Genomic DNA, 57,671 nt, shown 5'->3' with positions numbered 1-57,671 from the left:
CATTTACCGTTGTTACCCTTTATTAAAGACATTTAAGTTGAGAAGGCTGGTTTAGAGTAAAAAAAGAGTTTCTGCTAAATCGCAGAAACTCTCATGACTCGTATAAAAAGGCTAATCTTCTTTTTCACCTTTTTTTGATTCTTGTAAATCATCCACTTTATCTAGATTAAAGTTTTCAGCATCCTCACGTGACGTGCTGGCTTCCTTTTCGTTCTCTGGAGTATCTTGCAGACCCTCTACTTTTTCTTCTTCACTGAGGTCTCCAGTTTTTTTAGCTGCTTCAGCATCAACAGGCAAAGCTGGGTTTCCAGCTGATTGTGGTCCATTTTGCATATGATTGGCTCCTTTCAACTAGTCTATTTTAAGTATAACAAACAGTGAGAATGAAAGCTTTTAAAACGCTTTTCAGGACAAAAATGAAATAAAAAAAAAGAACTTTTTGATAATGATTGACACCGTTTCCAGTATGGTGTATAGTTAGTTTGTGAGTTAAACCAACTAACAAATTTATATTAATGAGAGGAGAAATGTTTATATGGCATATTTTGACAATATCGGCAAAATCAAATTTGAGGGAGCCAAATCAAAAGATCCTTTAGCATTTAAATTTTACAACCCAGAAGAAGAATTTAACGGACAAACAATGGAGGAAGCTCTACGTTTCGGTATTGCTTACTGGCATACATTTACAGAAGGTCTAGGCGATCCATTTGGTGCTGCTACAGCTCAGCGTCCATGGGACCACCACAAAGATCCAATGGATAGAGCAAAAGCTCGCGTTGAAGCAGCTTTTGAATTCTTCGAAAAAATTGGTGCACCTTTCTTTGCATTCCACGATGTGGACGTTGCTCCTGAAGGAAGCACTTTAAAAGAGACGCTTGATAATCAAGATGTTATTGCTGACATGCTTGAAGATTACATGAAAGACAGTAAGACTAAATTACTTTGGAATACAGTAAACAACTTCTCTAACCCAATGTTCGTTCACGGTGCTGCTACAGCAAACAACGCTGACGTTTTTGCTTATGCTGCAGCTAAAGTTAAAAAAGCTTTAGAAATCGGTAAACGCTTAGGTTCAGAAAACTATGTATTCTGGGGCGGCCGTGAAGGTTATGAAAGCTTACTTAATACAAATATGGGTCTTGAATTAGACAACTTGGCACGTTTCTTCCACATGGCTAATGACTATGCTAAAGAAATCGGTTATGACGGTCAATTCTTGATTGAACCAAAACCAAAAGAGCCAACGTCTCACCAATATGACTTTGACGTAGCAACTGGTTATGCCTTCTTACAAAAATATGGTTTGGATAATGTATTCAAATTCAATATTGAAGCTAACCATGCTACTCTAGCAGGCCACACGTTTGAACACGAATTACACTATGCTCGTATTAACGGCATGTTAGGTTCTGTTGACGCAAACCAAGGTCACCCATTACTAGGTTGGGATACAGATGAATTCCCATCTGACTTATACACTACAACTCTAGCTATGTATGAAATTCTTAAAAACGGTGGTTTAGGCCGCGGTGGATTGAACTTCGATGCTAAAGTTCGTCGTACATCATTCAAACCTGAAGATTTATTTAAAGCACATATCGTAGGTATGGACAGCTTCGCATTAGGCGCTAAAGTTGCTCAACGATTAATCGACGATAAAGTTCTTGATTCTATTCTTGATGATCGTTACAAATCATTTAACTCAGGTATCGGTAAAGATATCGTTGATGGAAACACTGACTTCAAGAAACTACAAGAATACGCTCTTGGCGTAGATAAATTTGAAACAGAATCTGGTAACTTGGAAGTTATTAAAGGCCTCCTAAACCAGTATATTCTTACAACAGTATCAGATAACTAATCTTTACTGAATAAGACGAATAGACTATCACCTCGTGTGGTAGTCTTTTTTTCGTATATTGTGCTTGAACTGCGTAGAGGAGGCCTTTCTACTTAACTCATTCCTAAAAATTATGGTGACTTGCTTAGAGACCGATTCTCTAAGCAGTTCAGTTCGTAAAACAGTGTTGAACTCGTCAGAGAGGCGGTCTCTACGTAACTCAAAAAAAGCATGTGATTCTAGGTAGGGAATCACATGCTTTTAATAACTAGTTAAGCCAAAGCTTTACCTTGCCAACGTTTGTTTTTCCAGCGTCTGTACATAATAATCGATCGGACCCATTCATCTACCATCAAGGCAATCCATATTCCCGGTAATCCGAGGCCTAAATAGATGCCTAATAAATAAGCTAAAGGAAGCATAACACCCCACATAATTACAATACCCACTTTAACAGGAAAAACAGCATCTCCTGCAGCTCTTAATGCACTGATAATCACCATGTTTCCTGTTCGAGCAGGTTGCAAGATAAATTCAATAATGATAATTACTGCCCCTAAGGCAATAATTCCTGGATCATCTGTAAAAATTGAGAATATCTGCTTTCTGAATAGTGTGATTAGTGTAGCTATGGCGATCGTCATAATGGTTGAATATTTAAGTCCCATAAACATCGAATCATATGCTGTGTCTTGCTTTTTAGCACCGATAAGCTGGCCTATAAAAATTTGCAACCTTTTGACATGGAGACTGCAATAATCGTTAAAACTGACATTAAATTCTGCGAGTAAACGCGTGTCGCTAAAGCCGTTGCACCGAGAGTCGTAATCATCATCGTAACAATAATTTGACTCAACTTGTAAGACATTTGTTCACCAGCAGAGGGGATGCCTATGCCTAATATTTTTGAAGCGTACTCTTTTTCCAAATTGAAGAAGTCTCTCCACTTCATTTTAATATCGATTCGCTTAAATAAGACGATGAAGAGCCAGAGCATAATAATTAGTCTTGAACCAGCCGTTGCGATGGCAACACCCGGAACGCCCAACTGAGGAATGAATCCTGCTCCAAAAATGAAAACATAGTTTCCGATTACGTTTAGGACATTCATCAGTAATACTGTAACCATGACATCCTTAGTGAAGCCCATCGCTTGTAAAATAGAAGAGACGGTGAGAATCATGGCTTGTGCAAATAAAGCAAGACCAACGATCAACGTATAACTTTCTGCATAAGCATATAAAGAAGGTTCAAGAGAAAATAGATTCAGTAGGAAGTGTCGGTTTAGCCCAACAAATAGACTGATGACTAGGCCGAAGATTAAATTGAGTATGAGAGCGTGAGTGATTGTTTTACGAATGCCTTTAGGGTTATTAGCGCCAACATATTGAGACACGACAACACCAGATCCCATAGCCGTAAAATTGAATAACACGAAGGTGAAATGCATGAGCTGATTAACGACACCAATAGCAGCAACTGCCTCGTCGGAAATGAAACTAATCATAAAGACGTCGGTTAAATTCATTAGCATTTGTAAAAAGACTTCGATGAATATCGGCCAAGTAATGAGAAACAAATATTTTCTAGGGGAGAGGGTGTTGTCTAAAGCAAGATTTATCATTTTCTATCATCCTTATCTTACTGTATAAATACTTTTGTCTAGATGTAAGTTTATATTCTTTTAAAAGGAATAACAATCAAGATAGACGAAAGGCAAAATATTGTCTGAATGTTTACTAAAGTAAGCGCTGTTTTGAAGGAAGTCCCTTTTTAAGAACCCATCAACCACGCACTCGATGAAAAAAATAATTATTACTCAGCATTGAACGGGACTTGAGTTAAAGCGTTATCAATGTTATATTACAGTAAGTGGTACGTACATATTTTTTTAGGAGGAGAATGAATGAAAGCTACAATAAAATCGCACAAAGATACCATTGTTTCTCAAATCGATGACCGCATTTACGGATCCTTTGTAGAGCACTTAGGTAGAGCTGTTTATGAAGGAATTTACGAACCAGGTCATCCAACGGCTAATGAATTAGGATTCAGACAAGATGTCATTGACGCAGTGAACGAACTGAATGTTCCGCTTGTTCGTTACCCAGGTGGAAACTTTGTATCAGGTTATAACTGGGAAGATGGCATTGGGCCTAGAGAAGAGAGACCAAAGCGTTTAGACTTAGCTTGGAAATCTGTAGAGACGAACGAAGTTGGTTTGCATGAATTTATGGACTGGGCTAATCAAGCGGGTACTGAAGTTAATATGGCCGTTAACTTAGGGACACGCGGAGTCGATGCTGCCCGTAATCTAGTCGAATACTCAAATCACCCTGGAGGGACTTACTGGAGTGATTTGCGTAAACAAAATGGAGCAGAAGAGCCATTTAATATCAAAACATGGTGTTTAGGGAATGAAATGGATGGACCATGGCAAATTGGTGCCAAAACCGCTGAAGAGTATGGTCGTCTAGCAACTGAAACAGCCAAAGCAATGAAATGGGTAGACGACTCTATCGAATTGGTTCTTTGTGGAAGCTCAGGAAGTAAAATGCCTACATTCGGTGAATGGGAATATACAGTACTTGATCATGCTTATGACCATGTAGATTTTATTTCATTACATTTATATTGGGAAAATCCTGAAAATGATTTACCTAACTATTTGGCTAAATCAGTTGAAATGGACCGCTTTATAAAAGACGTGGCTTCGATAGCTGATGCAGTAAAAGCGAAAAAAGGATCAGATAAAACAATTAACTTATCGTTTGATGAGTGGAATGTGTGGTATCACTCTAAAGACGCCGATGCGAAACGTGAACCGTGGGACATTGCACCGCCACTATTAGAAGATATTTACAATTTTGAAGATGCTTTATTAGTAGGGTGTGGATTGATCACTCTTCTAAATAACTCAGACAGAGTAAAAATTGCCTGTCTAGCTCAACTGGTAAACGTCATTGCACCGATTATGACAGTTAAAGATGGAAAAGTGTGGAAGCAGCCAACATTCTACCCATTCATGCAAGCATCGAACTTTGGACGAGGTAAAGTATTGGACGTTCGATTAGATAGCCCAACCTATGATACAGCTGAATTTAAAGCCGTACCTTATTTGGAGTCGACTGTGGTACTAAACGAAGAAAGTAATGAGCTCGTTATTTTCGCAGTTAACCGTTCTGAAACAGACAGCCTATCTATCGATGCAGCTATTGAAGGCTTTGATTCGTTAACTGTTATTGAAGCAACTGAATTAGCAGGTTATGATATAAAACTAACCACTCAAGAAGATAACGATGCTATGGAAATCAAAGTAAACGATGGAATCAAAGCAAAAGGAGATAAGGTGACTGGTGAATTCAAACCACTATCTTGGAACATGATTCGTTTAAGTTACTAATCAGAAATATTAAACATAAATAGAGTAAAAGCCAGGTCGAATACAGATTGTCTGTGACCAACCTGGCTTTTTACTTTATAGAGGAGAATAAAAATGAATAAAGTAGAAGCCCCTTACCCATTGCTTCCTTTGGATTACCCAGACCCAGATGTTATTAGAGTCGATGATACTTATTATTTGGTGTCAACAACCATGCACTTTATGCCAGGATGTGAAATATTAAAATCTTATGATCTAGTTAATTGGGAACATGCGTGTTATGTATATGATAGGCTGGACAGCACTCCCGCTCAATGTCTAGAAGGGGACTTAAACATCTATGGTAAAGGCATGTGGGCAGCTAGTTTACGCCACCATAAAGGAAGTTTTTATGTTGTATTTGCGGCAAATGATACGAGAAAAACTTACTTGTATACAACGTCTGATTTAAGTAAGCCCTGGAAAAAACAGTTTATTGAAGGATTTTATCACGATGCTTCTTTATTTTTTGACGATGACGAACGTATTTATTTAGTTTATGGAAATACTCAAATATGGCTTACCGAGTTAAAAAGCGATTTAACTGCTCCGAAAGACGGAGGGATTCATAAAGTGATTGTATCTGAAGAAGACAATCCAAACCTTGGATACGAAGGATCTCATTTCTATAAAATCAATAATCAGTACTATCTGTTTCTTATTCATTCTTTACCAACTGAATGGAAGAGAGTACAAGTATGTTACACAGCAACATCCCTAGATGATCCTTTTGTCGGCAAAGAAGTCTTAAATGATGATAGAGGGTATTTTAATCAAGGCATAGCTCAAGGGGGTATCGTTGATTCAACTGTGGGAGATTGGTATGCAGTGTTGTTTCAAGATATGGGGGCGGTCGGTCGTTTACCAGTACTCGTTCCTGTATCATGGGAAGAAGAATTTCCTGTGTTTGGAAAGGGTAATAAAGTGCCTAAACGAATAGAAGTGCTAGCTAATAAACCTGAATATAAGTATGCCCCTTTGTATGGTAGTGATGATTTTAGACTATCCGCAGGTACACCTTACGGTTTAAAATCATTTTGGCAATTTAACCATGAACCTAATATAGATGGCTTTTCAATAAATCCCGAAAAAGGTTATTATGAAATAATCAACCAAAAGACGAGTAAGGAAATGACTCAGTCACAAAATATGTTAACCCAACGCATGACCTATCCTACTTGTGCAGCAGAAGTAACGATTGATGCGTCAAAACTTAAAAATGGTGACACTGCAGGTTTTGCTGTTTTACAGTATCGATACGCTTTTATTGGTATTAAGAGGGAAAACGACCAATATCGTCTAATTTTGACTTCTTATAGTGGGAAATCAGATAAAGGTAAAGTAAAGCAATCGGAAAAAAATGCAACGGTTTTAATCGAGTTGCCTTTGGACCGTACAACTATAACTTTTAAAATAGAAGTAGATTTTCGGGATTTATCTGATAAAGTTCAGTTTTATTACAAGGATATGAATGAATATATTCAGTTAGGACCTGATATTAAGCTGTTTTTTGACTTAGAACACTTTGTAGGGAATCGCTTTGCACTCTTTAGTATGGCGACGGAGTCAATCGAGGGAAGGGCCCGGTTTTTCAATTTTAACTACTTTAAATAAAAAGGTCGACCGTACAACTAGTATATGTTAAGTTTAAGTTGTTAAAAGGTAAGAACATATAATTATATGTATGAGATAGTCATTTTAGAAGCTTTTGTTAGTTCAGGACAAGCTCTAACAATGGTAGATGTGAATACTGGTTTGAATGATGCATATGGCGAAGGCACGTATGAATTCAGACGTATGAATATGCTTGATGGACCTGCAGGACCAATGGTAGGAGGCAGTCGCTTAGTCAGTGGGATTATTTTAAATGCCGATGTTGCTGAGAGAGACGACTTTTTAGCTTTACTACAATACATTGACTGGTTATATTACAGTGATGAAGGCAACGAATTTGCTCAGTGGGGTATAGAAGGTGAAACCTTCGTCAAGACTGACGAAGTAGATGGCGGCTACCTACCTATGGAAGGAATCAGTTACGAAAACTTTAACCCAGGTGCAGCAGAAAGCTTACAAGAAGATTATGGTTTCGGTAACGTAGCTTTTGCGTTTGCCAGCCACTACGATATTACACTATCTAAAATGAATGATGAAGAAATTGCTTACCAACAACGAATGACTGAAAGTAGAGAATTATTAATGCCTGACCCTCCGTACCCAATGTCTACACCGGACCAGGAACAAGCAGCATTGATGAGAACACCTCTACAAGACACAGTGGACCAATATACTTTACGTTTCATTACAGGGCAGTACGAACTAGACCGATGGGATGAATTTATGGCTGATTTGGAAAACCAAAACGTAGAAGGGTATTTGGAATTAATCAATAATGCTTATCGTGAATTCCAGTCTACTTTAGAAGATTCAGAATAACCATATCAACAGTATAAAAAATAGCAGTCTTTGTTTAGATAGAACTGAAACCCGTCGTCTTATTTTGAGATGGCTGGTTTCGGTTTTTCTATGACTAGCATAAAACACTATGGAGATGATTATTAATGAAGAAGCAAGGATTTAACCCGTACCTACCATCTTGGGAATACATACCTGATGCAGAACCTTATGTATTTAACGGCCGTGTGTATATTTACGGATCGCATGACCGATTCAATGGCTATGTTTATTGCATGAATGATTACGTGACATGGTCTGCACCAGTGGATGATTTAACTGATTGGCGTTATGAAGGCGTGATTTATAAAAAGACGGATGACCCAATTAATCCTGAAGGTTCCATGTTTCTATACGCTCCAGATATAACTGTCGGACCTGACGGAAGGTATTACTTATATTATGTATTAGATAAAATTCCCATCGTTTCTGTTGCAGTAAGTGACTCCCCAGCTGGACCCTTTGAATTTTATGGTTATGTCAAAGACAGCGAGGGCAATCGTTTAGGAGAGAGAGAAGGCGATGAGCCGCAATTTGACCCAGGGGTGTTAACCGAGGGGGACCAAACCTATTTGTATACGGGTTTCTGTGCTCCCGGGGACAAGTCAAGAAGTGGTGCAATGGCGCATGTATTAGGCCCAGACATGGTAACTATTATTGAAGACACTGTTTTCGTTATGCCTAGCCAACCCTATAGTGAGGGAAGTAGTTTTGTAGGGCACGAATTTTTTGAAGCACCTTCTATTCGCAAGATAGGTGACGTGTATTACTTGATTTATTCTTCAGTTGTTATGCATGAACTCTGTTATGCCACCAGTGAACATCCAACAAAAGGCTTTGAATATCAAGGCGTTATCGTCAGCAATAACGATATCGGAATAGACACTTACAAACCAGCGGATAAGCCGATGGCATTTGGTGGAAACAATCACGGCAGTATCGTTCAAATAAAAGAAGACTGGTATATTTTTTACCACCGTCATTCGAATGGATCCAATTTCAGTAGACAAGCTTGTCTTGAAAAAATCGAAGTCAAACCAGATGGCAGTATCGCACAAGTAGAAATTACCTCTTCGGGTCCTAATGCTGGCCCACTTCAAGGAAAAGGAGAGTACCCAACTTATATCGCTTGTCATTTAACTCATAAAGACGAAACCATGTATTCAGGTGATTTATGGATGGACAGTCAGTACCCTAAAATAACCCAAGACGGGAAAGACGGGGATGAAGAAACGGGCTATATCATGAACATGACAGATTCAGCAACTGCCGGTTTTAAATACTTTGATTTCAAAGGAAGCAAGTTAGCGTCTATAAAAGTTAGAGGCTATTGTAACGGTGAATTTCAAGTGAAAACCGCTTGGGATGGTGAAGTCTTAGGTACAATCCCGGTCAACTTTACAAACGTTTGGACAGACTATCAAGCGGACATTAATCTGCCGGATGGCATACAGTCTTTATACTTAACTTATACAGGTGGCGGCAGAGCAAGTTTAGGTTCCTTTACACTAGCTTAAAATCTTACCACATGTTGAAAACTTGAAAGGAGCAGTTTAATGTCAACACTATGGTTTGATAAACCAGCCGAAAATTGGAATGAAGCATTACCTGTTGGAAACGGTCAGCTAGGTGGCATGATAGTCGGTAGTGTACAAAGTGAAACCATACATTTAAACGACGATTCAGTTTGGTATGGTGGCCCAAGGGACCGCCATAACCCTGAAGCAAAGAAAACACTCCAACGCGTTCGGGAGTTACTATCCGAAGGTTTAATAGAAAAAGCAGAGCGTTTGGCTGAAGAGAGAATGGTTAGTACTCCCGAAAGCCAACGCCACTATGAACCATTGGGGACCTTATTCATTGAAAATAGTGACCGGTCAACTCATTATTCTGATTATAAGAGGAAATTGGACTTATCTAATTCATTGTCCTCTGTGAATTACGTAAGTAACGGGGTAACTTATCACCGAGAAGTCTTTTCAAGTTACCCAGATCAAGTCATGGTCGTGCGTTTAACGGCATCAGAAAAAAGACAGCTGTCTTTGAAGATTAAGCTAGATCGAGGGAATGGCCGATTGTATGATCATATGCATCGTGTCAGTCACAACCAAGTTGTTATGCAAGGGAAAACAGGTGGAGAAGGCGGTATAGATTTTTGTAGTGGAATGACTGTCTTAAATGAAGCGGGAGTAGTTGAGAGAAGAGGGAACCATATCATTGTAAAGGGAGCGGATGCCGTTACCCTTTTACTCTCATCTGCTACTTCTTTTCGCTACGAGGATCCTTTTCAAGCATGTTTAATAACAATGAATCGTGCCTCTGAAAAAACGTTTACCGAATTAAAAGATAGACATGTTAAAGATTATAAAGAATTATATGACCGAACCTCTTTGTCGCTTAACGAAAATAGTGAGACATTAGACTCTCTGCCGACTAATAAACGTTTGGAACGCCTTAAAGAGGGGGAAGAAGACACCGGCTTGCAAGTGACCTACTTCAATTTTGGCCGATATTTGCTCATATCTTCAAGTCGACCTAACTCTCTCCCTGCTAATTTACAAGGAATATGGAATAGCGACATGTTGCCTCCCTGGGATAGCAAGTTTACCATTAATATTAATACGCAGATGAACTACTGGCCAGCTGAAGTCTATCAATTATCAGAATGTCATTTGCCGTTATTTGACCATATTGAACGAATGAAAAAGAATGGAAGATTAACAGCCGAAAAGATGTATGGAGCTCGAGGTTTTACAGCTCACCACAATACAGATATATGGGCAGATACTGCACCACAAGATAGCTACATGCCCGCAAGCATTTGGCCAATGGGAGCAGCCTGGTTAAGTTTGCATTTCTGGGAGCATTATTTGTTTAATCAAGACTTAACGTTTTTGAAAAAGTATTACCCGACAATGAAAGAAGCTGCTATATTCTTTGTCGATTTCTTAATTGAAAATAAGGAAGGGCAGCTCGTAACAACGCCGTCTGTTTCTCCTGAAAACACTTATATATTGCCAAACGGAAACAAAGGGACGTTGAGTGAAGGTCCTTCTATGGATAGTCAAATTATTAATGCGCTTTTCACTAGTTGTATTGAAGCAAGCAAATCCCTGGAAATAGATGCAGCATTTCGTAAAGAATTAGCCCATTTAAGAGACCAATTACCAAAACCAACGATAGGAAAACATGGTCAAATTCAGGAATGGGCAGAAGATTATGATGAGGAAGAACCTGGACATCGGCATATCTCTCATTTATTTGCCTTACATCCTGGAAGTCAAATTACGATAAATAAAACACCCTCATTAGCTGAAGCGGCTAAAATCACTTTAAACAGACGATTAGCTAATGGTGGTGCACATACTGGCTGGAGTAGGGCTTGGATAATTAATATGTGGGCTAGATTGGAAGATGGAAAAGAAGCTTATCATCATTTTGTGGAATTGTTAAAGCACTCAACACTTCCTAATTTGTTTGATAATCATCCACCTTTTCAAATAGATGGGAACTTTGGAGCAACTGCTGCAATCGCTGAAATGCTTTTGCACAGTCATCAAGACGAGTTGCATCTGTTACCAGCACTTCCTAAAGCTTGGAAAAAAGGGTCGATTAAAGGATTAAAAGCCAGAGGCGGTTTCATAATAGATTTAACATGGGAAAACAGCCAATTAACAGCCTTAAGCATTCAATCATTTAAGTCGAACACCCTTAAAATAAGAACATCTCAACAATTGGAAATGAAAACAAATGAACAGTCTTCTCCTTTAGCCAAGAAAAATGGGCTTTATCAACTTGAGGTGGATAAAGGTTTTTATCAATTTACAACTAGCATTCAATAGATTAATTCCTTAATTAGAGAGGAAGAAATGAGATCAATGAACATTTTTTATAATGAGCAAACAAATAGTTTTCACCTAACTAATGAGAAACTGAGTTATCAATTATCCGTCGAGAACGAAGTGTTTCTTGCACACACCTATTTTGGAAAACGAATTGAAAATAATCATTCAGAGTCTGATTATCCCCTAGGAAATCGCCTGTTCAGTGTGAATCCCTCTTCCGTTCCTGGGAGAGAATTCTCTGTATCTACTTTGCCTCAAGAGTATCCAGGCAATAATAATGGCGACTTTAGGGAATCAGCTTTTGAATTCCGGTATCAGGATGGTTCCTTTCATACTCAACTACATTATAAGGGTTATGAAATCTTTGACGGCAAACCTCACTTGGATGGATTGCCACAGACTTATGTTCGTTCAGATAAAGAAGCCCAAACACTTAAGATGATTCTATTGGATTCACTTAGCGGTATAGAGGTTCATTTATTCTATACTATATTTGAACAGTATGCGGTAATCACACGTTCAGTACAAGTGATAAATAAAGGAAGAGAAGCCGTTTCGATTGAAAAAGTATTAAGTGCTTCTATAGATTTTGACCGCGCCAATTTCGATAGCATTCAGCTGTCGGGCGGGTGGGCGAGAGAAAGAGAAATTGAAAGAAGCCCTATCTTCAGAGGCGTGCACAAGACAGATTCTAAAAGAGGGACAACGAGCCATGCTTACCAGCCATTTGTAGCTTTGGCTAATTCAAATACGACTGAACATACGGGTGAAGTTTACGGTTTTCACTTTATTTATTCTGGAGAATTTACAGCGAATGTGGAAGTGAATGAGTACAAACAGACCCGCGTTCAAATGGGGATTAATCCAGAACATTTTCAATGGACATTAGATGCTGGAGAAGTCTTTCAGGCTCCTGAAGTCGTAATGGTATATAGTGACACGGGCCTGAATGGGATGTCACAAGAATTACACCGTTTGTATCAAAATCAGTTAATTAGAGGAGAGCATCAATTCAAAGAAAGACCCGTTCTGATCAACAACTGGGAAGGAACCTACTTCGACTTTACAGAAGAAAAAATAGAAAGCATAGCAGAAGAAGCCTCTAAATTAGGTTTTGACCTCTTTGTACTTGATGATGGTTGGTTTGGCAAAAGAAACGATGATTTATCTTCTTTAGGCGACTGGTTTGTAAATAAGGAAAAACTACCAAATGGATTAAAAACTCTGGCAGAAAAAATAAGAAGCAAAGGCATGAAATTTGGCTTATGGTTTGAACCAGAAATGATATCAGAAGATAGTGATTTATATCGAGAGCATCCTGAGTGGGTGTTAAAAGCAAAAAATAGCTTACCTTCCCGAGGAAGAGAACAATATATGCTTGATTTTAACCAAAGAGCAGTTAGGCAAAATATATTTGAGCAGATGAAGAAGATTTTAGATGACGTTCCAATTGACTATATCAAATGGGATTTCAATCGAAACATGTCAGAGATTGGCTCTCAACATCCTGATATTAGAGATGGCGAAGTGGCTCACCGGTATATACTGGGACTATATGAATTGTTAGAAAACCTAACTCGTGACTACCCTCATATACTTTTTGAAAACTGTTCAGGCGGCGGAGGACGATATGATCCTGGTATGCTTTACTATATGCCTCAAACCTGGGCATCAGACAATTCGGATGCTGTCTCACGTTTAGAAATACAGACGGGAACAAGTTTAGTAATGCCTATCAGTTCAATGGGTGCTCACGTGTCTGCTGTACCAAACCATCAGACAGGACGGTTAACCTCCTTAAAAATGAGGGGCGACGTGGCTATGTCAGGGAATCTGGGTTATGAGTTGGATTTAACAACGTTAACTGATCGAGAAAAAGCGGTTGTCAAAGAACAAATAATGTTCTATAAAAAATTTAGAAGTCTCATACAGTTTGGAACCTTTCATAGGATCATAAGCCCATTCGACGGTGCTAACGAAACGTCTTGGATTTTTGTCAATGAAAATAAATCCGAAGCTTTGTTTTACTATTATCGTATTTTAGATAAAGGTAATACCGGTAGACCAAGGGTAAAACTCGTTGGTTTAGATCCAATTAAAAAGTATAGAATAAATGATTCTGAACAACAGTACTTTGGAAATGAGTTAATGAATAAAGGGATATATGTCCATGCTGGACCAGCAAAAGATGAGCAAAATCAAGGATATCATGGTGATTTTCGAAGTCTTAGACTCTTGCTAACAGAAGTAGATTAGCACGCTTACTTTAAACTATTTAATTTAATCGAACAGGGATGAAACTAAGTTTAATATACTAATAGTTTTATCCCTTATTTTTTAAGCTTAGCCAAATCAATTTATGTGGAGGTTTATAATTATGAGTGTTGATGTAACTATCACTGATGCCTTTTGGGAAAGGTATACGAAGATAATTAGAAACGAAATGATTCCTTTTCAGTGGGATGTGTTACACGATAAGGCAGATATTGTTATAGATAAAGAACGGGATGCAGACTATATTCCTTCAGAAAAAAGCCATGCAATCGAAAATTTGAAAATTGCCGCTGGAAAAAAAGAAGGTCATCACTATGGTTGGTTGTTTCAAGATTCAGACGTTTATAAGTGGCTTGAATCAGCGGCGAATAGCTATGCATTAAACCCAGATGCCGAATTGTTAGATATGATGGATGAAGTTGTCTCTTTAATAGTCGATGCTCAAGAAGATGATGGTTATTTAAGCACGTATTATCAGATTGAGGCTCCAGAATTACGTTTTAGACGGCTATTTGAAAGCCATGAACTTTATTGTGCAGGACACTTAATTGAAGCATCAGTTGCTCATTATAAAGCAACTGGAAGCGACAAGCTAATTGAGGTTTCAGAGAAATTTGTTAAATGTATAAAAGAAAATTTTGGTTCAGAAGAAGGAAAGATTAACGGAGCAGACGGGCATCAAGAGATTGAGTTGGCGCTAATTAAATTGTATGAAGTCACAGGTAAGAAAGAATACGTTGATTTAAGCCAATGGTTTTTAGAAATAAGAGGCGTTGATCCTGATTTTTATACGAAGCAAGTGCAAGAAAACATAGAAAAAGGGTTGAGTGAAGGTCCACTACCTCGAATAGACACAACCTATCTTCAGGCTCATAAACCTGTATTTGAGCAAGAAGAACCGGTTGGACATGCCGTAAGATTAGTATACATGGCCGCAGCTATGGCTGAAGTTGCTAGTATTCATGAAGATGATAATATGTTTCAAGCAGCTCAGCGTTTGTGGAACGGAATAATTAAAAAACGATACTATATAACGGGCGGTATTGGTTCGACAGTTCATGGAGAAGCCTTTACCTTTGATTATGACTTACCTAATGACACGATGTACTGCGAAACATGTGCGTCCATTGGTTTATTATTTTTTGCTCGTTCAATGCTAAATAATCATATTGATGTTGAATATGCAGAAGTTATTGAACGGACGTTGTACAATACCATTATTAGTGGAATGGCTTTGGACGGTAAACATTTCTTCTATGTTAACCCACTTGAAGTGAATCCAAAAGCAAGCAGAAAAGATCCAGGAAAAAGTCATGTCAAACCCTCACGACCATCTTGGTTCGGCTGTGCATGCTGCCCGCCTAATATTGCCAGAACCTTAACATCTTTAAATAATTACGTGACATCAGTAAAGAATAATAATATTTATATCCACTTGTTTACAGATTTTGAAGGTGATTTTGATATAAACGGTCATTCTATACACTTATCTCAAATAACTGAACTTAAGGATTTAGGACGAACCACGTTAGCAGTTGAAGGAGTTAAGGAAGAAACAATTATTTACATTAGATTGCCTGAATGGGGAAGTTCTTTTTCTTTTTCTAAAGAGACCACCATAAAAGACGGCTATGCCGAATACAGTATAAAAGAAGATGATTCATTAGTTATAGAATTTGATATACCTGTCCTGATGTGGGAATCACACCCGTTAGTCAGAGACAATAGAGGAAAAGTCGCTTTACAGAGAGGGCCATTTGTTTACTGTCTGGAGGAAGAAGATAATAGTAGTCACTTACATCTATCGACTCTACTTGAAAAGCCAAAAGCTCAAAGTATAGAAGATGAGAAGCTGGGTGAATTTGTAGGACTCAAAGGAAAAGGAAAAAAACTAGTGATTAATCAGTCGTGGGGAAACAAGTTGTATCAAGTAGATGCGAAAGATACTTTTGAAGAGATTGACTTGACCTTTATACCTTATCATTTATGGGCCAATCGTTCTGTTGGTGAAATGATTGTATGGGTGAATAGAGAAGAAGGGATGTAAGATGCAAAAACATCAATTGATAGCACCAACTCCTCCAAAAGGGTGGAACAGTTGGGATTGTTACGGTGCATCAGTAACTGAAGAAGAAGTCAAAGGAAATGCTAAGTATATAAGTGAACACCTTAAAGACTCAGGCTACGAGTACGTTGTCGTCGATATTCAGTGGTATGAATCAACTGCAAATTCAAGTTTATACCATCCTTTCGCAGACTTAGAGATGGATGAATACTCAAGATTGATGCCAGCAACGAATAGATTCCCCTCTGCTAAAGAAAAAAGGGGTTTTAAGCCATTAAGTGATTATGTTCACTCGTTAGGATTGAAATTTGGTATTCATTATATGAGGGGCATACCTAGACAAGCCGTTCATAAGAATACAGCATTAAAAGGAACAAGTAAGCGTGCCAGAGATATAGCTAAACAAAATTCTATTTGTCCTTGGAATACAGATATGTATGGCGTAGATGTTAGTAAAGAAGGTGCTAAGGAGTATTATCGCTCACTTATTGACCAATTTGGTGAGTGGGGAGTTGATTTTCTTAAAGTGGATGATATAGCTGATTCTAAGTTATATGGAGCACACCTAGATGAGATAGCTTTATTAAGAGAAGTAATAGATGATTCTGGATATGATATCGTTTTAAGTTTATCACCTGGACCGACGTCTTTGGAAAACGTTACTTTTATGCAAAATCACGCAAATATGTGGCGACTGACGGATGACTATTGGGATAACTGGAATCAACTATATGATATGTTTGAACGATGTAACCAGTGGTCGCCATTTGCAAAAGAAGGGGTTTGGCCAGATTGCGATATGCTGCCTTTAGGTCATATTGGTATCCGTTCAGTTGACGGTGGAGGAAGCGATCGTTATACACGATTTTCGAAAGAAGAACAAAAAACGATGATGACATTGTGGTCACTATTCCGATCTCCATTATTTTATGGAGGGGAATTAACGGATATGGATGAATGGACCTTAAATCTACTTAAACATGAAGATTTAATTGATTTTCATTCTCGCGGAATAAACCCAGTACAAGTATTAAGAGAAAAAGATATCGTTATTTGGCATACTCAAACAGATACTGATGAATGGATAGCCGTATTTAATTTGAATGATACGTTGGTAAATGTAAGGATTGATTTTAATGATTTTTTTAGTAACAAAACGAATGACTATATGGAATGCTTTAGTAAGGAAATAGTTAGAAAAGGAAATATATCTATAAAAATAAATCCTCATGGTGTTAAATTATATAAAGTGTCGAAAGGTGTTCTTGATTTGTGAAAGACTTTTTATATCTATACTTTTTATCGTTCGAGCAATAGTGTACAATGGCAATAAGTACATTGAAGTGAGGCAGGGATATGAAGACTGAACCGAAATACATTACAATAAAAAATGAAATAAAAGTGTCGATAGAAAAGGAAGATTTTATATCGGGTACTAAGATTCCTTCTGAAGCAGAATTGCGTGTTCATTACGGTGTTAGCCGTCATACGATTCGTCAGGCAATATCTGAATTAGTAAATGATGGGTATTTGTACAAACAGCAGGGAGCTGGGACTTATGTCAGTGATGATTATAAAGTTCAGATCAGTACGGATGAGGGAAAGAGAATAGGTGTTATTACGACCTATCTATCTAATTATATTTTCCCGTCTATTATAAGAGGCATTGAAGAGGAGTTGTCTCGCCACAACTATACCTTGATGCTCTCAAGCACGAGAAATAACGTCGATAATGAACGTCATAATTTGGATAATATGTTGAACCAAGAAGTAGACGGTTTAATTATTGAGCCAACGAAGAGTAACTTGCTTAATCCTAATCTAAATTATTATCTTGACATCATTGAGAAGAAGAAACCAGTAGTAATGTTGAATGCTTCTTATGAAGAGTTAGAATTACCAGTTATTGCCTTAGACGATGTCAAAGCTAGTTTATTAGCAACTGAACATTTAATTGAACTTGGACATAAAAAGATAGGTATGATTACTAAAACGGATGACGTGCAAGGAAAGAACCGTTTGAAAGGCTATTTAAAAGCACTTTACAACTCAGGACTATCATTTGAAAGCGGCCACATTATTCGATATGATACAGAAAGCAAGCCTTATTTAGCGAATAAAATAAGTTCCTTGCTAGATGCGAACAGCTTACCTACCGCTTTTGTCACATACAATGACGAGGTAGCCGTGACATTAATCAAAGAAATTCATCGAGCAGGTAAAAATTGCCCGGATGACTTCTCAGTAGTCAGCCATGACAATAGTTTTTACAGCAATGTCTTTCCAACAATCTCTTTGACTTCAATTAACCATCCAAAAGAGGAATTAGGAAGAGCAGCGGCGAAATGGATGATTGATGCTGTTGAGGGAAAAGACCACAAACATGAGTCAATCATTTATGAACCAGAATTAGTTATCGGTAACTCAACCCAAGCCATAGTCTTATAAGTTTACAACAGGAGCAAATAAAACGCATATGATTCTCAGCGATGAGCTCACATGCGTTTTTTTGATAAGTCTAAGCTGAAAAATATATTATTTAATATACCAGTTCAAATTGACAGGTCCGTACATTTAGCTTAAACTAGAGATAGTTTAAAAAGTAAACAAATGAATACTTGTTAAATAAGATTTTTATAAACCGAAAGGAGTTAGGACAGTTGTTAGAAGCCCTAAAAAAACAAGTCTATGATGCCAATATGGCTTTACCAAAACATAAGTTAGTTGTTTTCACGTGGGGAAATGTAAGCGGAATCGATAGAGAAAAAGGCTTGGTTGTTATTAAGCCTAGTGGCGTTGACTATGACGATTTGCTACCTGAAAAGATGGTGGTTATAGATTTAGAGGGAAATCGAGTTGAAGGAGATTTAAATCCATCGAGCGATACAGCTACCCATCTAGAATTATACAAACACTTTCCAGACATTGGGGGAATAGTTCATACTCATTCACCTTGGGCTGTTAGTTTTGCTCAGGCTGGGTTAGATATACCTGCTGCTGGAACGACCCATGCCGATTACTTTTACGGGGACATCCCAGTCACTCGCCAAATGAAACAGGAAGAAATTGAAACACATTACGAAAAGCAAACGGGATCAGTTATTATAGAGACGTTTAAAGAACGAGGAATCGATCCAAATCATGTTCCCGGAGTGTTGGTTCAAGACCATGGTCCATTTACATGGGGAACGTCTCCTTCCAATGCTGTACACAATTCAGTTGTATTGGAACGTGTTGCTGAAATGACTTATCACGGTATTCAGCTTAATAAAGAGAAGGTACGAATGGATCAAGCTCTATTAGACAAACATTATTTGAGAAAACATGGCGATAAGGCCTATTACGGTCAATAAATATTAAAATGAATCGAAGGACGTGCACATATGTTAAGTAGTCAGGAAAGAGAATTTTGGTTTGTTGTAGGTAGTCAACACTTGTATGGCCAGGAGACATTAGATGAAGTTGAAAGTCATGCAAAAGAAATCGTTGATCAGTTGAATAAAGAGGCGAACTTTACTTATCCTTTAGTATTTAAAGCATTAGTCACCACTGCTGATGAAATCAAAGATGTTATGAAAGAAGTCAATTATCAAGATAAAGTAGCCGGAGTCATTACATGGATGCATACATTTTCTCCAGCTAAAATGTGGATTCCTGGAACGAAGCTTTTACAAAAACCGTTGTTGCATCTATCCACTCAATTCAATAAAGAAGTGCCTTGGAAAACAATTGATATGGACTTTATGAACTTAAACCAAAGTGCTCACGGAGATAGAGAGTATGGCTTCATCAACGCACGTTTGAAATTAAATAATAAAATTGTAGTGGGTCATTATCAAGATGAAGACGTGCACAAAGAGATTAGCAATTGGATGACGTCTGCAGTTGGTTACACAGAGTCTCAAGGGATAAAAGTCGCCCGCTTTGGTGACAATATGAGAAACGTTGCTGTTACTGAGGGAGATAAAGTAGAAGCGGCTATCCAATTCGGTTGGACAGTGGACTACTATGGTATCGGAGATTTAGTCGAAGAGATGAATCAAGTTTCGGATGAAGATATTCAAGCGACCTATGACGATTTCTCTAATCATTATGAAATGGATCAAGGTGATAACGACGCTGACTTCTATGAAGAACATGTAAAAGAACAAATTAAAATCGAAATCGCTTTAAGACGTTTTCTTGAAAAAGGTGGTTACACAGCCTTTACTACAAACTTTGAAGACCTACACGGTATGAAACAATTGCCAGGATTGGCTGTTCAGCGATTAAACGCTGAAGGATACGGCTTCGCTGGCGAGGGAGACTGGAAGACTGCAGCTCTAGACCGCTTGCTCAAAATAATGAGTCAAAATACGGCTACTGGTTTTATGGAAGATTACACATATAACTTGGCTAAAGGAAATGAGTACATCCTACAGTCACACATGTTAGAAGTGGATCCGACCTTTGCCGAAACAAAACCTCGAGTTGTTGTTCAACCTCTTGGAATTGGTGGAAAAGAAGATCCGGCCCGTTTAGTCTTTGATGGAAAAGCAGGTGATGGATTAGCCGTTTCAATGCTTGACTTAGGAACGCATTACCGTTTAATGGTCAACACCTTTGAAGCCATTACTCCTGAAGAAGACGCACCAAATCTTCCAGTAGCTCGTGTAATCTGGAAACCAAAACCAGATTTTAAAACTGGAGTAAAAAAATGGATAGAAGCAGGCGGTGGACACCATACAGTAGCTACTCTTGCACTCGATAAAGACGTTATTTTGGACTGGGCTAAGATGGTTGATTTAGAGACAGTAATTATCGATTAATAAATAAATTTGTATGTAAAGACACGATATAAATCATCAACTAACTAAAGATAAATAGGTTCTGATTGCGAATAGTGGAATGCAGTCAGAGAGGATAAAGCTGTCTTTTGTCAATGATGATAAATTGTCGTGTCTTTTTTACATAGTTCTGGAAATAACTAAAAGCAAAGGATGACGTATATGACTAAGAACAATCCAATCTTATCGCTAGGTATTGAATTCGGTTCTACACGGATAAAAGCCGTTTTAATAGATAATGAATTTAATCTGATTGCCAGTGGATCTTACGACTGGGAAAACCAATTGAAAAATGGCTACTGGACTTATAATTTAGAAGATGTGTGGAAAGGTTTGCAGTCTTCATATAAAGAATTGGCTGAAGAATATAAAAAACAAACTGGTCATTCGTTAACAAAAATTGACTCTATTGGCTTTTCAGGAATGATGCATGGATACCTTCCGTTCGATAAAAATAATAACTTGTTAGTCCCTTTTAGAACATGGAGAAATACGACGACGGAAGAAGCAGCTGTCGAATTGACCGACCTGTTCCAATTCAACATTCCACAACGATGGAGTATCGCTCATTTGTATCAAGCCATGCTAAACAAAGAAACTCATGTTAAAGAGATATCTTTCTTAACCACTTTAGCGGGTTACGTTCATTGGAAATTAACTGGAGAAAAGGTAGTGGGTGTTGGAGAAGCTGCAGGCATATTTCCTATTGACAGTACCACCGTTGATTATCATTCAAAGATGGTTAATGCGTTTGATGAAAAAACGACCACCTATGATAAATCGTGGAATTTAAAAGACATACTTCCACAAGTGTTAACTGCTGGAGAAGCCGCTGGAAAATTATCAGAAGAAGGAGCTACTTTATTAGATCCCACTGGTACATTGCAAGCAGGAAGTTTGTTAGCACCTCCTGAAGGCGATGCTGGAACGGGGATGACTGCTACAAACAGCGTGGGTGAACGCACGGGAAATGTGTCAGCTGGAACATCAGTCTTTTCAATGATTGTTTTAGAAAAAGAATTGAGCAATTACTATACTGAAATTGATATGGTCACGACGCCTACCGGAAAACCAACAGCAATGGTGCACTGTAATAATTTTACTACTGATATCAATGCGTGGGCCAAATTGTTTAAAGAAATGTTTGAATCTCTAGGGCTAGAAGTGTCTTCTGAAAAATTATACACAACATTATTTAACAAAGCGATGGAGGCTGACGAGGATGGCGGCAACTTAATGAGCTGTAACTACTATTCAGGTGAGCCTATTACTGGCCTTGAAGAAGGCAGACCCCTCTTTATTCAAATGCCAAACAGTACCTTATCCTTAGCGAATTTTATGAGAACACATATTGATTCTGCCTTAGCTACTTTGAAGATAGGGATGGATATACTAGTGGAGAATGAGGATGTAACTATCGACCAATTGCTGGGACATGGTGGCTTCTTTAAAACACCGATTGTCGGACAGCAACTGATGGCCGATGCATTAAATATCCCGGTGTCAGTCATGGCAAGTGCAGGAGAAGGTGGTCCATGGGGCATGGCTTTATTAGCTTCTTACGTTGTAAATAAGACAGAAAATGAGACACTAGAAGCCTTTTTAACGAACAGAGTGTTTAGCAGCCAAACAGCGAGTACGCTGGTTCCTGATGAGAAAAGCGGTCTACAGTTCAATGCTTTTCTAAAAAGATACAAAAACATGTTGGAAGTAGAGAAAGTAGCAGTAAAACACATGAAGTAACTGACTAATTGAGGAATGGGACTGGTGAAAGGTTATCTTTCGCTAGTCTCTTTTTTAAAGAATATCAATATAGCAAGACAACCCTGAGTGAAATGTACGGTCGAGTTAGAGTTAGCGAGGACTAATCGAAGGTAAACTAGTTTAAAAAGGATTTGCTTCTAGATTTATATATGTGACTTCAGTTAACATTTGTTCATAATTCAACATTGTTATAAAAGTACTATTTTAATATAATTTCATAAATAGACTACCCTTTCATTATGTATGATTAGTTAGTTTATATATACTAATAAACTAACTAAGTTCGGCTTAAAGTTTGTTAGTTGCCAAGGTTAGTGGCTTTTATATTCTTGAAACGGTGCTTATTTCCGTTACTAAATCTTGTAAAGTTTGTCATAAAAGTCAAGAATGAGTTTTCCTAATTGTGACAGCCTTTTTATAAAATGAACTGTTTTGTATAAAATTAGCTTGCAGGTAAGTGGTTCATATGTTAACTTTAGGTAAGCGCAAACAACACTTTGGCTAAGCTATATAAAACTCTTACATACTTTACAATTTGAGTTAGGCTGAAGTCATCGGAAAGTTTGTAAAAGTAATTGAAAGAGCCTATCAAAGGATCGGACAATTGCACAAATTAAAAGATGGAGGAAAAGAAATGAAGAGTATATCAAAAAAATGGTTACTTACTAGTCTAACATTAAGCGGCGCTTTACTTTTAGCTGCTTGTGGAAATGACGGAGGATCAGATGTAGAAGATGAGGCAGCTGGTGACGGTGGAGAATCAACTGAGGAAGTTTCTATAGGTTCAAAAGGAGCAATGGAAGATTTTAAAGTTGGCGATACATTCGTTGCAACTGAACCATTGAACCTTGAAATTTTATACAGAGATATGCCTGCTTACCCGTTGGATAAAGAATGGATGTTCTTTGACGTATTAGAAGAAGAACACAATGTCACATTTGATATAGTCAGCATTCCACTTTCTGACTGGGAAGAACGTTTGTCAATAACAATGGCGGCTGGTGATATGCCTGACTACTCAACAGATATTTGGGCAGGACACGAAATTCCTTATGTTCCTTCTGGACAATTATTACCCATCTCAGACTACGTAGAATACATGCCTCACTTGTCTTCTCGTATTGAAGAGTGGGAAGGCGTAGAAGAGCAAATGAATAATTTACGTCAACAAGATGGCAAATACTATATGTTACCAGGTTTAAATGAGAACATTGTTTATGAATTTGGACTACAATACAACACAACTGTATTCGAAGAGCATGGAATCGAGGAACCTAATTCTTGGGACGAGTTAAGAGCAGCTCTTGAAACGTTAAAAGAGGAAACAGGTTCAAAAGCTCCAATGACACTTTGGTGGCAAGGTAACGCTCTACTAAACTTCGCTTCTGCATCATTTGGCTCTGGTGCTGGTGGATGGGGCTACATGAACGGTGTCGTTTATGATGAGGAAGCAGACGAATTTGTGTTCACAGCTATGCAAGATGGTTTTAAAGACATGATTACCTACTTCTCTGAATTAACAGCTGATGGCTTACTTGACATTGAAGCAATGACACAAGATGACCAAATGGCTCGTAACAAGTTACTTAACTTAGAATCATTTGTAACGTCAGGAAACGTGGGTACTTTAACTGATTTGAACGATGGTCTTGCAGAACAACACGGAGAAGGCGCTTATGAATTCTCTAGATTACCAGTATTAGAAGGACCAGCAGGTAAGAGAGCTAGAGGCGGAAACACAAACAGTGGTATGATGTTGAATGCTGATCTTGCTGAAAGAGAAGACTTCTTAGCTATTTTACAATTCATCGACTGGTTATACTACAGTGATGAAGGAACAGAATTTGCTCACTGGGGTGTTGAAGGCGTCACATTTGAGAAAACAGATGAGTTCGTTGGTGGATACAAACCAGTTGACGGCATTCAATACGAACAGTTCAACCCAGGTGCTGAAAAAAGCTTGCAAGAACATTATGGTTTCGGAAACGTAGCCTTCGCATATGCTGGACCAGCTCACATTCGTCAATCCATCATGGAAGAAAAAGAATTCAACTATCAAAAACGTATGAACGAAGAAGTGGAAGTTGTGTTACCAGATCCTCCACACCCTATGGATTCACTAACACAAGAGAATGCTAACATGATTGGCACACCTCTTAAAGATACTGTTGACCAATACGTATTCCGATTCATCTCTAACCAATACTCTATGGACCGTTGGGATGAATTCATGTCAGCATTGGAAAACCAAAACGTTGATGGTTATGTAGAAATGATTAACGAAGCATACAGAGAGAACCAAGAAAAACTACAAGGCGCTGAATAAGTTACCTAGCGCTTAAAGTAATCACCTGAACTAAACAATAAAATTCATTAAATTTTATAACCCCCAATAAGATCTACAAATTGAAACCGGACCCTTTGTTTTTAACAGACAGAGGGTTCGGTTTTTTACATAGAAAATAGTTGCTGAAATGTAAGTGCTTTTAGTGTAATATACACTTATACGTACAACTAAGGAGAGATTAAATGCAAACATTTAAAAACCCTGTCCTGGCAGGCTTTTCACCAGACCCATCTGTCTGTGCTGTCGGAGACGATTATTACTTAGTAACATCCACTTTTTCGTATTTTCCAGGAGTCCCTATTTACCACAGTAAAGACTTAGTTAACTGGACTCAAATTGGAAATGTGCTTGATAGAGAGGAACAGTTAAATTTAACTGGCTTGAATCATTCAGAAGGCATATTCGCACCAACTTTACGCTATCACGATGGGACTTTTTACATGATTACAACAAATGTCCCTCATGGTGGTAATTTTGTCGTTACGGCAACTGATCCGGCTGGACCCTGGTCTAACCCTTACTTTATCGATAATGCACCTGGGATTGACCCAAGTTTGTACTTTGATGATGACGGCAAGTGTTACTATGTGGGTACAAGAGAAGATAGACTAGGCGCTAAATATAACGGTGACTGGGAAGTGTGGTTACAAGAATTTGATTTGGAGACCATGCAGTTAACTGGCGTCAGTACGGCTATATGGAAAGGTGCTTTAAAAGACGCTATTTGGCCAGAAGGACCACATATTTATAAGAAAGATGGCTATTACTATGTCATGATTGCTGAAGGCGGCACAAGCTTTAATCACGCTGTAACGATTGCCCGAAGCAAATCAATCGATGGACCATACGTGGGAAATAAAAACAATCCGATTTTGACACACCGCCATTTAGGTAGTCAATTTCCTGTTCATAACGTCGGTCACGCTGATTTGGTAGAGACACCGGATGGCAAATGGTATATGACTTGCTTAGCCGTTCGGCCAATCGATGGCTACAGTAACATGGGAAGAGAAACGTTCTTGGCGGAAGTGATCTGGGAAGATGATTGGCCAGTCGTTAATCCAGGAGCCGGGCGTTTGTTGGAAGAACAAGAACACGCTTTACCTTTGCAACCGGTAAAAGAAAGAGAAACATTCGATCTAACTGAAGACAATCCGTCATTCTTGCATTTACGTAATCCAGATGTTAACCGTTACGATAGCGAGAGTAGAGAGGGTTGGCTAAGAGTATTCCCTAATGAGTACACATTAAAAGACAAGGCATCACCCATTTACAGAGGTCTTCGCCAGTCAGCAGCAAGTTTCACACTATCCACTCGATTAGAAGAACACTTGACTGACAAATCGGAAGCTGGGTTGGCACTCATACAAAGCAACGAGTACGCTGTAAGACTGGTCTTAGTGACTAGTGGAGGAGATAAGCAAGTTCAATTTATTAGCACCTCTAATGGAGAGGATAGGGTTATCGGTTTGAAGTCAGTCGATTCAAGTGAAATGGAATTAACTATTGAAGTGACTGGTTTGAATCTAAAAGCTAGCTTTAAGGCTGATAATGAAGAAGTCGTTGTTGTCGAAGATGCAGACATTCATCATTTAAGTCCTGAAGTAGCTGGCGGATTTGTCGGCTGCACAATGGGCATCTACGCAACCTCTTTAAAAGATGACGGACATGCTGATTTTAATTATTTGAAATTAATAAACCATAGTTAACCAAAAAAACGAACCGTCAGCTGGACACGGTTCGTTTTTTTATACGTTTAAATGAGAACTTTACTGACTACTCTCTTTAACTATTAACTCAAATGCCAAGTAGGTCATGAGTCGTTAGTTAAATCGATTTATATGCTAACTCGGTCATAAAACTTATATGAGTCGTTAATTAAACAGACTTATATAACTACTCAAGCGAAAAATAACAGTGAGTCGGCAATTAAAACTCATCTGTAATCGATAATTCTAAAAACTTCAAAAAGGAGAGAGCTTGAGACTGGTTAACAATGGCACCCTTAATGTCTTCTAAATTAATACTTAGTGTTTCAAAATCTGACGTGCTGATATCGACATCTTTTAAACTCGTTTGACTGATGCGGGCATGATTCAGATTACAGGAGTGGAACCAAACATGCTTCAATGTCATCTCAAGCAAGTCGGTATCAGATAATTGGCATTGATGAAACTGGACTGTTTTGAACGTTGAGTAGCCAAAGCTTGAGAGGGTCATCATAGAATCGTTAAATGAGACATGCTCAAGTGTCGATTCGGATAATAATAGACCATTCAATCGGCATTGCTTGAACTGAACTGATTTCATAGCGGAATGGCTGAATTCCCCATTAATCCATTCACATTTTTCAAATAGCACATTCTTAAAATAGGCATTCTTCAAACTACCATTTAAAAAGACGACATTGGTGAATCGGACAGAATAGCACTCTAACAATCTGATCTCACTCAACGATATGGTGCAGTCTTTAATATGGGCTGATTCTATAATCATATCTTCGCCATCTATATAGTGTTCATGCGTGATTTCTTCGATATGATCGGATAGTTCTGGGAGAACTATTTTTTTGTTCATCGTTTCACTCCCTGTTCTCTTTGTATTCTCACTCATTGTATCATATGGAGGAACGAGTTTTGAAAATGCTATCCAAATAGTGGAGAATATTTGGTATAATAGATAGATAAACTTTTTCCATTAACTTACATGACACATTTTTCGACGTGACCAACTAAAATGGCTTTAAAGGAATGACGACTATTATGAAGAAACAAACATTTCCAGAGATGACAATAACGTCACTGTCTACTAATTACAGTACGTTCTTACAGGGAAAAGAAATCTACTCAAAAAGTAAAGTGAAGCAGATGAAAGTGGATGCGGCAAATCACACCATTCAAGTGACGGTGGAAGACCGCCAGAATGAAACGGTGCACTTGAGATTTTATCCCAATGGAGTCGCTAAGAAATACCACTGCACGTGTCAAGTATTCGAAAGGCAAACGGGTGCATGTAAGCATGTGGTAGCCGGAATGTTCTATTTGAATGACTTTGACGCAAGAGATCTCGATCAACAGTCTAATCGATATGGCAACCATAAAAAGTCACAAGCCATGTTTTCCTATAGTGAAAGCGAAAAAACGGTGAGTGAATTACTATCCTTATCTAAAAAAGCCATTGCTCGTCAAACGGAGTCCTTATATAAAGAGCCTATTTTTGTTGAATACAGCTTAAATGTCAGCGGAACGCGAAATAATCCGGTCTACGATTTGTTTTTCAAAATCGGTAAAGATTACCTCTATATTATTAAGCAAACAGCCCAGACTATTTCGGGCATATTAAATGAGGAAGAAGTGGTATTTGGGAAGAATTTAACTTTTTCTCCTGAGAAGCATGCTTTGCTGCCTGAGGACAGACGGGTCTTTGAAAAACTACAAGACATTAATGACTTAACTCAGTCTTTGTTACCAATTGGCTATGACAATCAATTATCTAACAAAGAAAGTTTTACCATTCCACCTTTATATCTTAGAGAAGTCCTTGCTTTATTATCTAAAACAATGGGGGCTTTCGTTCGTTTTGGCCGCCCACCAAGGCAATTATCTCAGGCAGATCGTGGTCAGCCATTAACGGTTGAATCGTCAATCAGTCAATTGAATTTAAGCTTTAATATTGAAAAGAAAGAGAACTTATTTTATTTTACACTGATGGATGAGTCGATCTCCCTAGAGAAATTAACCTTTCATGATAAAGCTAAAATGCTTGAATACCAATCCATTTTTTATTTGATGGAACCCCCCTCTTATGAGCTGCTCAGACAGATTTTCGATGGCTTAAGAGAGTCCAATTCCAATACGTTAGTCATGAAAGATAGAGAACTGGAAGAATTCATGTCGGTTACCTTGTCTCATTTACAAGAGATGTTAACCATTCATATGGACCAAGAAGTTCAAAATCTGCTTTATCAAGCGGAGTTCGAGCCGAAACTATATGTTGATACTCAAGGGAACGATATTATTATTCGACCAGTATTCAATTATGGAAATCAGACTCTCTATCCATTGGATCATTCTCAAAATGATGTTCAAGATACAATCATCGTTCGAGAGTGGAACAAAGAATCTAAAGTACTGGCGACCTTGTTCGACGAAATCCCTGCACCTGCCAGGGAAGAATCGGTGTGGAGACTCACGCAAGCTCATTCGATAAGTCATTTTTTATACGATTCATTAGGTCGATTGGCAGATGAAATGGCGATTATGTTATCTCAGTCGGCTCGTAATTTATTATATAATCCGTCGCGTCAACCAAGAGTGACGATGGAAATGCGAGAATCTTCTAATTTATTGGATATCAGTTTTGAGACTGAAGGGATGACACCGGATGATTTAAAACAATTAATGAAGGAACTGGAGAAGAACCAACCTTATTATCGACTATCAAATGGTCAAATCGTTAACTTGAAAGATCCGTCTTTCCAGTCATTAAAACGAGCAAAAGAATCACTAGATATTGATGATAAAGAATTCGAAAGTGACATGTCTATTTCTGTTTTCCAAGGGATGTCCGCTTTAGAAGAAGAGTCTATTACTCAAGGGAGCCGTTTTAAAGATCTCGTTCAGCGCCTATTAGAGCCTGCTGATTTAGAATTTGAACTGCCAAAAGGATTAAAGGCTGACATGCGTCCCTATCAGGTCACTGGATACAAGTGGTTAAGAAGCTTAGATCACTACGGTTTCGGTGGTGTGTTGGCGGATGATATGGGCCTAGGAAAAACTATTCAGACTATCGCTTTTGTGTTGGCAATGTATGAAGAGAAAAAAGGCAAGTATTTAATTGTCTGTCCGTCAAGCGTCATTTACAACTGGAAGCACGAATGGGCAAAATTTGCTCCCGATGTTGAAACGATTGTCATCTCAGGTAATAAAAAAGAACGAGAAGCGCAAAAGAAGCGAGCACTCGATCAAAACATTCCTATTTGGATTACGAGCTACCCTCTTATTCAGCGTGATGGCGATTTATATGGTGACGAAAGCTTTACTACCATCGTATTGGACGAGTCTCAAAATGTAAAAAATAGTTCTGCAAAAACGACTCAGGCAGTAAAAGCACTCACAGCTGAAACAAAGATTGCTTTGTCAGGAACCCCAATAGAAAACCATTTAGGCGAGTTGTGGTCGTTGTTTTCTATTATTCAACCGGGCTTATTCAGAGGACGTAAACAGTTCCAGGCCATGGATCAAGAGAAAATAGCGGCCAAAATTAAACCCTTTGTTCTGCGCCGTTTGAAACGTGATGTGTTGCATGATCTTCCAGAGAAAACGGAAACGACTGAGTACATTGAACTGTCAGATGAGCAAAAGAAATTATATGTGGCTCAACATGCTGCAATTAAACAAGAAATCAAGCAAATGGTCGATTCGGATACCTTACAAACCAATCGAATTAAAGTATTGGCTGGCATGACTCGCTTAAGACAGATTTGTTGTGACCCGAAACTGATTATGCCAAACTACGATGGCCTATCGTCAAAATTAGAACGGTTGATGGAATATTTAGAAGAAGCCAGAGAAAACGGCAAACGCGTCGTCTTGTTCTCTCAATTCACCTCTATGCTAAAAATTATTAGAGAACGACTCGATGCTCAAGGTAGGTCTTATCACTATTTAGATGGGCAAACGAAAAACGAAGACCGACTCACATTAACCACTCGCTTTAATACAGGTGAAAAAGACCTCTTCCTTATTTCTTTAAAAGCAGGAGGAACAGGGTTGAACTTGACCGGTGGCGATACGGTTATTTTATATGATTCGTGGTGGAATCCGGCTATTGAGGACCAAGCGGCCGACCGTGTACACCGCTTTGGTCAGAAGAAATCCGTTCAAGTGGTTCGCTTTATTACAACGGGAACAATCGAAGAACGCATTAATGATTTACAAGAGAAGAAACGAGAGCTCATTGATTCAGTTATTACTAAAGGAAATAATCAGACTCTAAATAGTCTATCGGCTGAAGAAGTGCTCACCTTGTTGGATAATGATTTTTAAATGAAATAGCAATGGCTCTTCCTTGAATTGAAAGCAATTCCTCATGTATACTTTAAATAAATGAACAAACTATTTAGAGGAGGAAGTAACATGGATGATACATTGCAAAAGGTGATGGATGCAGCATATGACTGCCTTCAAGCTTGCAACAACTGTTATGACGCTTGTCTTCAAGAAGATGATATCGATATGATGAGAGAGTGCATCCGAACCGATAGAGAATGTGCTGAGATGTGTCTAAACGTATTAAGTTATGCCGGCAGAAGCGGTGTGGTCTTGACGGATTTAATTTCTCTTTGTGAGAAAGCGTGTCAGACCTGTGGTAACGAATGCGCGAGACATGATCATGACCACTGTCAAAGATGTGCAAAAGCATGTTTCGCTTGTGCTGATGCATGCCGTGAATATGTAGCCTAATAAAATACCGCAACTAGTCGTTCATTCCTTACAGTGGTTGAATAAGAATGGCTACTTGCGGTATTTTGTTTTTTTTTTACTATTAATGAAGCGACTGCCAATGGCGTGGTTTGATATAGTTAACGGTGGTTGATAACCTATGCTATACTTAGTTAAAGAATGATGACTGGAGGCAGAATGTGAAAGAAAAGATTATAGTCATCGTCGGACCAACTGCAGTGGGAAAGACGAGCTTAGGTATCCAACTTGCGAAAGCTCTAGATGGTGAAGTCATTAATGGGGACTCCATGCAAGTGTATAAACAATTAGATATAGGAACGGCAAAAGTAACTGAAGAAGAAGCAAAAGGGATCACTCATCATTTGATAGATATCAAACAACCTGATGAACCCTATACAGTAGCTGATTTTAAAGCAGATGCGACAAAAAAAATTAAAGATATCAGTTCTCGAGGTAAAGTGCCGATTGTTGTAGGGGGAACGGGCCTCTATATCGAATCTCTTTTATACAATGTGTCACATGGGGGGAAAGCCGAACCTAATGACCAGTTCCGAGAAGAGATGCAACAGATTGTAGACGAACAAGGAAGGGATTACCTTCACCAATTACTCAGAGAAAAAGACTCATCGGCTGCCGATTCTATTCATAAAAACAATGTGAGACGAGTGATACGGGCCTTGGAAGTCATTCATGAAACAGGAGAGTTGTTCTCAGACTTCCAATCAGAAAGACAGTTGGAGCCCGTATTTGATGCCTTTATTATCGGCTTGACTACTGATAGAGACGTTCTGTACAAGCGTATAAATGAACGAGTAGAAAACATGATCGACAATGGATTAGTTGACGAAGCCAAGCTATTGTATCATACGGTACCAAAGGATTCACAGAGTACAAAAGGGATAGGGTATAAAGAATTCTTTCCCTATTTTGAAACTAAACAAGAGTGGGATGAAACAGTTGCTCTAGTCAAGCAACATTCAAGGAACTATGCTAAAAGACAATTAACGTGGTTTAGAAATAGGTTTGACGTTGATCTTTGGGTTGACTTGGTTGCTGACAGCAAGCAATTAGAAGAGGTCATTGAAATAGGACGCAAACACTTGGAGAGTGATTAAATGGAAACGGAAAAGGAATATGAAAAAGTCATTATTGTCGGACTTGAACGGCAAAATCAAGAAGAAGCCTTTCAATATTCAATGGATGAATTAGAGCAGTTAGTTGAAAATGCCGGTGGGAAAGTTGTGGCGAGACTGTCTCAAAAAAGAGAACACAAGGACTCAAGAACCGTCATAGGAAAAGGAAAAGTCACTGAATTAAAACATTTGGCTGAAGAACTAGACGCACAAACAGTGGTCTTTAACCAGGAATTGTCGCCAAGCAATGTTCGTAATTTGCAAGAAGAGGTAGAAACTAAAGTCATTGACCGGATTCAAGTGATTCTTGATATCTTTGCGTTAAGAGCTCAAAGTAAAGAAGGACGTTTGCAAGTTCAGCTGGCACAATTATCCTATATTTTACCAAGGCTAGCTGGTCAAGGTGTCAATATGTCACGACTAGGTGCGGGTATTGGGACACGAGGTCCTGGTGAAACCAAACTGGAAACGGATCGCCGGCACATTCAACGGCAAATGTCTGATATTAGAAATGAATTGAAGAAAATCGAGTCACATAGAGAAAGAAGCCGTGAACAGCGTAAGCAAAGCAATGTCTTCCAACTCGGATTAATAGGCTACACAAATGCTGGGAAATCAACTCTTTTAAACCAGTTAACTGAAGCGGGGACCTATGAAAAAGATCAGCTCTTTGCCACACTTGATCCGTTAACTCGTCAGTTTGACATGCCTTCAGGAATGCAAGTCACTATTACAGATACGGTTGGCTTCATACAGGATTTGCCAACTCAGCTGATTGAGTCCTTTAAATCGACTTTAGAAGAATCTAAAGATGTCGATATGCTGTTGCATGTAGTGGATGCGTCTGCGGAGAATATAGAAGCTCATGAGCAAACTGTATTATCTCTTTTAAAAGAGCTCGACATGGGAGACATCCCTGTTTTAACTATTTATAATAAAAAAGATTTATTAGAACACCCCTTCAAAGGAAGCCTGTACCCAAGTATCTTAATATCTGCAAGAGACGCAGAAGATGTAGACTCTCTCAGAGAGACGTTAGAAGAAGAGATGCGAAAATTGATGGTGCCATACCAATTGCAAATCCCCGGCCACCGAGGGGATAGGTTGGCAGAGTTAAGAAAATATACCATTCTCGACAGACAATTATATGATGAAAAAAATCAACTTTACTTTGTTGAAGGTTATGCCAAAGCAAATTCCAAATGGGCTAAAGAGTAAATTAATCGCAATGAAATCAATCTTTTGATTGGTTCATTGCGATTTTTGTTGTCCGACGAGTAATGTTAAAAAGTCTTTGCATGTCTTCTAACACAAACGACTACTTTTGTTGGCATAACACACATTCATGCAAGTCATTCGCTCACAATTATTTTTGTTAGCCCTTTCACCTTTGCTTGAATTGTTTTTAACAAACTATTAATAACAGATAGGTCCAACCGATATTAGATAGTGTAAGAATAAAAGAAAGCAGGGGATACAGCTGATGGACTTGATAGTGAAGCCTAAAACAATAAGAAAAGTAAAAAGTGAAGTGAAGAAGAATGATAAAGTAAAGAAGAAGTCTGTCAGACCTTTACTAATTGTTCTATTTACTAGTCTAGTATTGATACCGATTTTCATAGTCTCTGGAGTGTTGTATTTTAGAATGGAACAAGTGGTCACTCGTCGAGTATTAAGAGAACAACAAGTTGCCACAACGTCTATTGTCACCCTGCTTGAAGATACAGGGGTGGAGGCAGTTACTACCTTAGGAGCTTTAGGTGAATTGGAGGGTATTCGTACAATAGATACAGTTGAAGATGCCTTAACCGTAGAAAACTCCCTAGAGTTAGTGCGTTCATCATCTCAGTTTATTAGCGATATCTTTCTTTACATACCTGGATCAACGTCTCTAGGGACATTAGACAGTTCATCTATTGAAGCCTCATCAAGTGAATGGATGCAGGGAGCCATTCAAGCAAGAGGGGATGTTCACATATCTCAACCTTATACAGATGTCGTAACAGGTGTGACCACCATGTCAGCAACTATGGCCATTGAACAGGATAACGGGGAACAAAGTTTTCTTGGTCTTAATTTAGATCTTTCTAGTATTTCAGAAAGCATCGACGCCACTCAAATTGGTGAAACTGGCTATGCTTTTGTAATAACGGATGAAGGGATATGGCAGTTTACGAAAGATGAGACGCTGGCTGGTTTGGACGTTAGTGATCAAGCTCTCTTTTACGAAGCAACTGAAGATTCCGGGAATATATACAATGATTTTAATAACCGAGCCTTCCCTATATATTATGAACGTGTCCCGAGTATGAATTTAATCGTCTATGGTGCAGTCACTTCTGATGAGATGGCTGCTGAGAACAGTATTTTCTTAAACAGTGCATTAAGAGTTGTCATTATCAGTACTCTTGGAGCAATTGGTCTTGCCTTTTTAGTATCTAATTACTTAGTGTCCATTACTCAAACGATTCAGAGTGCCTTACTAAAATTACAACAAGGTCAATTAAGCACGCGGATATTCTCCTTTCAGAAAAAGAAAAAAGCGAAAGCCCATTCGCAAAACATGCTTATTAAAGAAAATGGCAATGAGTTGAATCAAATTGGATGGAGTTTCAATAAAGCTGTCAGTACCTTTGAAGACGTTGTTAAAACAATTCAAGACAAAGCGAGTGCGGTTGATCATTTAGCATTTGACTTAGCTGAGATTACTGAACAAACAAAGATAGCGACAGAAGAAGTGTCGGAAACAATCCAGCACATCGCTCATTCAACTGGCGTTCAGACGCAAGATACAGTGAACACTGTCACGCAAATGGACGAGTTGTCTCAGTTTGTTTCTGCTATTAGTACCCATATGGAAAAAGTAGGTAATGAATCTCAAGAAACAGTATCCGTGTTAAATGAAAACAATGATAACATGAAACAAGTGAACACAACATGGAACCACACGATTCAATCGGTTAATGTTTTGCGTCAGGAAGTTGAAGACGTGGATACACATATTCAAGAAGTCGAAACGATTTTAGGCGCGATTAATGAGATTGCCAACCAGACCAATTTGCTGGCTTTAAACGCAACCATTGAAGCAGCAAGAGCTGGAGAAGCTGGGCGTGGGTTCTCCGTTGTCGCTGAAGAAATTAGAAAACTAGCTGAACAAAGTAATCACTCGTCTAAAATGATTTCAAGAATCATTTATGAAATTCAAAAAGAATCAAAAGAGATGATGGAAAAATTAAACTTGGTTCTAAAAGAAAGTGACAAACAATCTCTTTCACTAAATAAAGTAACCAGTACGAACCAAACCATTACCAGTAAAATTGAACAACTGGCAAAACGAATTAATCAAGCATTAGACTTAGCGAAACAAGTAGAAGAAAGAAAAGAAATAGTAGTGAAGTCCTTGGATAACATAGAGGTTTCCGCTGAAGAAAATGCTGCGGGGACAGAAGAAGTCTCAGCCAACTCTGAGGAAATATTAGCTTCTATGGAAGAGTTTGCGGCCACAATTGAGCAACTTAAACTACTGGCGAATGATTTACGAGAAACAACAAACCAATTTTCTTAATAGAATAAAACAAGCAAAGACACGGTCACTCGTAAGGAGAGTGGTCGTGTCTTTTTGCCTATCTTATTTATGAGTCCTTTTTAAATATGCTCTTAGATAGTTCAAATAGGGACTGATTAAACCGTTTTTGAGCAGCGGACAAATCTGAACGATTATCAATGAGTAAACTTACGTAAAATTTAGGTGGGTTTTCAAGAGGAACCTGTATAATATCCGTTCGGTCTCTAACAAGTAAATCAATCATCATGCCGGCACTCATGCCAGACGCTATCATTGAATTGGACGTTTGAATTTCATTGGTGTAGTGAATACGTGAAGCCTCTATCTTGTTTTCCTTTGCCCATTTTTCAAATATGCGTTGGTGAGTATAGCCTTTTGCCAAAGTCACAAAATAGGTATCTTTTACCATGGATGCATCCACTCGTTCTTTTGAAGCTAAAGGATGAGAAGGAGATACCCAAAGGCTTAAATCACGTTCGGCAATCAACAGTTGAGTTAACCGGGTGTCTTTAAAAGTAGGTTTATCACTTCCAACGATTGCAGCAGGCACTTTCCGGTCTCTCACTAATTCATACATCGTATCTGAACTTTCTTCTTCGACTAATTGAAGCATGCTTCGAAAGTCAGATAAATGAGGTAAGAGTTTAGGTAAGAAGTGGCCACCAATTGTAGGTAAGAAGCCAAAAAAGACCTCTTTCGATTCGAGGTTATCTATCGCTTGATGAGTGTGATCAATTTTTTCTAAAATATCTAATGCACTTTTATAAAGGAGTTTACCTGCTTCTGTTAACTCCACGCTTTTAGAGGACCGATCTCGAGTAATCAAGGTTGTTCCAAAGGCTTCTTCTAATCTTTTTAATGAAATAGAAATAGAGGGTTGTGAAATATAGAATGCTTCAGCCGTCTCGGTGAAGCTTTTGCTTTCGGCTAGTGTTTTAAAATAAGTTAAATCTGTCAGCTTCATTAGGTGCTCCTTTTGTCAGAAAATTCAATTCCTTTTGCTCTTATAAATAATATTTATAATACCATAACTTTTCGGTATTTCACAATCTATGAAAGCGGTGTTATAGTTATATCAGATTCAGAAATCGCTTTCAAAGGAAGTATCCGGCCGGGTGTTTTGTTATAAAAGCGAGCTTATCATCAACGTAGTCATAGTATAATGAACTGGGAGGTTCTTGAATGGATAAGATAAAACAGTTATTTTGGATATTTCTATTCTCATTTTTAGGAGAAATAGTGTCTCTCGTTATTCCCTTTGCGGTACCAGGAAGCGTATTAGGAATGATTCTACTCTTTCTAGCTTTGCACTTTAACGTAATAAAAATTGAGCAGGTGGAGACAGTTGGAACATGGCTTACCGACAACATGGCCATATTCTTTATCCCTGCCGGGGTAGCTTTGATGACCAACTTCGGTTTACTTGGAAGCATCTGGCTGCAGTTACTGTTAGTGATGATTATCTCAACAGCCGCAATGATAGCTTTTGTAGGGATTGTCGTGCAGTTTATTATGAAACGGTCAGAAAAAAAAGAAGCAAAAAATACAAAACAGTCGTCACCATCACAGTTCCAGGTAAAGGAGGGAATGAGTAATGGTTGATCACATTGTTGCTAATCCATTTTTCGGGATTGTGTTATCTGTTTCTCTTTACCTCATTGGAGCCGCTCTTCATAAAAGGTGGCGGATCGCACTCTTCACGCCATTGGTCTTTGCCATTATCGTCATTATCTTATTGTTATTAGTGGCTCAAATTCCTTTTGAGACGTATGACGAAGGCGGGCAATTCATTTCATTATGGATTACACCAGCGACGGTAGCTTTAGCGATTAAATTAGAGAAAAACTTTAGTCATCTAAAGAAAAATGTGACCGCCATATTGGCTGGTATTGGACTCGGTGTTTTGTTCCATACCGTATTGATTATATTACTAAGTATTGTGTTCCAGTTTAATGAACAATTGGCTGCGACTCTGCTTCCTAAATCGGTCACAACAGCTATTGCCATTGGGGTTTCGGAATCCTTAGGGGGTATCGTTTCGTTGACGGTTGCCGTTGTTGTCTTTACCGGGGTCATTGGAACCATTGTCGGACCGCCAATATTTAAATTATTCAAGATTAACGATCCAGTAGCCCAGGGTATTGCAATGGGGTCAGGTTCTCATGCGATGGGAACGACAAAAGCAATTGAAATGGGAGATGTACAAGGAGCAATGTCAGGATTGGCTATTCTTTTAACTGGTATAGCAGTCGTTATCATTGCACCTTTTGGCCTCATGGTGATACAAGCGTTATTTTAAACACAAAATTCTATTATTGGAGTGACAAACATGCAAAACGTAGTTGAAAATAAATACAATGCACCAACAGAAGTTAGAGATATTGATATAGTCAATACATTAGAATTAGAACAACTAGCAAAAGAAATCGTGCCACATGGCGGATATGATTACATTTCTGGTGGGTCAGGTGACGAGTACACATTGAAACAGAATATCAAATCCTTTAATCATAAAGGGATTTTGCCAAGAGTATTGGCAGACGTTGAACACCCTGATACAGCGACTTCTATTTTGGGTCATGACATTAAAGCGCCTTTCATTATGGCACCGATTGCTGCACACGGGTTGGCTCATGAAACGAAAGAAGCTGGAACTGCTCGAGGTGTAGCTGAGTTTGGAACGATTATGTCTATCAGTGCCTACTCTGGAGCGAAATTTGAAGAAATTGAAAAAGGATTAAATGGATCACCTCGTTGGTTCCAGTTATACATGAGTAAAGATGATGAATTAAATAAAAAAATCGTTGATGAAGCCAAACAAGACGGGGCAACCGCCATTATTTTAACAGCGGATTCCACAATATCTGGGAACCGAGAAAAAGATATGCGCAATAAATTTGTTTACCCATTTGGTATGCCAATCGTGTCTCGCTATTTAACAGGTTCTGGAGCAAATATGTCATTGAATAATATTTACGCTCAGTCGAAACAAAAAATTAGTCCAAGAGACGTGAAGTTCCTAGCTGATTATTCAGGCTTGCCGATTATTGTTAAAGGCATTCAGGCTCCAGAAGATGCGTTATTAGCGATGGGAGCTGGCGCTTCAGGTGTGTGGGTATCCAATCACGGAGGCCGACAGTTAGATGGTGCGCCAGGATCATTCGATACCTTAGAAGCCATTTCAAAAGCAGTAGCTGGTCGTGTGCCGATTATTTTTGACTCTGGTATTCGTCGAGGCGAGCATATTTTCAAAGCCTTGGCTAGTGGTGCAGACGTCGTTGCGATTGGTCGTCCAGCACTTTACGGCTTGGCACTAGGTGGATGGAAAGGCGTTAAAAATGTCTTTGACTACTTCCATACCGATTTAAAACGAGTCATGCAATTAGCTGGGACTCAGACTGTAGAAGATATCAAGAATACAACATTAGTTGATAATAAATAACTACTAGAGACAAGAGACAGGCTTAGTCCTGTCTCTTTTTCATTCGTATGATTAGTCTAAATCTTGTGACAGAATTAAGAAATTTTGTTTATTTCCTATGACTATCTAAAGTATTTTTACTTCTGACCGATTATAGTCATGATGAGTAGTTTACATATAGTTAAAGGAGATTAGGGTATGGACAAAATGAAAGATCGACTTAGTCAGTTGAAAGAAACAATTCAATCAATCAACTGGCCGGCACTCAAATTAAAAGGAAAGAAAATGAGATTCAAAAGGAAAGAGAAAGACTCACATAAACGATTGGCACTACCGATTGGACTAGCACTTGTTACACTTATGCTTGCGCCAGTGATTATTGCATTGACTTATACATATATTAGAACAATGACTGTTTTAACGGAACGTGTTGAAGCACAAGAACAACAAATCACATCTAACTTGGTTGATAACATTGTGAATGCTAGTGTAGCTGCTGAAAGTACCATCAACAGTTTGGCACTAGACGGTGTTTTGGGACGAGTCGCTACAGGTGACGAAGGGTCAAGAAGGGAATTAAACACTCGCTTCCAATATATTGTCACAGGTAATCCATACATTACAGATGTTCACTTTATTCCAGCTACGGAAGGCACACCTTTCGTTTCAACGCTAACAGTTGTTCGCTACGACTCAAACCCACATGAAATATTCCCTTGGTTTGAATCAGGTCTAGCATCCCCTGGTCTTCGCTGGACAGAAGCACATACGTTCAATAATAAATCGAGACTGACAGTTACGCGAGCCATTTTAAATGGTGGAACAACGCTTGGAGTATTAGCTATCGATTTAGATGTCAACGCCATCATCGCAGAAATTCAAGCTACCGATATGGCAAACACGGGTCAAATCAGTATTTTGCAAGACAATGGGACAGTGATTGCTGCTTCTGATGAAGAGCTAATCGGAGAGAATCTCAGATCATCTAAATTCTTTAAAGACGCTCAGGAAATCAAAGCAGAAGAAATCAATACAAGTTCAGTGGATTCGGCTACTGAACTCACCGCTACTACCATTTCTGGAATGGTCTATGACAAAGACATTAATAATAATCAGTTTGGTATTTACTTTGAACGCCTACCTATATTAGGACTAAATGTGTTTGGGTACGTTAGTGCAGATGAAAAGCTGACGGAAACATCTATACTTCAAAGAGTGCTAATTGTGGTAACCATTGTCGTTATTATCGTCGCACTTTTTGTTGCCTATCTTGCTTCAGGTCTCGTCAGCCAAATAGCTGCAGCTTTAATGAATGCATTTAAGCGCATTGAGAATGGGGATTTGACGACACGCCTAACGAAGGATGAACTAATGAACCCGGCCAATACGGTTATTAAAACTCTCAATAAATGGCACACACGTCAGCGTAAAGACGTGAAGAAAATCAAGAAAGTCAGCAAGGAATTGAATCCAAAAGGAAACGAAATCCATCAAATCGGTTTAGCTTTCAATAAGACATTAAATACATTTGAGAAAACAGTGAAAGTAATTCAAGGCAATAGCCAAAATGTGTCGAGCATGGCCACTACATTAACGGAAATCGCAGACCAAACAAGCCGTTCGACAGCTGAAGTATCTCAAACCATTAATGGTATAGCTGAGTCAACTTCGATGCAGACACAAGACACTGAAGCAACCGTTCATCAAATGAATGAACTTGCAAAAGCTTTGGCAGACATTGATAATGCATTGGCAGAAATGGGTAGTCAAGCAGACGGAACCATGGTCGTCAACGGAGAAAACATTCGTGCCACACAAGAAGTGAACCAGAAGTGGGAAGAAACACTGGCTACGTTAACTGATTTGAAAGGCAAGATTGAAGAAGTGGACAGTGATATTCAAAATATCGAAGGCATCGTAAAAGCAATCACAACGATTGCGTCTAAAACGAACTTATTGGCTTTGAATGCATCAATTGAAGCCGCTAGAGCGGGAGATGCAGGTCGCGGTTTTGCGGTTGTGGCTGACGAAATCCGTAAGTTAGCTGAACAAAGTGCAACATCTTCAAAAGATATTCAGCACATTATTCGTCAAATTCAAACGAAATCCTCGGGCATGGTTAGCCATTTGGAAGAAACAAATGAAGACAGTAAAGTTCAAACTGAGAAAATCGATGAAGCGATTCAAGCATCTGAAAACGTTGCGGGTTCATTGGAGCAATTGGTTTCCAGTATGATTACAGTCGTTCAATCTTCAAGCATCATTAACGACAAGAAAGAAGAAGTCGTTGCACAACTGGAGAGTATTGCAGCTGGAGCTCAAGAAAACTCAGCAGGGACAGAACAAGTGTCTGCAAACGCTGAAGAAATTTTGGCAACAATGGAAGAATTCACGTCTCACATTAACCGTTTAGAAGAAGTGGCTCAAATCCTTAAAGAATCAGCAAATCAATTCTCTATTGGAGAAGAAGAGACTGACGAGAACGCATTTATATAGTATAGAAGATGAGTTAACACCTGAATTTGCATAACAGGTAACTGATTAGGAGGCTTAAATTATGGAACAATACCTTTTATTTAAAGCAGGGGGACAGACTTGCGGGGTACCCATTAATGAAACGGAGCGAATTATTGCATTAGAAAACCATACGCCTGTTCCTGATGTGTCCTCTTATATCGTGGGCTTACAGGACGTAGAAGGTGATGTACTGGCTATTGTCGATTTATCTGACCGGTTCTATCATACACCGGTCCCTAATCGAGACGATGCTGAAGTGGTTATTGTTAAATGGAAAGACAGCCGTATTGGCTGGCTTGTAGATGAAGTGATATCGGTTCAAGCCTTTAACACTGACGATCTCATTGATAAAGACAGAGAAAAGGTTGACGGCTTGTCAACTTCTTATATCTCAGCTTTTGTCCATGTTGAAGATGATATTATCCCTCTTATCGACCCGCATACCTTATTCGCAGAAGAAAAAGGGGAAGAATTAAGAAAGCTGCTTTCGATTACTATTGTCAAATAATAACAAAGCAAGACACTGGAGATAAGCATGTCCGAACAATTAAAAGTAGGAATTTCAGACTATAAATTAACAGAAGCACCGAATGAATTGATGACCATTGGCTTAGGGTCATGTGTAGGCATTGCCATTTATGCACCGAAGTCGAAAGTGGGTGCCTTAAGTCACATTATGCTCCCGGATAGTCAATCTTTTACGGATACATCACACTGGGCTAAGTTTGCGGACTTAGCCTTACCTAAAATTATAGAAGAACTAAAATGTAAAACAGGCGAGACGGACTTATTAGCTAAAATAGCTGGAGGAGCGAGTATGTTTTCGTTTACGAGTGACTCGCCCTCGCTTCAAATAGGGCAAAGAAACATTCACGCTGTCAAAAGCAAATTAGAGGAGCTCAATCTTCCTATCCTTGGAGAACACGTAGGCGGGAAGATGGGCCGATCGATGTTTTTTAATCTAGAAACCTTTGAAGTGAGAATTCGAATGGTTAACAGAGAAGAATTTATACTATAACAGATGAGATGAGTAGGAAATAGCATGACCATAAAAGTTGTCATCATTGACGATTCTGCTTTAATGCGGAAAGTGATTACAAATGTACTATCAGAATGTATCGGTATAGAGGTTGTCGAAACGGCCCGTAATGGTGTGGAAGCAATGAAGATTATTGAACAGGTCAAGCCGGATATCGTGACATTGGATGTGGAAATGCCTGTTATGGATGGATTAGAAACTTTGCAGGCAATTAAAGAGAGCTATTCAATTCCGGTGATAATGCTCAGTTCAAAAAGCAATGAAGAAACAACCATTCAAGCATTAGAATATGGAGCTGAAGACTTTATTGAAAAACCAATTTCTATTGCTAAAAACTGGACCGCTTTTAAAAAGGATTTAGAGAGACGCATCTTGGCTCATTTTAAGACAGACAGTGATGATTACTATCCAAGCTCACCATCGATATCTCTACCAAATGAATTAATGAATAAAAAAAATCAATTAAAAGCAATAGTCATTGGGGCTTCAACTGGGGGACCAAGAGCGCTTGTCAGTCTCATTCAATCTTTACCAGACACCTTAAGTATTCCTGTATTTATTGTTCAGCACATGCCTGAAGGCTTTACTGCCTCATTCGCCAAAAGACTCAATGACGTGTCATCAGTTAAAGTAGTTGAAGCGTCTCATGGCGATTTGATTGTTCCAGGAACGGTGTATGTTGCTCCAGGTGGAAAACACATGACGCTTTCCGGTAACCGGGTTTTACTAGATACTAAAGCAAAATTGCACAGTGTCAGACCAGCGGTGGACTATTTATTTTATTCCGCTGTTGATTTATATGGAAAAGATTTACTGGGAATCGTATTGACTGGCATGGGTCAGGATGGAGCTGACGGATGCCGGGCAATTAAAGAAGCAGGCGGCTATGTGATCACGCAAGACCAAGCGTCTTCAACTGTTTATGGCATGCCAAGAGTCGTAGCTGAAAGAGGTTTTTCAGATCAGATCAACAGCCTAAGTGACATAGCCGACATTATAAAAGAAATGACAAGGTGACCATATGACAACGTTAAATTTTGAATTTTTCTACGGTTGGGTCTTTACTAACTTAAATATTCAGTTAAGTGCTTATAAAGAAAAACAATTGCAAAGACGAATCCAGACGATTATGAGACAGTCTGGTGCCCAAAGTTTAGAAGAATATTCGTCTTTAATACATACTGATGAAGGCATAAAAAAACAGTTTTTGGATTACATCACCATCAACGTCACAGAGTTTTTCCGTAACAAAGATTTATTTGACAACTTTGAAGAGTTACTTAAAACGAACTTGTCTAAGAAGTTTGACTCGATTTCGATTTGGAGTGCGGCATGTTCGATAGGGGCAGAACCGTATTCTTTAGCTATGATTATGGACCGATCGAATTTACCGTTGAAACGAAACATTGTAGCCACGGATATTGATCAGACCATTCTTACTAGAGCCAGATTGGGTGAGTTCAAAGAGAATGACATGAATAACGTGTCAATTATTGACCGCAAAAAATATTTTAAAGAAGTAGATAGCCGCTTTGTATTAGACCAGAAGATTAAAAATATGGTGGATTTTAAACAACACGATTTGGTCCTTGATGAATTTGAAAAAGGTTTCCATGTGATTGTGTGTCGAAATGTGACCATTTACTTTAAAAATGAAGTAAAAGAAGAGATATATGATAAAATGAGTCAGTCTTTGGTTACTGGAGGGTTATTATTTACTGGTGCGACAGAGACCATTTATCAACCTGAACGATACGGACTGAGAAAAGTCGCCTCATTTATTTATGAAAAATACAGTTAATGTGAAAGGAGGCCTATGATGGAAGACAATAGCATATACCGCGATTTATTTTTTGAAGAAACAGATGAAAACTTAATCATTTTAAACCAAGAAGTATTGAATTTAGAACAACAGCCAGAGGATAAAGGTATCATTGATTCAATATTCCGAGCGGCTCATACATTAAAAGGAATGGCTGCTACGATGGGCTTTACCACTATGGCGTCTTTAACTCATGCCGTAGAAAACGTGTTTGAGTTGGTTAAACAAGAAAAATTAGGCGTGGATACCCACTTGATTTCACTTATTTTTGAAACGCTGGATACCTTAACCGATATCGTCGAACACATTCGAGATGACAGTGAGGAAGATGTTGAAATTTCGTCGCTGGTTAGTCGCTTAGAGGCTGTTTCAAATCAAACCGAAGGCGAGTTAACCGTTAATGAAAGCAAAGCGAAGAAACAAGACACGTTTACTTATGACTTTCCTCACCTTGAGGTATCCGATTATGTTGCGATAGAGTCAGCTACTTCTAGCGGCTATACGTTGTTTCAAATAGGCGTTAAAGTTGACGAAGACAGTATGATGAAAGCAGCACGAGCGTTTTTAGTTATCAGCAAATTGGAACAACTAGGCGATTTTGTTCAAATGAAACCATCTGCAGAAGAGTTGGAACAAGGCAACATAGACGACTCCTTCGCCTTGTACTTAGTGAGCAAAGAGAGCAAAGAAGATATATTAGAAGCAGTCGATGGTAGTAGTGAAATTAGTGAGGTATGGATTGAAGCAGTAACAGATGCTCAGTCAGTTAAGCAATCGTCTGATTTAGAAGCAAGCGAAACGATTGAAAAGGTCGAGAGCAAAGCGTCAGCCACAACTCAAACAGGTCGCTCGGCAAGTAGACAGACGATACGAGTTGATTTAACGAGACTGGACCAATTCATGAACTTAGTATCTGAATTAGTCATCCACCGAACCCGTTTAGAAGATCTCTCTCATAAAAATAATGTCGTTGAACTAAATGAACCACTAACTCAAGTTGAGCGGATCACGAGTGAACTACAAGAATTGGTGCTTCAACTAAGAATGCAACCATTCAACGTGGTCGTGCAGCGCTTCCCTCGAATGATGAGAGATTTGACGAACGAACTAGGAAAAGATATTCAGTTCTTAACTGAAGGGGAAGACACTGAACTGGACAGAACGGTTATTTCTGAAATCGGCGAGCCATTGATTCATCTACTGAGAAATGCAGCTGACCACGGCATTGAAATGCCAGACGAACGTGAAAAAGCAGGTAAACCGAGAACGGGAACGATTAAGTTGTCTGCATATGCAGAAGGGAACCGTGTCATCGTCAGTATCGTTGATGACGGAAAAGGGTTGAACCCTCGTTTCATCGAAGAGAGTGCCAAACGAAAAGGGATCTCCACTGAAGGTATGACTGATGAGCAAATCCAACAACTCATTTTCCATCCCGGCTTTTCAACAGCTGCATCAGTGACGGGTATATCCGGTCGTGGTGTCGGAATGGATGCGGTTAAAGAAAAAATAGCCAGCTTAAATGGAACGATTGAAACAACGAGTGAAGTGGGAACGGGTACGACATTCCGTATTACATTGCCACTAACCTTATCTATCATTCAATCCTTACTCGTGACTGTCGGAGAGCACACTTTTGCGATTCCTCAAGCAGTCATTGACAAAGTAAACCGCTTTGAAGAAACGGAAGCTATTTCGGTGCATCATAAAGAAGTTTACCTTTATGAAGGCAAAACCATTCCGTTGATTAGAGTAGCCGATGTACTGAATACACCTTCTTCTGAAGACAGTTTGAAACACATTATCGTCGTTTTAATAGGTGATAACTATTATGGTTTAATCGTCGATGACTTAATCCAACAAAAAGAAATAGTGATTAAGAAATTAGGCAAAGAACTGAATAGTGTTCCTCATTTTTTAGGTTCGACCATTCTTGGAGATGGTGGCATTGCTTTAATTTTAGACGTGACGTCTATCTGTACGCGGAAGAAGGTCACCGTTCATGAGTGATGAGCAAGCCTTACTAAGATATGACGCTTTACAAGAAATCGTCAATATTGGAGGTGGCCATGCTGCCACTAGCTTGTCTAAGATGATTGGTAACAAAGTCGACATGGATGTGCCATTTGTCAAATTAATGCCTTACGAAGAAGTCTTTCGTACCGTGCAAGCAGAAGACGACATTGTTAAAGTCGTTTTATCTAAACTACTGGGCAATGATTATGGGGTATTCTTATTCGTCATTAAACCTGAAGACGCTGAACAATTAGCACACATTCTAATACCCGAAGGAACAAAAACAGATGATGAACTGATTGATTCAACCATTAAAGAATTAAGCAACATACTGGTTCAATCGTTTTTACAAGCAGTCATCCAACTCATCGATCGGCCGTTAATAGCGTCGGTCCCTGTTTTGACAATGGACATGTTCGGATCGATCTTGTCGAGTGTTTATATGGAACAAGAGCAATATAACAATAATATTATTATTTTAAAAAATAACTTTTATAGCTTAGGCCATGTAATAGAAGGCAGTTTGTATTTTGTGCCAAAGCCGAATGTGCTTGAACAATTATTAAAGAGATTAGGAATTTAATTGGAGGAAATAATTATGAGTAAGCGAGTATTAATAGTAGACGATGCAGCATTCATGCGTATTAAACTGAAAGATATTTTAGAAAAAAATGGTTATGAAGTGGTAGCTGAAGCTCAAAACGGAAACGAAGCGGTTGAGAAATACAAAGAAGTGAATCCAGATGTAGTGACGATGGACATTACTATGCCAGAAAAAGACGGCGTAGAAGCATTAAAAGAAATCAAAGCCTTTGATAAAGATGCGATTGTCTTAATGTGTTCAGCTATGGGGCAACAAACGATGGTAATGGATGCCATTCGTGCAGGCGCGATGGACTTCATCGTTAAACCGTTTGATACTGAACGAGTAATCAAAGCTTTGGACAAAGCAGTAAGCTAAATCGGCATCGTTTTTCAAGTTTCAGATTATTGTCACAAAAGAAAAACAGCCAAAAAATAATAAGGGGGAACTGACGGATGCAACTGATTGTATTTAAACTAACTAATCACTTTTATGGCTTTACAACAGAGAAAATCGAAGAAATAACTAAACCATTAACGTCAACCATCATCCCCCAAAGCCCATCCTGGATTAAAGGATTGGTGAACCTAAGAGGGCAGATAATGACCCTTATCGACCTTGATGGTTTGCTGAATGAGGATAGACCTTCTAATGAACTGTGTTATAATAACACCGTCATTGTAAATACAGAAGACAACCCCATTGCGTTGATGGTTGGCAAGGTTATCGGAGTCACTGATATTGATCCACAATTAATCCAAACGGTGGACGGTGAAGATAGCCTGGTTCAAGGATATGTTTCTGCATACAATGAAATGGTCAGTATCATTGATATTGACATCATTTTAAAGGAGAAAGAGGAAGTATCGTGAGCCAACAAGTATTATCCCAAAAAGAAATCGATGCATTGTTGCACGCCATGGATAGCGGAGAATTGGATACCGAGGAAATTGAAGAGGAGACTAATACGACCAAAATCAAAAGTTACGATTTTAGACGTCCTGTTCGTTTATCTAAAGAGTATCTCTCAACCATCACAATGGTGTTTGAGGATTATGCTAAACTGGTATCCAACTTATTGTCTACTCAACTTAGAAAACCTGTGGAAGCAAAAATTGCAGCAATTGAACAAGTCTCGTTTGATGAATTCGTACATTCCGTTCCAAGCTTTACCTTAATGGGTGTCTTTGAAAGCAGACCATTAAAAGGCCTTCAGATTATTGAAATCAATCCGCAATTCAGTTTACAGATGATTGAGTTACTGTGCGGATTTAATGATATATCGAGTGAAGCAGCGCTTAAAAAGAAATCGAGTTTTACTGATATTGAAATGTCTCTTCTAGAAGATATTTTAAATCAATTGCTTCGTTCATTTAAAGTCGCTTGGCAAGACATTAAAGACATTGATGTGTCATTAGTTGATACCGAAACCAAGCCGCAATTGCTTCAAACCATGTCTCCCAATGAACCCGTTGTATTACTGACCTTAGCACTAACGATTGAAAACCAACGGACATTTATAAACATGTGTATCCCATACTTATTCTTTGAAGACATTTTGGATAAGCTAAGTTTTAAAAACTGGTTCCACTCTGGTAAAGAAGTGGATGCATCTGAAAGAGGTCAATTGGCATCTAATCTAGATAAGGTTCCCGTGGATATTGAAGTGATATTAGGCGAATCTCAAATGGATGTGTCAGACTTTTTAGGAATGGAAGTTGGAGACATTATTCAAATGGATGACAAGACGACCAAGCCACTGACGATGTATGTAGAAAGTAAACCTTATTTCAAAGTTAAACCGGGCAGAACTGAAAACAGACTGGCCGTAGAAATATTAACATTCACGGGAGGAGAGAGTGACGATGAGTAATCAAATGACACAAGAAGAAATCGATGCCTTGCTAAATGGAACAGCTCTACATAATGCGGAACCAGCAGTTGACGAAATAGACGATCCGATGAGTCAAGAGTTAAAAGATATTATCGGAGAAGTCGGTAACATATCGATGTCACAGGCAGCAACGACTCTTTCCCAGTTGTTAAATCGTAAAGTAAGCATAACGACCCCAAAAGTTAAAGGCACAACGATTAGTCGCATTATTGAAGGTAGTCAAACACCCAAAGTAGTGACTACTATAGCCTTTAAAGAAGGATTAGTCGGTAGAAACGTATTAATGATTGATATCAACGATGCCATAGTGATTGCAGATTTAATGATGGGAAATGATGGAAGCAATGTCAACGAAAATGAGTTCACTGAACTCGAACTAAGTGCTGTTTCAGAAGCAATGAACCAAATGATTGGATCGGCTTCAACGGCTATGGCTACCATGTTTAATCGTCGAGTGGATATTTCGCCACCCCTTGTTAAATTATGGGAAAATGCAAGTGAAGCTGCAGTAGATATGCCCGATCCAGATGAAATGGTGTGTATGACGTCATTCCATTTAAGCGTCGAAGGGTTACTAGAAAGTGAAATCATGCAAATCTTACCACTGGACACAGTAATGGAAATTGCGGATATTATGATGGGTGATGAAGCAGAGGTACTACATGGGAGAGAGACAGAAATGGTCAAAGAGACTAGCCGTCCTTCCGATAATTCGGAAGAACGAGAAGCAACTGTTCCTGAAGAATCTGTACATATTCAAAGACCTGAGTATCAAGAACTAGAGAAAAACCCGACCAAACATGCCCCACGCAATTTAGACTTAATCATGGACGTGCCGCTAGATTTTAGCGTCGTCTTAGGCAAGAGCCGTAAAACGATTAAAGATATTTTGTCATTAAGCACAGGTTCCGTAGTGGAACTCGACAAAATGACGGATGAACCGCTAGAAATCTATGTTAACGGCAAACTCATTGCCGAAGGTGAAGTCGTTGTCATTAACGAAAGCTTCGGTATCAGAATCACGAATATCTTAAGCAAAGAACAACGCGTTAGACATTTAAATAAATAAACAATTAGGAAAAGCAGAGGCTGGGGTCTCTGCTTTTTTTGATATATAGAGCCATTTTTAGGCTTTTATTCCAGTTACTCGGGAGAAACGGTGGGCAACTGGAAATAAAAGCGTCTATTATTCCAGTTACTCACGAAAAACGGTGGGCAATTGGAATTATTAGCCTGTTTGTGATCGAAAAGAGTTGAGGGATAAAACTAATTAAAACGATTCTTTTAGGAACCTTTCCTACAAATCTTGTTTAACTATTTTATTAAGGCTAACTTTTCTGTATACTAACTCTAGTTTAAATTTAAGTCTTAATTATTTTTCTGTCTATCCGATAGTAAGAGTAAGTACATGAAAAGTACAGTAGGTAAACTTAAACTAAACAGCCAATATTGAGGAGAGCTGATCATGAAAATAAATAAATATAATTCCTTATCGTCAGTAAATAATTCAAAACCACTTAACCGCGAAGCTGGAAAAGAAGTAAGTAAAGGACAGGCAAAAGAAGCCGTTCAAGTGAGCTTCTCTGAAGAAGCACAAGCCTTAATGAAAGCTGACAAAGCTGCTTTTTCTGAACGAGTAGATACCATTAAACAAGCCATTCAAAACGGTGACTATGAAGTGGACGCGACTAAAATCTCTCAAGGTTTAATCAAAGCGTTGAAGGAACAAAAGGAGTCTTAAACTGATGCCACAAACAAATAAAGTTATTGCCTTACTAGAAGAGTTGAAAGACCTGTTAATTCAGGAAAGAGATGTGCTGATTGAAAATAATGGTCAGCGATTAATTGAATTAATTCAAAAAAAAGAAACAGTGATAATTGAACTGTCAAAATTCGATGACACGGACGTTGAGATTGAACGACTCAACGTTCTTTCACGTGAAGTGAAGATGCTTCAAGAAACGAACTTAACACTGACCCAACAAGCAATGAACTTCACTGAAACCATGTTGGAGCATATTAAAAAAGCAGCCAGCCAAAACACGACCTATTCGAAAAAAGGGAAGTATGACTCGAGTAAAAAGAGCACCTTACTTGATCAATCACTTTAAGGAGTAAACACATGAGCGGATTATTTGGAACATTAAACACGGCCACTAAAGGCTTACACGCCCAACAGACGGCTTTACAAACCATCGGACATAACGTCGCTAACGCCAACACGACTGGGTACACGAGACAACGTGTGACCATGCAAGCCGACATTGCGACTAACGTACCTGGAATCGGTCAAATTGGTACAGGTGTCAGAATCGGTAACGTTGACCGAGTGAGTGACGAATACATAACCACGCAATTAAGACAAGGGCATTCAACGACAAGTGCACACCAATCCCTATCTGACATTGTTGGTCAGTTAGAAGCTATCTATAACGAACCGTCTGATACGGGTCTATCAAATCAAATTTCAGAAGTCTTCAACGCTTGGACTTATTTAGCATCCAACCCTGAACAAGGCGCAGCACGTACAATGCTTGTACAAACGAGCGAAACCTTTACCGATTCGATTCACCACATGGCTCGTTCGATGGAAAGTTTACATAATGATACGATTAATGAGTTAGACAAAGCTGCACTAAACGTTAACTCATCTTTAAAACAGTTAGATCAATTAAATCACCAAATATGGCAAGCATCAGTTAGAGGGTTTACACCAAATGACTTACTAGATCAGCAGGAACGTTTATTGACAGATGTTGCTGGAAAACTAGATATTAATGTGACTCGTGATAAATACAATCGCGTATCAGTATCTATGCAAGGGGAAACCGTCTTAGACCATCAATCACGCAAAGAACTAGCCGTTGTAGTAGGTGAAAACGGTGAATTAGCTAATGAGGATACTGTTACTGGTGGAAAACTAGGCAATATCGTTGTCCTTGACGGAAAAGAAGCAAAAGTGATCACTCCTACAGCTGGTTCAATGAAAGGCACACAAGAGGCGCTTGATGTCATATCTGATATGCAAAGTGAGTTGGATGAGTTCGCTTTCGCCTTTGCGACAGCGGTAAATGATATTCATAGCACACCAACTATTGAAGGAGAGCCTAAAGGGCGAGACTTCTTTGAATTAGGAGATCACAATGACTCTAAAGGCGCGGCCTTATCCTTAAAAGTGTCGGATGCGCTGAAAAAAGATCCCGGATTAGTTGTATCTGGTCGATCCATGGACAATGAATTCGCCGGAGACGGTTCTAGAGCACAGTCCATTGCCTCATTGCAACATAAAACAATGTCTACAGACGTTGACTCATGGAATTACAATCCAGTTACGATGTCACACGAACCAGCTTCTACTGGAACGACTCTTTTTGGACGCTACAATAGCATGGTTACTGACATGGGAATCGTTAAACAGCAGGAAGACAACATGTTAAATACTCAAAAAGGGTTAATGAACCTATTAACTCAACGACGTGAATCCATTTCAGGAGTAGACATTAACGAAGAAGTAGTTGATATGATTAAATATTCAACGGCTTTCCAAGCTAATTCACGTGTCTTACAAACCATATCAGAAATGCTCGACACTTTAATCAATAGAACTGGGGTGTAACAGATGAGAATAACGAATTCTCTTATGTCACAAAGCTTCTTAACTAACTTAAACAGTAACATGAACAATGTATTTAAATATCAAGAACAGCTATCATCTTTGAAACAAGTGAATCGTCCAAGTGATGATCCCCTTAAAGTATCTAAAATCATTGATTTGAAAAATGAAATCAAACAAAACGATACGTATCAAGGAACAATTAACGATGCAATTGACTTTACCAATGTTCAAGATGCGGCGTTAGCTAATGCCACGAATTCTATTCAACGTATCCATACCCTAACCCAGCAAGCAGCGAACGGGACCTTAAACACTGATGACCGTGCGGCTATAAAAGCGGAAATTAATAGCGAAGTCGAAACTATGATGGACTCATTAAACACTAACTTTGGTGGGCGTTACATTTTTGCTGGTCAAAATAGTACAACCAAACCATTCACAATAGAACGAGCAGATGATGGTACCTTTACAGGAGTCACCTATAACGGTACAGCTGATAATACTCCAAAAGAAATATCTAGAGGTGTCATGGTAGAACTGCAGACAGATGGTAGTAAGCTAGAGAATGGTGAAGGTAACTTGGGTCAGTTGTTCAATGATTTATTCCAAGCACTAGATACAGACGACACTAGTCAGCTTGGTGGAGATTTACTTAGCCAAATCGATAAAGAAATGAACAATATTCTTAATGTACGAACAGGAATAGGTGCAACTCAAAACAGACTAACAGCTGCAAAAGCAAGAAACGAAGCTGAAAATTTGAATTTAGAAACAGCTTTATCAACGAACCAAGATATTGATCTAGCTGAAACCTACATGCAATACACAATGGAAATGACTGCTTACCAAGCATCATTGAATATGGGAACGAGAATACTTCAAACGAACATAATGGATTATGTGAGATAAACAGAAGCGGTTAAGGACTTTACAGTCTTTAATCGTTTTTTTTAGATATTTATAAAAAAGTACTTAACAAATAGTATGGTTATCCGATAGTAAGATTAGAAGGCGATAAGCCTTAAAAACAAACACTAATGGAGGAATACAATTATGCGTATTAATACAAACACAGCAGCTATGAATACATACTCACGTTTGACTCAAGCAAACGGAGCTAGAGGCGATTCAATGGCTAAACTATCTTCAGGTCTAAGAATCAACAGAGCGGGCGACGATGCTGCAGGACTTTCAATTTCAGAAAAAATGAAAAACCAAATTTCTGGCTTGAATCAAGCTACTCGTAACGCTCAAGATGGTATTTCACTAATTCAAACGGCTGAAGGCGCATTGAATGAAACTCATTCAATCTTAAATCGTATGCGTGATCTTACTGTACAAGCATCTAACGCTACCAATACTAATGACGATAGATTAGCTATACAAAAAGAAATGGATTCTCTATCTTCAGAAGTAGATCGTATTGCAAATCAAACACAATTCAATACTAAAACTCTTTTAAATGGAGCTTTTAAGGCAGAAGGCGGACAAGCACTCTCGTTCCAAATTGGTGCCAATGCTACTCAACAAATTACATTAAATATTGGCGACATGAGTGCTGTAGGTTTAGGATTAGCAACAGCACCAGCAACAGAAGGTGATCCTGCTGTAAGTACTTTGGTTGTCAGTGGGGCAACAGAAGCTACTACACCAAGTGCTACTGGTTTTGATACAGTACTTACAACTATAGATGCAGCTATAAAAACAGTTTCCACAGAACGTGCTAACCTAGGAGCAACTCAAAACCGTCTAGATCATACAATCAACAACTTAACAACAACTAAAGAAAACCTATCTGAAGCTAACTCACGTATCCGTGACGTTGACATGGCTGAAGAAATGATGGAGTTCACTAAGAACAACATCCTTTCTCAAGCATCAACTGCAATGTTGGCTCAAGCTAACCAAATGCCACAAGGTGTTCTACAATTATTGGGTTAATCTTACCTTTAATTTCATATTTACGACACAGAATCGAAGCAGTGTTTCACTGCTTCGGTTTTGTCTTACATAGTGTTTTTAAAAAAATATTAATCATTTTGTTGCAGAGGGGTTAAGATGATGGTTCAGCGAATTGAAACAATTGACACGATTCGAACGATTGACCAGGTTTTACATTCTTCCAAAAATGCGGTATCCTTTCAAGGTGACCGCTACGTGGAACCGCTAAAGGCAGTTGGTAAAATAGATCCAACCATGGATCGTTTACACTTAGAACCTTCAAAAGAGCAGGTGAAAAAATGGGCTTATGAAGCGAATAGTGTCGTTCAACGGCTAAATGCTCATCTGTCTTTTCGTATTCACGAGGGAACTGGACGAACCTTAGTCGAAGTGGTCGATAGAGATACTAAAGAAGTATTAAGAGAAATTCCGCCTGAAAAAATGCTAGATGTCATTGCTGGTATTTGGAAATGGTCAGGCATTGCAGTAGACAGAAAGGAGTGAGGTTACTTATATGAACGTAATGGGATTATATTCTGGCATTGATATGAGTATGGTTGACCAGATGATAGAAGCTGAAAAAGCTAAAGGCATCAAGTTTACTCAACGAAAAGAACAATACACGCAGTCTCAAAATGCTTGGAAAGACTTGAATACTCGTTTGGACTCTTTACATAAGCGTCTAGATGATTTACAAAAACCTGAGAACTTTCAGTCGAAAACGGCTAAATTAACCGGGCCTGAGCACTTTTCTGTTAGTACAGAGACCAATGCTCTAACTGGGAATTACCGAGTTCAAGTTAGTCAACTGGCTACTCAGAGCCGTCTAAATGGGGAACAAGTTAAACTAGGTGATAACGTTATCGATTCAGTTGATACGACATTGGGTATCAACGGTAGTATTAGTTTTAAAGGTGAAACTTCTACAATTGAGATTTCAGATACAGATTCTCTCAGAGATATTAGTCGTAAAATTAACGAAAAAACATCTGAATCAGGAGTAAAGTCATCTATCATAGATAACCGCTTAGTATTAGTTAATACTGAATTTGGTACTGAAAGCATTGGATTAACAGGAAGTGGAGATACTTTGTCTCGACTTGGTTTGAATCAAGAAGAAATTATAGGTCAAGAAGCAAAATTCAGTATAGATGGACTGGAAGTCACTCGCTCCTCAAATACTATAGATGACGCGATTGAAGGCTTAACTTTCACTCTGACTAACGTCCATGCTGGAGAAGAGTCCACAGTATTAGCTGTTACTGAAAATCTTGATAAAGCCGCAGATACACTGCAAAAGTTTGTTGAACAATATAATTCTACTCAGAGCTATATTACTCAGCAACTTAGTGTAGGTGATCCTTCAGCTGAAAACAATAAAACAGGGACGTTATCTGGTGATGGAACCTTAATGCGTTTACAATCGAGTTTACGTTCGATGATGACCGCAAGGACGGGTACAGGTGAAATTAAAAGCTTAGCCGACTTAGGTGTGACTATTGATAGAAGTGGTACGGCTAGTTTTAATAGAAGTACTTTAGAAGAACAATTAAAAGATAAGCCACAAGCAGTATCTGATTTCTTTTCACGTACAGTGACGGAACAAGTAGAAGTTGAAAAAGATGGCGTCATGACAACTGAATCTAAATCAGAACGCAAAGGGTTCTCCGTTGACATGAGAAGTTTTGTGAATGAATACATTTCAGGAACAACAGGCATCATTAAAGGTCGACAAGATACCTATGACCGAATGATTAAAGACCTGAACAAACGTATTGAGCAGTTTGATATGCGTATAGATGCGAAAAGGGAACGTTATATTAGACAGTTCTCGGCTTTAGATACGGCAATGATGCAGGCTGAGTCGCAAATGGACTTTATGTTCAGCCAACTCGGTATGAACTCTAATAAATAGAAAAGTGATGATCATGACTTTAGATAATATGAACGGTCAGTTACTACTGGCCAAAGAAAGCTTACTTCAAACTATCTTAACTACTTTGTTGGAATGGGATAAGGAAGCAGAAACGGCTCCATCTATCCTCAAGGCAAGTGATGAAGCTATTGCTCAAATTAAGAGAATCGATGCTCAACTGTCAGCAGAAGAGTTAGACGCTTTTAAAGAAGAACACAAAGAGCTGATGCATCGAATCCTTACCGAACAGCAAGCATTCATTAAAGAAATTAACAGTCAGTCAACTAAACTGAGCAATCAAATGAAACAAATGAATCAGCGCAAACAGGTTGTCCATGGTTACATGGACAAGGAAAAGTCCCTCTTTGTGGACCGGGAAGTATAGAAAGGAACGAAAAATGAGCTACACTAGTGCATCCAAGGTTTATAAAAAGAATCAAATTGAAACAGCATCACCAAAGCAGCTCGTTGTATTACTATACGAAGGAGCGATCAAGTTCATCCGCCTGGCAGAACTGGCTCTTGAGAGAGAACAGATGGACAAGGTCAATCTGAATTTAATTAAAGCACAAGACATTGTTACCGAACTTATGACCTCATTGAATCACCAAGATGGTCAAAACGCCATAGCGAGTGAACTAGAAACCTTGTACAGCTACATATTGAACGAATTAATCCAAGCGAATTTGAAAAAAGATGTCGATAAAATGATCAATACAAGAAAACTAATGTCAGAATTACTTGAAGCGTGGGCCAGCATTTAATTGCTGGTCTTTTTTTTTGACTAAAAAAGTTACTTTCCCTATGTAAAAGGTAATATATATAGTAGGTGTGTTTTGCAAGATAAATGTTTAGAAAATTGCAATGAAAAGTTAAGAACTTTGCCAACCACTTTTAGTTCAATTATTT

General features: G+C 38.7%; 49 protein-coding genes (1 of these 49 running past the window's edge). 44 read left to right on the top strand and 5 right to left on the bottom strand.

Annotated elements, in window-relative coordinates; translation table 11 throughout:
- Positions 1 to 36 carry the 3' portion of a sialate O-acetylesterase gene (locus tag C3945_RS06930; protein ID WP_161878973.1) on the top strand. The gene continues 1,854 nt to the left of window position 1, outside the view, so 36 of the gene's 1,890 nt are visible here — the last part of the coding sequence; the start codon falls outside the window, past its left edge; it ends in the stop codon at positions 34 to 36.
- 75 nt (positions 37 to 111) lie between these two features.
- On the opposite strand, the gene C3945_RS06925 is transcribed toward C3945_RS06930, so the two are convergent.
- Positions 112 to 333 (bottom strand): hypothetical protein, encoded by a 222-nt coding sequence (locus C3945_RS06925; RefSeq protein ID WP_161878972.1) that lies wholly within the window; start codon positions 331 to 333, stop codon positions 112 to 114.
- 202 nt (positions 334 to 535) lie between these two features.
- Here C3945_RS06925 and xylA point away from each other — a divergent pair, with 202 nt between their 5' ends.
- Positions 536 to 1,864: a xylose isomerase gene (gene xylA / locus C3945_RS06920; RefSeq protein ID WP_161878971.1), complete on the top strand. Its 1,329-nt coding sequence runs from the start codon at positions 536 to 538 to the stop codon at positions 1,862 to 1,864.
- A gap of 251 nt (positions 1,865 to 2,115) precedes the next feature.
- Here the strand turns inward: xylA and C3945_RS11840 are convergent, their stop codons facing one another.
- Together C3945_RS11840 and C3945_RS06915 are read right to left on the bottom strand one after the other, a co-directional pair.
- On the bottom strand, positions 2,116 to 2,517 hold the full coding sequence (locus tag C3945_RS11840; protein WP_237585508.1) for an MATE family efflux transporter: 402 nt from the start codon (positions 2,515 to 2,517) through the stop codon (positions 2,116 to 2,118).
- 44 nt (positions 2,518 to 2,561) lie between these two features.
- On the bottom strand, positions 2,562 to 3,467 hold the full coding sequence (locus C3945_RS06915) for an MATE family efflux transporter (RefSeq protein WP_202623312.1): 906 nt from the start codon (positions 3,465 to 3,467) through the stop codon (positions 2,562 to 2,564).
- A 282-nt stretch (positions 3,468 to 3,749) separates the two neighbouring features.
- On the opposite strand from C3945_RS06915, the gene arfA reads away from it, so the two are divergent.
- From arfA to C3945_RS06845, 14 genes are all read left to right on the top strand, one after another.
- A complete protein-coding gene (arfA, locus tag C3945_RS06910; RefSeq protein WP_161878970.1) occupies positions 3,750 to 5,246 on the top strand; it encodes an arabinosylfuranosidase ArfA in 1,497 nt (498 codons plus the stop codon).
- Positions 5,247 to 5,339: 93 nt separating this feature from the next.
- Positions 5,340 to 6,878: a glycoside hydrolase family 43 protein gene (locus tag C3945_RS06905; RefSeq protein WP_161878969.1), complete on the top strand. Its 1,539-nt coding sequence runs from the start codon at positions 5,340 to 5,342 to the stop codon at positions 6,876 to 6,878.
- A gap of 66 nt (positions 6,879 to 6,944) precedes the next feature.
- The gene (locus C3945_RS06900; protein WP_161878968.1) at positions 6,945 to 7,697 is read left to right on the top strand and encodes a hypothetical protein; all 753 of its coding nucleotides are present in this window, start codon (positions 6,945 to 6,947) and stop codon (positions 7,695 to 7,697) included.
- Between the two features lie 125 nt (positions 7,698 to 7,822).
- Positions 7,823 to 9,232, top strand: coding sequence for a family 43 glycosylhydrolase (locus C3945_RS06895; RefSeq protein ID WP_161878967.1), 1,410 nt, complete (start codon positions 7,823 to 7,825; stop codon positions 9,230 to 9,232).
- A gap of 39 nt (positions 9,233 to 9,271) precedes the next feature.
- On the top strand, positions 9,272 to 11,557 hold the full coding sequence (locus C3945_RS06890) for a glycoside hydrolase family 95 protein (protein ID WP_161878966.1): 2,286 nt from the start codon (positions 9,272 to 9,274) through the stop codon (positions 11,555 to 11,557).
- A gap of 36 nt (positions 11,558 to 11,593) precedes the next feature.
- Entirely contained in the window at positions 11,594 to 13,816 is a 2,223-nt protein-coding gene (locus C3945_RS06885; protein ID WP_161878965.1) for an alpha-galactosidase, read from the top strand.
- A 121-nt stretch (positions 13,817 to 13,937) separates the two neighbouring features.
- Positions 13,938 to 15,881, top strand: a complete 1,944-nt coding sequence (locus tag C3945_RS06880) for a glycoside hydrolase family 127 protein (RefSeq protein WP_161878964.1) — start codon at positions 13,938 to 13,940, stop codon at positions 15,879 to 15,881.
- Position 15,882: 1 nt separating this feature from the next.
- Positions 15,883 to 17,175, top strand: coding sequence for a glycoside hydrolase family 27 protein (locus C3945_RS06875; RefSeq protein WP_161878963.1), 1,293 nt, complete (start codon positions 15,883 to 15,885; stop codon positions 17,173 to 17,175).
- An 80-nt stretch (positions 17,176 to 17,255) separates the two neighbouring features.
- Positions 17,256 to 18,347 carry a GntR family transcriptional regulator gene (locus C3945_RS06870; protein WP_161878962.1) on the top strand — a complete coding sequence of 364 codons (1,092 nt, stop codon included), beginning with the start codon at positions 17,256 to 17,258 and terminating at the stop codon, positions 18,345 to 18,347.
- Positions 18,348 to 18,559: 212 nt separating this feature from the next.
- Positions 18,560 to 19,252 carry an L-ribulose-5-phosphate 4-epimerase gene (locus tag C3945_RS06865; RefSeq protein WP_161878961.1) on the top strand — a complete coding sequence of 231 codons (693 nt, stop codon included), beginning with the start codon at positions 18,560 to 18,562 and terminating at the stop codon, positions 19,250 to 19,252.
- A gap of 30 nt (positions 19,253 to 19,282) precedes the next feature.
- The gene (araA, locus tag C3945_RS06860; protein ID WP_161878960.1) at positions 19,283 to 20,707 is read left to right on the top strand and encodes an L-arabinose isomerase; all 1,425 of its coding nucleotides are present in this window, start codon (positions 19,283 to 19,285) and stop codon (positions 20,705 to 20,707) included.
- A gap of 180 nt (positions 20,708 to 20,887) precedes the next feature.
- The gene (locus C3945_RS06855; protein ID WP_237585506.1) at positions 20,888 to 22,468 is read left to right on the top strand and encodes a xylulokinase; all 1,581 of its coding nucleotides are present in this window, start codon (positions 20,888 to 20,890) and stop codon (positions 22,466 to 22,468) included.
- A gap of 655 nt (positions 22,469 to 23,123) precedes the next feature.
- Positions 23,124 to 24,815: an extracellular solute-binding protein gene (locus C3945_RS06850; RefSeq protein WP_161878958.1), complete on the top strand. Its 1,692-nt coding sequence runs from the start codon at positions 23,124 to 23,126 to the stop codon at positions 24,813 to 24,815.
- A 203-nt stretch (positions 24,816 to 25,018) separates the two neighbouring features.
- Positions 25,019 to 26,545: a glycoside hydrolase family 43 protein gene (locus C3945_RS06845; RefSeq protein ID WP_161878957.1), complete on the top strand. Its 1,527-nt coding sequence runs from the start codon at positions 25,019 to 25,021 to the stop codon at positions 26,543 to 26,545.
- Positions 26,546 to 26,765: 220 nt separating this feature from the next.
- Here C3945_RS06845 and C3945_RS06840 read toward each other — a convergent pair whose 3' ends face one another.
- The gene (locus C3945_RS06840) at positions 26,766 to 27,413 is read right to left on the bottom strand and encodes a pentapeptide repeat-containing protein (RefSeq protein ID WP_161878956.1); all 648 of its coding nucleotides are present in this window, start codon (positions 27,411 to 27,413) and stop codon (positions 26,766 to 26,768) included.
- A 185-nt stretch (positions 27,414 to 27,598) separates the two neighbouring features.
- Between C3945_RS06840 and C3945_RS06835 the strand changes: the two genes are divergently transcribed.
- The 5 genes from C3945_RS06835 to C3945_RS06815 all read left to right on the top strand — a co-directional run bounded on the left by C3945_RS06835 (position 27,599) and on the right by C3945_RS06815 (position 35,998).
- Positions 27,599 to 30,883, top strand: coding sequence for a DEAD/DEAH box helicase (locus C3945_RS06835; RefSeq protein ID WP_161878955.1), 3,285 nt, complete (start codon positions 27,599 to 27,601; stop codon positions 30,881 to 30,883).
- Between the two features lie 90 nt (positions 30,884 to 30,973).
- Positions 30,974 to 31,300 (top strand): four-helix bundle copper-binding protein, encoded by a 327-nt coding sequence (locus C3945_RS06830; protein WP_161878954.1) that lies wholly within the window; start codon positions 30,974 to 30,976, stop codon positions 31,298 to 31,300.
- A 179-nt stretch (positions 31,301 to 31,479) separates the two neighbouring features.
- A complete protein-coding gene (gene miaA / locus C3945_RS06825) occupies positions 31,480 to 32,415 on the top strand; it encodes a tRNA (adenosine(37)-N6)-dimethylallyltransferase MiaA (RefSeq protein WP_161878953.1) in 936 nt (311 codons plus the stop codon).
- The gene (hflX, locus tag C3945_RS06820; protein WP_161878952.1) at positions 32,416 to 33,651 is read left to right on the top strand and encodes a GTPase HflX; all 1,236 of its coding nucleotides are present in this window, start codon (positions 32,416 to 32,418) and stop codon (positions 33,649 to 33,651) included. It begins immediately after the preceding gene.
- Positions 33,652 to 33,916: 265 nt separating this feature from the next.
- The gene (locus C3945_RS06815) at positions 33,917 to 35,998 is read left to right on the top strand and encodes a methyl-accepting chemotaxis protein (RefSeq protein WP_161878951.1); all 2,082 of its coding nucleotides are present in this window, start codon (positions 33,917 to 33,919) and stop codon (positions 35,996 to 35,998) included.
- Positions 35,999 to 36,065: 67 nt separating this feature from the next.
- On the opposite strand, the gene C3945_RS06810 is transcribed toward C3945_RS06815, so the two are convergent.
- Positions 36,066 to 36,962 (bottom strand): LysR family transcriptional regulator, encoded by an 897-nt coding sequence (locus C3945_RS06810; RefSeq protein ID WP_161878950.1) that lies wholly within the window; start codon positions 36,960 to 36,962, stop codon positions 36,066 to 36,068.
- A 218-nt stretch (positions 36,963 to 37,180) separates the two neighbouring features.
- Here C3945_RS06810 and C3945_RS06805 point away from each other — a divergent pair, with 218 nt between their 5' ends.
- The 23 genes from C3945_RS06805 to fliS all read left to right on the top strand — a co-directional run bounded on the left by C3945_RS06805 (position 37,181) and on the right by fliS (position 57,526).
- Complete coding sequence (locus C3945_RS06805; RefSeq protein ID WP_161878949.1) at positions 37,181 to 37,600, top strand: CidA/LrgA family protein; 420 nt, start codon at positions 37,181 to 37,183, stop codon at positions 37,598 to 37,600.
- A complete protein-coding gene (locus C3945_RS06800) occupies positions 37,593 to 38,297 on the top strand; it encodes an LrgB family protein (RefSeq protein WP_161878948.1) in 705 nt (234 codons plus the stop codon). Before C3945_RS06805 ends, C3945_RS06800 begins: the two co-directional genes overlap by 8 nt.
- A 30-nt stretch (positions 38,298 to 38,327) precedes the next feature.
- A complete protein-coding gene (locus C3945_RS06795; RefSeq protein WP_161878947.1) occupies positions 38,328 to 39,440 on the top strand; it encodes a lactate oxidase in 1,113 nt (370 codons plus the stop codon).
- A 177-nt stretch (positions 39,441 to 39,617) separates the two neighbouring features.
- Positions 39,618 to 41,915, top strand: coding sequence for a methyl-accepting chemotaxis protein (locus C3945_RS06790; RefSeq protein ID WP_161878946.1), 2,298 nt, complete (start codon positions 39,618 to 39,620; stop codon positions 41,913 to 41,915).
- Between the two features lie 61 nt (positions 41,916 to 41,976).
- The gene (locus C3945_RS06785) at positions 41,977 to 42,444 is read left to right on the top strand and encodes a chemotaxis protein CheW (RefSeq protein ID WP_161878945.1); all 468 of its coding nucleotides are present in this window, start codon (positions 41,977 to 41,979) and stop codon (positions 42,442 to 42,444) included.
- Positions 42,445 to 42,471: 27 nt separating this feature from the next.
- On the top strand, positions 42,472 to 42,954 hold the full coding sequence (locus C3945_RS06780) for a chemotaxis protein CheD (protein ID WP_161878944.1): 483 nt from the start codon (positions 42,472 to 42,474) through the stop codon (positions 42,952 to 42,954).
- Positions 42,955 to 42,978: 24 nt separating this feature from the next.
- Positions 42,979 to 43,992: a protein-glutamate methylesterase/protein-glutamine glutaminase gene (locus C3945_RS06775; protein ID WP_161878943.1), complete on the top strand. Its 1,014-nt coding sequence runs from the start codon at positions 42,979 to 42,981 to the stop codon at positions 43,990 to 43,992.
- Between the two features lie 4 nt (positions 43,993 to 43,996).
- A complete protein-coding gene (locus tag C3945_RS06770; protein ID WP_161878942.1) occupies positions 43,997 to 44,776 on the top strand; it encodes a CheR family methyltransferase in 780 nt (259 codons plus the stop codon).
- 18 nt (positions 44,777 to 44,794) lie between these two features.
- Positions 44,795 to 46,807, top strand: a complete 2,013-nt coding sequence (locus C3945_RS06765) for a chemotaxis protein CheA (RefSeq protein WP_161878941.1) — start codon at positions 44,795 to 44,797, stop codon at positions 46,805 to 46,807.
- Positions 46,800 to 47,396: a chemotaxis protein CheC gene (locus C3945_RS06760; RefSeq protein WP_161878940.1), complete on the top strand. Its 597-nt coding sequence runs from the start codon at positions 46,800 to 46,802 to the stop codon at positions 47,394 to 47,396. Before C3945_RS06765 ends, C3945_RS06760 begins: the two co-directional genes overlap by 8 nt.
- Before the next feature lie 15 nt (positions 47,397 to 47,411).
- On the top strand, positions 47,412 to 47,774 hold the full coding sequence (locus C3945_RS06755; protein WP_161878939.1) for a response regulator: 363 nt from the start codon (positions 47,412 to 47,414) through the stop codon (positions 47,772 to 47,774).
- A 77-nt stretch (positions 47,775 to 47,851) separates the two neighbouring features.
- A complete protein-coding gene (locus tag C3945_RS06750; RefSeq protein WP_161878938.1) occupies positions 47,852 to 48,268 on the top strand; it encodes a chemotaxis protein CheW in 417 nt (138 codons plus the stop codon).
- Positions 48,265 to 49,269: a flagellar motor switch protein FliM gene (gene fliM, locus C3945_RS06745; RefSeq protein WP_272928083.1), complete on the top strand. Its 1,005-nt coding sequence runs from the start codon at positions 48,265 to 48,267 to the stop codon at positions 49,267 to 49,269. The genes C3945_RS06750 and fliM overlap by 4 nt, the downstream gene beginning before the upstream one ends.
- Complete coding sequence (gene fliY, locus C3945_RS06740) at positions 49,262 to 50,359, top strand: flagellar motor switch phosphatase FliY (protein WP_161878937.1); 1,098 nt, start codon at positions 49,262 to 49,264, stop codon at positions 50,357 to 50,359. Before fliM ends, fliY begins: the two co-directional genes overlap by 8 nt.
- A gap of 396 nt (positions 50,360 to 50,755) precedes the next feature.
- Positions 50,756 to 51,031, top strand: a complete 276-nt coding sequence (flgM, locus tag C3945_RS06735; RefSeq protein ID WP_161878936.1) for a flagellar biosynthesis anti-sigma factor FlgM — start codon at positions 50,756 to 50,758, stop codon at positions 51,029 to 51,031.
- A 4-nt stretch (positions 51,032 to 51,035) separates the two neighbouring features.
- Positions 51,036 to 51,401: a flagellar protein FlgN gene (locus C3945_RS06730; RefSeq protein ID WP_161878935.1), complete on the top strand. Its 366-nt coding sequence runs from the start codon at positions 51,036 to 51,038 to the stop codon at positions 51,399 to 51,401.
- A gap of 11 nt (positions 51,402 to 51,412) precedes the next feature.
- Entirely contained in the window at positions 51,413 to 52,906 is a 1,494-nt protein-coding gene (gene flgK, locus C3945_RS06725; protein WP_161878934.1) for a flagellar hook-associated protein FlgK, read from the top strand.
- A gap of 3 nt (positions 52,907 to 52,909) precedes the next feature.
- Positions 52,910 to 53,815 carry a flagellar hook-associated protein FlgL gene (flgL, locus tag C3945_RS06720; protein WP_161878933.1) on the top strand — a complete coding sequence of 302 codons (906 nt, stop codon included), beginning with the start codon at positions 52,910 to 52,912 and terminating at the stop codon, positions 53,813 to 53,815.
- Between the two features lie 144 nt (positions 53,816 to 53,959).
- Positions 53,960 to 54,847: a flagellin Hag gene (gene hag / locus C3945_RS06715; protein ID WP_161878932.1), complete on the top strand. Its 888-nt coding sequence runs from the start codon at positions 53,960 to 53,962 to the stop codon at positions 54,845 to 54,847.
- A 120-nt stretch (positions 54,848 to 54,967) separates the two neighbouring features.
- Entirely contained in the window at positions 54,968 to 55,351 is a 384-nt protein-coding gene (locus C3945_RS06710; protein ID WP_237585505.1) for a flagellar protein FlaG, read from the top strand.
- Positions 55,352 to 55,361: 10 nt separating this feature from the next.
- Positions 55,362 to 56,762 (top strand): flagellar filament capping protein FliD, encoded by a 1,401-nt coding sequence (fliD, locus tag C3945_RS06705; RefSeq protein ID WP_161878930.1) that lies wholly within the window; start codon positions 55,362 to 55,364, stop codon positions 56,760 to 56,762.
- Positions 56,763 to 56,775: 13 nt separating this feature from the next.
- Positions 56,776 to 57,147 carry a hypothetical protein gene (locus C3945_RS06700; protein WP_161878929.1) on the top strand — a complete coding sequence of 124 codons (372 nt, stop codon included), beginning with the start codon at positions 56,776 to 56,778 and terminating at the stop codon, positions 57,145 to 57,147.
- 13 nt (positions 57,148 to 57,160) lie between these two features.
- Complete coding sequence (gene fliS, locus C3945_RS06695) at positions 57,161 to 57,526, top strand: flagellar export chaperone FliS (RefSeq protein WP_161878928.1); 366 nt, start codon at positions 57,161 to 57,163, stop codon at positions 57,524 to 57,526.
- Positions 57,527 to 57,671 lie beyond the last annotated feature (145 nt).

The sequence above is a fragment of the Alkalibacterium sp. MB6 genome (assembly GCF_009935905.1).
GTDB lineage: Bacteria > Bacillota > Bacilli > Lactobacillales > Carnobacteriaceae_A > Alkalibacterium.
The sequence above is the reverse complement of the archived record's forward strand: the minus strand, read 5'-3'. Positions and strand labels throughout refer to the sequence as shown.

What these genes read in the sequence shown, in the direction of transcription:
- C3945_RS06925 (WP_161878972.1), bottom strand. Translation starts at nt 333, where the DNA reads ATGCAAAATGGACCACAATCAGCTGGAAACCCAGCTTTGCCTGTTGAT.
- xylA (WP_161878971.1), top strand. Translation starts at nt 536, where the DNA reads ATGGCATATTTTGACAATATCGGCAAAATCAAATTTGAGGGAGCCAAA.
- C3945_RS11840 (WP_237585508.1), bottom strand. Translation starts at nt 2,517, where the DNA reads ATGTTTATGGGACTTAAATATTCAACCATTATGACGATCGCCATAGCT.
- C3945_RS06915 (WP_202623312.1), bottom strand. Translation starts at nt 3,467, where the DNA reads ATGATAAATCTTGCTTTAGACAACACCCTCTCCCCTAGAAAATATTTG.
- arfA (WP_161878970.1), top strand. Translation starts at nt 3,750, where the DNA reads ATGAAAGCTACAATAAAATCGCACAAAGATACCATTGTTTCTCAAATC.
- C3945_RS06905 (WP_161878969.1), top strand. Translation starts at nt 5,340, where the DNA reads ATGAATAAAGTAGAAGCCCCTTACCCATTGCTTCCTTTGGATTACCCA.
- C3945_RS06900 (WP_161878968.1), top strand. Translation starts at nt 6,945, where the DNA reads ATGTATGAGATAGTCATTTTAGAAGCTTTTGTTAGTTCAGGACAAGCT.
- C3945_RS06895 (WP_161878967.1), top strand. Translation starts at nt 7,823, where the DNA reads ATGAAGAAGCAAGGATTTAACCCGTACCTACCATCTTGGGAATACATA.
- C3945_RS06890 (WP_161878966.1), top strand. Translation starts at nt 9,272, where the DNA reads ATGTCAACACTATGGTTTGATAAACCAGCCGAAAATTGGAATGAAGCA.
- C3945_RS06885 (WP_161878965.1), top strand. Translation starts at nt 11,594, where the DNA reads ATGAACATTTTTTATAATGAGCAAACAAATAGTTTTCACCTAACTAAT.
- C3945_RS06880 (WP_161878964.1), top strand. Translation starts at nt 13,938, where the DNA reads ATGAGTGTTGATGTAACTATCACTGATGCCTTTTGGGAAAGGTATACG.
- C3945_RS06875 (WP_161878963.1), top strand. Translation starts at nt 15,883, where the DNA reads ATGCAAAAACATCAATTGATAGCACCAACTCCTCCAAAAGGGTGGAAC.
- C3945_RS06870 (WP_161878962.1), top strand. Translation starts at nt 17,256, where the DNA reads ATGAAGACTGAACCGAAATACATTACAATAAAAAATGAAATAAAAGTG.
- araA (WP_161878960.1), top strand. Translation starts at nt 19,283, where the DNA reads ATGTTAAGTAGTCAGGAAAGAGAATTTTGGTTTGTTGTAGGTAGTCAA.
- C3945_RS06855 (WP_237585506.1), top strand. Translation starts at nt 20,888, where the DNA reads ATGACTAAGAACAATCCAATCTTATCGCTAGGTATTGAATTCGGTTCT.
- C3945_RS06850 (WP_161878958.1), top strand. Translation starts at nt 23,124, where the DNA reads ATGAAGAGTATATCAAAAAAATGGTTACTTACTAGTCTAACATTAAGC.
- C3945_RS06845 (WP_161878957.1), top strand. Translation starts at nt 25,019, where the DNA reads ATGCAAACATTTAAAAACCCTGTCCTGGCAGGCTTTTCACCAGACCCA.
- C3945_RS06840 (WP_161878956.1), bottom strand. Translation starts at nt 27,413, where the DNA reads ATGAACAAAAAAATAGTTCTCCCAGAACTATCCGATCATATCGAAGAA.
- C3945_RS06835 (WP_161878955.1), top strand. Translation starts at nt 27,599, where the DNA reads ATGAAGAAACAAACATTTCCAGAGATGACAATAACGTCACTGTCTACT.
- C3945_RS06830 (WP_161878954.1), top strand. Translation starts at nt 30,974, where the DNA reads ATGGATGATACATTGCAAAAGGTGATGGATGCAGCATATGACTGCCTT.
- hflX (WP_161878952.1), top strand. Translation starts at nt 32,416, where the DNA reads ATGGAAACGGAAAAGGAATATGAAAAAGTCATTATTGTCGGACTTGAA.
- C3945_RS06815 (WP_161878951.1), top strand. Translation starts at nt 33,917, where the DNA reads ATGGACTTGATAGTGAAGCCTAAAACAATAAGAAAAGTAAAAAGTGAA.
- C3945_RS06810 (WP_161878950.1), bottom strand. Translation starts at nt 36,962, where the DNA reads ATGAAGCTGACAGATTTAACTTATTTTAAAACACTAGCCGAAAGCAAA.
- C3945_RS06805 (WP_161878949.1), top strand. Translation starts at nt 37,181, where the DNA reads ATGGATAAGATAAAACAGTTATTTTGGATATTTCTATTCTCATTTTTA.
- C3945_RS06800 (WP_161878948.1), top strand. Translation starts at nt 37,593, where the DNA reads ATGGTTGATCACATTGTTGCTAATCCATTTTTCGGGATTGTGTTATCT.
- C3945_RS06795 (WP_161878947.1), top strand. Translation starts at nt 38,328, where the DNA reads ATGCAAAACGTAGTTGAAAATAAATACAATGCACCAACAGAAGTTAGA.
- C3945_RS06790 (WP_161878946.1), top strand. Translation starts at nt 39,618, where the DNA reads ATGGACAAAATGAAAGATCGACTTAGTCAGTTGAAAGAAACAATTCAA.
- C3945_RS06785 (WP_161878945.1), top strand. Translation starts at nt 41,977, where the DNA reads ATGGAACAATACCTTTTATTTAAAGCAGGGGGACAGACTTGCGGGGTA.
- C3945_RS06780 (WP_161878944.1), top strand. Translation starts at nt 42,472, where the DNA reads ATGTCCGAACAATTAAAAGTAGGAATTTCAGACTATAAATTAACAGAA.
- C3945_RS06775 (WP_161878943.1), top strand. Translation starts at nt 42,979, where the DNA reads ATGACCATAAAAGTTGTCATCATTGACGATTCTGCTTTAATGCGGAAA.
- C3945_RS06770 (WP_161878942.1), top strand. Translation starts at nt 43,997, where the DNA reads ATGACAACGTTAAATTTTGAATTTTTCTACGGTTGGGTCTTTACTAAC.
- C3945_RS06765 (WP_161878941.1), top strand. Translation starts at nt 44,795, where the DNA reads ATGGAAGACAATAGCATATACCGCGATTTATTTTTTGAAGAAACAGAT.
- C3945_RS06760 (WP_161878940.1), top strand. Translation starts at nt 46,800, where the DNA reads ATGAGTGATGAGCAAGCCTTACTAAGATATGACGCTTTACAAGAAATC.
- C3945_RS06755 (WP_161878939.1), top strand. Translation starts at nt 47,412, where the DNA reads ATGAGTAAGCGAGTATTAATAGTAGACGATGCAGCATTCATGCGTATT.
- C3945_RS06750 (WP_161878938.1), top strand. Translation starts at nt 47,852, where the DNA reads ATGCAACTGATTGTATTTAAACTAACTAATCACTTTTATGGCTTTACA.
- fliY (WP_161878937.1), top strand. Translation starts at nt 49,262, where the DNA reads ATGAGTAATCAAATGACACAAGAAGAAATCGATGCCTTGCTAAATGGA.
- flgM (WP_161878936.1), top strand. Translation starts at nt 50,756, where the DNA reads ATGAAAATAAATAAATATAATTCCTTATCGTCAGTAAATAATTCAAAA.
- C3945_RS06730 (WP_161878935.1), top strand. Translation starts at nt 51,036, where the DNA reads ATGCCACAAACAAATAAAGTTATTGCCTTACTAGAAGAGTTGAAAGAC.
- flgK (WP_161878934.1), top strand. Translation starts at nt 51,413, where the DNA reads ATGAGCGGATTATTTGGAACATTAAACACGGCCACTAAAGGCTTACAC.
- flgL (WP_161878933.1), top strand. Translation starts at nt 52,910, where the DNA reads ATGAGAATAACGAATTCTCTTATGTCACAAAGCTTCTTAACTAACTTA.
- hag (WP_161878932.1), top strand. Translation starts at nt 53,960, where the DNA reads ATGCGTATTAATACAAACACAGCAGCTATGAATACATACTCACGTTTG.
- C3945_RS06710 (WP_237585505.1), top strand. Translation starts at nt 54,968, where the DNA reads ATGGTTCAGCGAATTGAAACAATTGACACGATTCGAACGATTGACCAG.
- fliD (WP_161878930.1), top strand. Translation starts at nt 55,362, where the DNA reads ATGAACGTAATGGGATTATATTCTGGCATTGATATGAGTATGGTTGAC.
- C3945_RS06700 (WP_161878929.1), top strand. Translation starts at nt 56,776, where the DNA reads ATGACTTTAGATAATATGAACGGTCAGTTACTACTGGCCAAAGAAAGC.
- fliS (WP_161878928.1), top strand. Translation starts at nt 57,161, where the DNA reads ATGAGCTACACTAGTGCATCCAAGGTTTATAAAAAGAATCAAATTGAA.